This window comes from Nostoc sp. CCY0012 (assembly GCF_963920855.1).
Classification (GTDB): Bacteria; Cyanobacteriota; Cyanobacteriia; order Cyanobacteriales; family Nostocaceae; genus Cyanocohniella.
This window is the reverse complement of the sequence record NZ_CAWUDM010000046.1, coordinates 1-50,332: the sequence shown is the minus strand read 5'-3', so window position 1 is coordinate 50,332 and position 50,332 is coordinate 1. Positions and strand designations below refer to the sequence as shown.

General features: G+C 41.8%; 44 protein-coding genes and 1 tRNA gene. 22 read left to right on the top strand and 23 right to left on the bottom strand.

What is annotated here, in order from left to right; translation table 11 throughout:
- Together ACM0OS_RS15140 and ACM0OS_RS15135 are read right to left on the bottom strand one after the other, a co-directional pair.
- Window positions 1-3,018, bottom strand: a 3,018-nt coding sequence (locus tag ACM0OS_RS15140) for a tetratricopeptide repeat protein (protein ID WP_414544016.1), incomplete at its 3' end; no start/stop codon positions are given.
- 295 nt (window positions 3,019-3,313) lie between these two features.
- On the bottom strand, window positions 3,314-3,988 hold the full coding sequence (locus ACM0OS_RS15135; RefSeq protein WP_414544015.1) for a LuxR C-terminal-related transcriptional regulator: 675 nt from the start codon (window positions 3,986-3,988) through the stop codon (window positions 3,314-3,316).
- Between the two features lie 101 nt (window positions 3,989-4,089).
- Between ACM0OS_RS15135 and ACM0OS_RS15130 the strand changes: the two genes are divergently transcribed.
- Complete coding sequence (locus tag ACM0OS_RS15130) at window positions 4,090-4,746, top strand: DUF3386 domain-containing protein (protein WP_414544014.1); 657 nt, start codon at window positions 4,090-4,092, stop codon at window positions 4,744-4,746.
- A gap of 111 nt (window positions 4,747-4,857) precedes the next feature.
- Here the strand turns inward: ACM0OS_RS15130 and ACM0OS_RS15125 are convergent, their stop codons facing one another.
- Both ACM0OS_RS15125 and ACM0OS_RS15120 read right to left on the bottom strand, forming a co-directional pair.
- Window positions 4,858-5,259, bottom strand: a complete 402-nt coding sequence (locus ACM0OS_RS15125; RefSeq protein ID WP_414544013.1) for a fasciclin domain-containing protein — start codon at window positions 5,257-5,259, stop codon at window positions 4,858-4,860.
- Window positions 5,260-5,416: 157 nt separating this feature from the next.
- The gene (locus ACM0OS_RS15120; RefSeq protein WP_414544012.1) at window positions 5,417-5,722 is read right to left on the bottom strand and encodes a hypothetical protein; all 306 of its coding nucleotides are present in this window, start codon (window positions 5,720-5,722) and stop codon (window positions 5,417-5,419) included.
- A 370-nt stretch (window positions 5,723-6,092) separates the two neighbouring features.
- On the opposite strand from ACM0OS_RS15120, the gene ACM0OS_RS15115 reads away from it, so the two are divergent.
- Window positions 6,093-7,220 carry an acyltransferase family protein gene (locus tag ACM0OS_RS15115; protein ID WP_414544011.1) on the top strand — a complete coding sequence of 376 codons (1,128 nt, stop codon included), beginning with the start codon at window positions 6,093-6,095 and terminating at the stop codon, window positions 7,218-7,220.
- A gap of 182 nt (window positions 7,221-7,402) precedes the next feature.
- Here ACM0OS_RS15115 and ACM0OS_RS15110 read toward each other — a convergent pair whose 3' ends face one another.
- Window positions 7,403-8,278 carry a M48 family metallopeptidase gene (locus ACM0OS_RS15110; protein WP_414544010.1) on the bottom strand — a complete coding sequence of 292 codons (876 nt, stop codon included), beginning with the start codon at window positions 8,276-8,278 and terminating at the stop codon, window positions 7,403-7,405.
- Between the two features lie 146 nt (window positions 8,279-8,424).
- Complete coding sequence (gene murA / locus ACM0OS_RS15105) at window positions 8,425-9,792, bottom strand: UDP-N-acetylglucosamine 1-carboxyvinyltransferase (protein WP_414544017.1); 1,368 nt, start codon at window positions 9,790-9,792, stop codon at window positions 8,425-8,427.
- Window positions 9,793-10,132: 340 nt separating this feature from the next.
- Between murA and ACM0OS_RS15100 the strand changes: the two genes are divergently transcribed.
- Window positions 10,133-10,213 (top strand) — tRNA-Leu (locus ACM0OS_RS15100).
- A 39-nt stretch (window positions 10,214-10,252) separates the two neighbouring features.
- Complete coding sequence (locus ACM0OS_RS15095; RefSeq protein ID WP_414544009.1) at window positions 10,253-11,032, top strand: TrmH family RNA methyltransferase; 780 nt, start codon at window positions 10,253-10,255, stop codon at window positions 11,030-11,032.
- 28 nt (window positions 11,033-11,060) lie between these two features.
- On the opposite strand, the gene ACM0OS_RS15090 is transcribed toward ACM0OS_RS15095, so the two are convergent.
- Entirely contained in the window at window positions 11,061-11,297 is a 237-nt protein-coding gene (locus ACM0OS_RS15090; protein ID WP_414544008.1) for a hypothetical protein, read from the bottom strand.
- A 249-nt stretch (window positions 11,298-11,546) separates the two neighbouring features.
- Between ACM0OS_RS15090 and ACM0OS_RS15085 the strand changes: the two genes are divergently transcribed.
- The 4 genes from ACM0OS_RS15085 (at window position 11,547) to ACM0OS_RS15070 (ending at window position 15,366) form a co-directional block, all read left to right on the top strand.
- Window positions 11,547-12,293 (top strand): creatininase family protein, encoded by a 747-nt coding sequence (locus ACM0OS_RS15085; protein WP_414544007.1) that lies wholly within the window; start codon window positions 11,547-11,549, stop codon window positions 12,291-12,293.
- A 274-nt stretch (window positions 12,294-12,567) separates the two neighbouring features.
- Entirely contained in the window at window positions 12,568-13,554 is a 987-nt protein-coding gene (locus tag ACM0OS_RS15080; RefSeq protein WP_414544006.1) for a phosphate ABC transporter substrate-binding protein, read from the top strand.
- A 204-nt stretch (window positions 13,555-13,758) separates the two neighbouring features.
- On the top strand, window positions 13,759-14,328 hold the full coding sequence (gene dps / locus ACM0OS_RS15075; RefSeq protein WP_414544005.1) for a DNA starvation/stationary phase protection protein Dps: 570 nt from the start codon (window positions 13,759-13,761) through the stop codon (window positions 14,326-14,328).
- A 321-nt stretch (window positions 14,329-14,649) separates the two neighbouring features.
- Window positions 14,650-15,366, top strand: coding sequence for a pirin family protein (locus ACM0OS_RS15070; protein ID WP_414544004.1), 717 nt, complete (start codon window positions 14,650-14,652; stop codon window positions 15,364-15,366).
- Between the two features lie 231 nt (window positions 15,367-15,597).
- Here ACM0OS_RS15070 and ACM0OS_RS15065 read toward each other — a convergent pair whose 3' ends face one another.
- Together ACM0OS_RS15065 and ACM0OS_RS15060 are read right to left on the bottom strand one after the other, a co-directional pair.
- The gene (locus ACM0OS_RS15065) at window positions 15,598-16,032 is read right to left on the bottom strand and encodes a rhodanese-like domain-containing protein (RefSeq protein ID WP_414544003.1); all 435 of its coding nucleotides are present in this window, start codon (window positions 16,030-16,032) and stop codon (window positions 15,598-15,600) included.
- A gap of 177 nt (window positions 16,033-16,209) precedes the next feature.
- Window positions 16,210-16,695, bottom strand: a complete 486-nt coding sequence (locus tag ACM0OS_RS15060) for a DUF4079 domain-containing protein (RefSeq protein WP_414544002.1) — start codon at window positions 16,693-16,695, stop codon at window positions 16,210-16,212.
- Window positions 16,696-16,982: 287 nt separating this feature from the next.
- On the opposite strand from ACM0OS_RS15060, the gene ACM0OS_RS15055 reads away from it, so the two are divergent.
- The 4 genes from ACM0OS_RS15055 to ACM0OS_RS15040 all read left to right on the top strand — a co-directional run bounded on the left by ACM0OS_RS15055 (window position 16,983) and on the right by ACM0OS_RS15040 (window position 19,006).
- On the top strand, window positions 16,983-17,195 hold the full coding sequence (locus ACM0OS_RS15055) for a DUF2892 domain-containing protein (RefSeq protein ID WP_414544001.1): 213 nt from the start codon (window positions 16,983-16,985) through the stop codon (window positions 17,193-17,195).
- A 267-nt stretch (window positions 17,196-17,462) separates the two neighbouring features.
- The gene (petC, locus tag ACM0OS_RS15050) at window positions 17,463-18,011 is read left to right on the top strand and encodes a cytochrome b6-f complex iron-sulfur subunit (RefSeq protein WP_414544000.1); all 549 of its coding nucleotides are present in this window, start codon (window positions 17,463-17,465) and stop codon (window positions 18,009-18,011) included.
- A 47-nt stretch (window positions 18,012-18,058) separates the two neighbouring features.
- Entirely contained in the window at window positions 18,059-18,793 is a 735-nt protein-coding gene (locus tag ACM0OS_RS15045; protein WP_414543999.1) for a class I SAM-dependent methyltransferase, read from the top strand.
- An 87-nt stretch (window positions 18,794-18,880) separates the two neighbouring features.
- Window positions 18,881-19,006, top strand: coding sequence for a hypothetical protein (locus ACM0OS_RS15040; RefSeq protein ID WP_414543998.1), 126 nt, complete (start codon window positions 18,881-18,883; stop codon window positions 19,004-19,006).
- Window positions 19,007-19,031: 25 nt separating this feature from the next.
- Here the strand turns inward: ACM0OS_RS15040 and ppc are convergent, their stop codons facing one another.
- Window positions 19,032-22,106 (bottom strand): phosphoenolpyruvate carboxylase, encoded by a 3,075-nt coding sequence (gene ppc, locus ACM0OS_RS15035; protein WP_414543997.1) that lies wholly within the window; start codon window positions 22,104-22,106, stop codon window positions 19,032-19,034.
- Between the two features lie 120 nt (window positions 22,107-22,226).
- Entirely contained in the window at window positions 22,227-22,466 is a 240-nt protein-coding gene (locus ACM0OS_RS15030; protein ID WP_414543996.1) for a hypothetical protein, read from the bottom strand.
- A 264-nt stretch (window positions 22,467-22,730) separates the two neighbouring features.
- Here ACM0OS_RS15030 and ACM0OS_RS15025 point away from each other — a divergent pair, with 264 nt between their 5' ends.
- The 5 genes from ACM0OS_RS15025 to ACM0OS_RS15005 all read left to right on the top strand — a co-directional run bounded on the left by ACM0OS_RS15025 (window position 22,731) and on the right by ACM0OS_RS15005 (window position 31,601).
- A complete protein-coding gene (locus tag ACM0OS_RS15025; protein ID WP_414543995.1) occupies window positions 22,731-25,751 on the top strand; it encodes a DUF1574 domain-containing protein in 3,021 nt (1,006 codons plus the stop codon).
- Between the two features lie 98 nt (window positions 25,752-25,849).
- Complete coding sequence (locus ACM0OS_RS15020) at window positions 25,850-27,349, top strand: MBOAT family O-acyltransferase (protein ID WP_414543994.1); 1,500 nt, start codon at window positions 25,850-25,852, stop codon at window positions 27,347-27,349.
- 153 nt (window positions 27,350-27,502) lie between these two features.
- A complete protein-coding gene (psbA, locus tag ACM0OS_RS15015) occupies window positions 27,503-28,585 on the top strand; it encodes a photosystem II q(b) protein (RefSeq protein ID WP_414543993.1) in 1,083 nt (360 codons plus the stop codon).
- Between the two features lie 367 nt (window positions 28,586-28,952).
- Window positions 28,953-30,035: a photosystem II q(b) protein gene (gene psbA, locus ACM0OS_RS15010; RefSeq protein ID WP_414543992.1), complete on the top strand. Its 1,083-nt coding sequence runs from the start codon at window positions 28,953-28,955 to the stop codon at window positions 30,033-30,035.
- Between the two features lie 582 nt (window positions 30,036-30,617).
- Window positions 30,618-31,601 (top strand): hypothetical protein, encoded by a 984-nt coding sequence (locus tag ACM0OS_RS15005; RefSeq protein ID WP_414543991.1) that lies wholly within the window; start codon window positions 30,618-30,620, stop codon window positions 31,599-31,601.
- 94 nt (window positions 31,602-31,695) lie between these two features.
- On the opposite strand, the gene ACM0OS_RS15000 is transcribed toward ACM0OS_RS15005, so the two are convergent.
- The gene (locus tag ACM0OS_RS15000; RefSeq protein ID WP_414543990.1) at window positions 31,696-33,126 is read right to left on the bottom strand and encodes an isochorismate synthase; all 1,431 of its coding nucleotides are present in this window, start codon (window positions 33,124-33,126) and stop codon (window positions 31,696-31,698) included.
- A gap of 275 nt (window positions 33,127-33,401) precedes the next feature.
- On the opposite strand from ACM0OS_RS15000, the gene menA reads away from it, so the two are divergent.
- Genes menA through ACM0OS_RS14985 form a run of 3 tightly spaced genes read left to right on the top strand, consistent with a single transcriptional unit; the run spans window position 33,402 to window position 36,624 of the window.
- Complete coding sequence (gene menA / locus ACM0OS_RS14995; protein ID WP_414543989.1) at window positions 33,402-34,307, top strand: 2-carboxy-1,4-naphthoquinone phytyltransferase; 906 nt, start codon at window positions 33,402-33,404, stop codon at window positions 34,305-34,307.
- The gene (locus tag ACM0OS_RS14990) at window positions 34,307-35,254 is read left to right on the top strand and encodes an o-succinylbenzoate synthase (RefSeq protein WP_414543988.1); all 948 of its coding nucleotides are present in this window, start codon (window positions 34,307-34,309) and stop codon (window positions 35,252-35,254) included. Before menA ends, ACM0OS_RS14990 begins: the two co-directional genes overlap by 1 nt.
- Window positions 35,239-36,624 carry a 2-succinylbenzoate--CoA ligase gene (locus tag ACM0OS_RS14985; RefSeq protein WP_414543987.1) on the top strand — a complete coding sequence of 462 codons (1,386 nt, stop codon included), beginning with the start codon at window positions 35,239-35,241 and terminating at the stop codon, window positions 36,622-36,624. Before ACM0OS_RS14990 ends, ACM0OS_RS14985 begins: the two co-directional genes overlap by 16 nt.
- On the opposite strand, the gene ACM0OS_RS14980 is transcribed toward ACM0OS_RS14985, so the two are convergent.
- The 9 genes from ACM0OS_RS14980 to ACM0OS_RS14940 all read right to left on the bottom strand — a co-directional run bounded on the left by ACM0OS_RS14980 (window position 36,607) and on the right by ACM0OS_RS14940 (window position 45,158).
- Window positions 36,607-37,053, bottom strand: a complete 447-nt coding sequence (locus ACM0OS_RS14980; protein WP_414543986.1) for an acyl-CoA thioesterase — start codon at window positions 37,051-37,053, stop codon at window positions 36,607-36,609. The genes ACM0OS_RS14985 and ACM0OS_RS14980 overlap by 18 nt on opposite strands.
- Before the next feature lie 56 nt (window positions 37,054-37,109).
- Complete coding sequence (locus ACM0OS_RS14975; RefSeq protein WP_414543985.1) at window positions 37,110-38,198, bottom strand: T3SS effector HopA1 family protein; 1,089 nt, start codon at window positions 38,196-38,198, stop codon at window positions 37,110-37,112.
- A 55-nt stretch (window positions 38,199-38,253) separates the two neighbouring features.
- Entirely contained in the window at window positions 38,254-39,492 is a 1,239-nt protein-coding gene (locus ACM0OS_RS14970; RefSeq protein ID WP_414543984.1) for a phosphotransferase family protein, read from the bottom strand.
- Between the two features lie 347 nt (window positions 39,493-39,839).
- Window positions 39,840-40,082, bottom strand: a complete 243-nt coding sequence (locus ACM0OS_RS14965) for a hypothetical protein (RefSeq protein ID WP_414543983.1) — start codon at window positions 40,080-40,082, stop codon at window positions 39,840-39,842.
- Window positions 40,083-40,357: 275 nt separating this feature from the next.
- A complete protein-coding gene (guaA, locus tag ACM0OS_RS14960) occupies window positions 40,358-41,977 on the bottom strand; it encodes a glutamine-hydrolyzing GMP synthase (protein ID WP_414543982.1) in 1,620 nt (539 codons plus the stop codon).
- Between the two features lie 226 nt (window positions 41,978-42,203).
- Window positions 42,204-43,319, bottom strand: coding sequence for a cobalt-precorrin-5B (C(1))-methyltransferase CbiD (cbiD, locus tag ACM0OS_RS14955; protein ID WP_414543981.1), 1,116 nt, complete (start codon window positions 43,317-43,319; stop codon window positions 42,204-42,206).
- A gap of 177 nt (window positions 43,320-43,496) precedes the next feature.
- Complete coding sequence (locus ACM0OS_RS14950) at window positions 43,497-43,796, bottom strand: hypothetical protein (protein WP_414543980.1); 300 nt, start codon at window positions 43,794-43,796, stop codon at window positions 43,497-43,499.
- 29 nt (window positions 43,797-43,825) lie between these two features.
- Entirely contained in the window at window positions 43,826-44,419 is a 594-nt protein-coding gene (locus tag ACM0OS_RS14945; protein ID WP_414543979.1) for a DUF3177 family protein, read from the bottom strand.
- 505 nt (window positions 44,420-44,924) lie between these two features.
- Entirely contained in the window at window positions 44,925-45,158 is a 234-nt protein-coding gene (locus tag ACM0OS_RS14940) for a Calvin cycle protein CP12 (RefSeq protein ID WP_414543978.1), read from the bottom strand.
- 521 nt (window positions 45,159-45,679) lie between these two features.
- Between ACM0OS_RS14940 and ACM0OS_RS14935 the strand changes: the two genes are divergently transcribed.
- A complete protein-coding gene (locus tag ACM0OS_RS14935) occupies window positions 45,680-46,921 on the top strand; it encodes an FIST N-terminal domain-containing protein (protein ID WP_414543977.1) in 1,242 nt (413 codons plus the stop codon).
- Between the two features lie 65 nt (window positions 46,922-46,986).
- On the opposite strand, the gene ACM0OS_RS14930 is transcribed toward ACM0OS_RS14935, so the two are convergent.
- Complete coding sequence (locus ACM0OS_RS14930; RefSeq protein WP_414543976.1) at window positions 46,987-48,156, bottom strand: metallophosphoesterase family protein; 1,170 nt, start codon at window positions 48,154-48,156, stop codon at window positions 46,987-46,989.
- A 595-nt stretch (window positions 48,157-48,751) separates the two neighbouring features.
- Here ACM0OS_RS14930 and trmB point away from each other — a divergent pair.
- Entirely contained in the window at window positions 48,752-49,396 is a 645-nt protein-coding gene (gene trmB, locus ACM0OS_RS14925) for a tRNA (guanosine(46)-N7)-methyltransferase TrmB (RefSeq protein WP_414543975.1), read from the top strand.
- Window positions 49,397-49,458: 62 nt separating this feature from the next.
- Here trmB and ACM0OS_RS14920 read toward each other — a convergent pair whose 3' ends face one another.
- The gene (locus ACM0OS_RS14920; protein WP_414543974.1) at window positions 49,459-50,202 is read right to left on the bottom strand and encodes a M50 family metallopeptidase; all 744 of its coding nucleotides are present in this window, start codon (window positions 50,200-50,202) and stop codon (window positions 49,459-49,461) included.
- Between the last annotated feature and the right edge of the window lie 130 nt (window positions 50,203-50,332).

Genomic DNA, 50,332 nt, shown 5'->3' with positions numbered 1-50,332 from the left:
CAGTGCTTCTGTGTACCGCTCCATTAAAAGATAAGTTTCACCCCGACGTGCGATCGCCCATTGATAATTGGGGTCAAGTTGAATAGCACGGTCAAAGTCTGGCAGTGCTTCTGTGTACCGCTCCATTAAAAGATAAGTTTCACCCCGACGTGCGATCACCCATTGATCATTGGGGTCAAGTTGAATAGCACGGTCAAAGTCTGACAGTGCTTCTGTGTAACGTTCCATTAAAAGATAAGTTTCACCCCGATTTGCGATTGCCCAATCATCATGGGGGTCAAGTTCAATAGCGCGGTCAAAGTCTGACAGTGCTTTTGTGTACCGCTCCATTAAAAGATATGTCAAACCTCGACGTGCGATCGCCCAATCATCATTGGGGTCAAGTTGAATCGCGCGGTCAAAGTCTGACAGTGCTTCTGTGTACCGCTCCATTAAAAGATATGTCAAACCCCGACGTGCGATCGCCCATTGATCATTGAGGTCAAGTTGAATCGCACGGTCAAAGTCTGGCAGTGCTTCTGTGTAACGCTCCATTCGACGGTAAGTTTCACCCCGACGTGTGATCGCCAATTTGTCATTGGCGTCAAGTTGAATCGCACGGTCAAAGTCTTGCAATGCTTCTGTGTAACGCTCCATTAAAAAATATGTAAAACCCCGACGTGAGATCGCCCACTTGTAGTTGGGGTCAAGTTCAATGGCACGGTCAAAATTTGGCAGTGCTTCTGTATACCGCTCCATTAAAATATGTGTCAAACCCCGACCTGCGCTCGCCAATTTGTCATTGGGGTCAAGTTGAATCGCACGGTCAAAGTCTTGCAGTGCTTCTGTGTACCGCTCCATTAAGCGATAAATCCCGCCACGACGTGAGATCGCCCATTGATCATTGGGGTTAAGTTGAATCGCACGGTCAAAGTCTGGCAGTGCTTCTGCGTAACGCTCCATTAAACAATATGTCTCGCCGCGAAGTGTGATCGCCCAGTCATATTTGGGGTCAAGTTCAATGGCACGGTCAAAGTCTGGCAGTGCTTCTGTGTACCGCTCCATTAAATGATAAGTCACTCCTCGATTTGCGATCGCCCGTTTATCATTGGGGTCAAGTTGAATAGCACAGTCAAAGTCTGGCAGTGCTTCTGTGTAGCGCTCCATTCGACGGTAAGTTTCACCCCGACGTGCGATCGCCCATTGATTATTGGGGTCAAGTTGAATAGCACGGTCAAAGTCTGGCAGTGCTTCTGTGTAGCGCTCCATTAAATGATAAGTTTCACCCCGAAGTGCGATCGCCAATTTGTCATTGGGGTCAAGTTGAATAGCACGGTCAAAGTCTTGCAGTGCTTCAGGATAGCGCTCCATTAAGTGATAAGTCACTCCTCGCCAACTCAAAGCTGTGGGTTGCCATTTTTCCTGAATCCTGGAATCCTTTAGTAGTGCGGTAAACATCTCAGTAGCAATTTCACAGCGTTCTTCTTCAAAAGCTTTTAACCCATTAACTAGCCGTTCACCCCAACTTTGAACTTCTCCAGAATCTGTATCTTTACCTGCTTGTAGCATCACTTCTGCCCACTGTTCAGCAAAAGTGCGTTTATTTTTGAGAGCAGCAAGAAATTCATTTAAAGCTACAGGTAAACTTCTTTGTGGCAATTGACATAAGCCGTGGTACAACACATTTAAAGTGTGACTTTGCCAATCAAGGTCGCGCTGTTTTTTTTCTTCCTCTAGTTGCAGCTCATTCCGTAGGGTGTCGTAATAATCTGCTAACTTGCCATGTAGGTCAGTCCAAGCTTGGGGCGATGAAAGACGCTTGTAGCGTAACATTTGCGTTTTGACGACATCATGATAAGCCCAGCCATCAGTACGCTCATTGACAAATGATGTTTCTTTCAGCCAAGCAAATAGTTCATCAGCTTCTGCTTCCCCTCTCAACTTAGCTACAACATCCCGGTTCAAACAACGAGGAATAGCGGCATCAAGAGCCACTTGACGATGCTTAGGATTATCAATCCATTTTAAAAACCGTTCTACAGCATTGCTGCTAGGCTCAATTACCTGATCAGGATCATCGGGATGAGCATCAGCTAACATTCCCACCAGTAGAGGTAAATTTCCCGAAAGGCGTAAAATCACGTCAACAACGCGACTATCAGTAATGCCTTTGCGTGTGAGATATTGCTTGGCTTCTTCTTCTGTAAAGGCTTCTAGAGGGAAACGAACCATTAACCCTTCATAATGCGCCCAAAGATTTTTATCTAATTCCTGCCGACCAGCAATGATGATTAATATATTGGGAGGCACATCACCATGACGACCTTCCAAAATTTCTTGTAACCAACTATCAAGAAACTCTCCAGTGCGTTCATAGGTATCAAAAAACAGGGAAATAGTAGTTTTCTCAGCAATCTTAAAAATATCTTGTAAAAATAGTGGGGTCAGTACCTCCACAGGTTCCTGAACTAAACGCACCTCGTCTTTATTTGTTAATTTCTTCGCAATATAAGAAAACCATTCTCCGCCTTGGGAAACCAAAGTATCCTCATCTACAAAATCGAATACAGCACCACCAACCGGAACCCGACGCGCCAACTTCACACCAGTTTTCACAACGGTTTTGCCCACAAAAGCCGAAAAACCTTGGGGAGCCTCTGGATCAGTTTCTAATTCTTGGCGCTTTTGGCGGTAAACTTTGTAGCGTTCGGCAAACTGCGTTAGTTTGTGTCCTTGTCGTTCCAACTCCTCAGCCAAGCGACCCATAACTTCAGGAACACTTTTTTCGGCTTCATCAATATAAGCTGTGATGATTTTTGTATCTTCTACTATTTTGCGAAACTGACGTAACAGCGTACTTTTACCTACCCCACCCTGACCCCAAACATTAAACAAAAAACGACGGCTTTCATCTTCTAAGGATAATCCCAGATTTTGGCGAAATTGTTTTACCTGGTCTTCACGACCCACAAAACCTGACTGCTGTCGCTGTTTGAGAATATCTTGTAAACTCTTGGGTTTATTGTGCGGGTTAATCACCGGATTTTGTTTTGATGTGCTAACACCTACAGGATAGCTACTAAATACGCAAGTTGTATTACAGAATTTACTTAATTAAAAAAGTTCAAAAATTTATTTCTATAGCAGGTAACAGGCTTGAAAGACTTTAATTGTAAAGATTTCATTATCAGCTTTTATCCTAAGTTGCCCAGCGATCGCTATACCAGCGTCACAAGTCTAAAATATTACATAAAAATAATAATTGTGGGGTGGGCGTCCTCGCCCGCCCAAACAGAAAATGATCATGCACACATTGATTTGTGTCAATCCACCACTATTGCAGCGAAATTAAATGCAGTTTTGCCACCATCTCGCTACGAGCTGAAACTCCTAATTTGCGAAACATCCGTTTTAAGGCTTGCTTGACAGAATTTTGGGTAATCCACAGTTTTCCACCAATTTCGGCATTAGTTAACCCCTGTGCGACTAACTCGGCAATTTCTAACTCCCGCGCGGTGAGAGGACTAGCTAACTGAGAATTAGATATTTTGGGGGGTTTTGCTCGTAAAGTTGCTAGTTTTGCTGATAAATGAATGCACAAGGCGCTTAAATCAGCTAAATCATTAGCATCAAAAGGGGGATTACCCTTATCCCTTGCTAAGTTGAGTGTGCCTACAAGTCTACCATCGCAAACAATCGGCCCGGTCATTACGTGTTCATGGTCATGGCGTGAGCAAAAATTTTTCCAATCTCCTGGGGATAATACTGATTGTTCATGGGCGGGAGCGTGACGTTCAACCACATAGCGCCCAACGGGATTGCTTTCCATACAGACTGCGGGAATAGCCTGGGGATAAATATCAGCTGTTGGTTTTTCATCGAGGAGATAAATCCCCCAATGTTGCACGCCAAAATGTTCGCTAATTTTATCCGTCAGAGCTAGTCTTAATTCTGACTCATTGCGGACATTAGCGATCGCTTGAAATACGGCGTGAAGAAAATTAGGCATAAGTGTACCCACTTGGGGACTATGCGGAGCTTCAGAATACTCTTATGCTAATACCAGCAAAGATAAAAAGCTAATAGAATTAGTCAAGCTAGGAGAAGCATATGACAGTAACAAAACTCTCTGCTCAGGAACTTTTCCGGGCTGCTTATGAGAACCGTTACACTTGGGACAAGAGTTTCCCAGGTTATAGCGCAGATATTACCTATAAATATGACGACAAGGTACTTACTGGTAAAGTGGTCATCGACGCTAACCTGAAGGCGGAAGTATTGGACGTAGATGACGAGCAAGCAAAAAAATCAATTCATGGACAAGCGTGGGAAATAGCTATTCACCGCGTCCGTCGCAGCTTTGAAGAAACCCATAGTACCAATACTTTTAGCTATGGCGACACTGACGAAACCGGTGCCACGGAGATTTTAGTTGGTGGTAAGTCAGAAGGTGATAAATACAAAGTCCGCAATAATGAAGTTTGCCACGTTCACCGTTTAATTCACGGTACTTTTGTGACAATTAACACATTCAGCAGTCACGATACAGGGGCAGGTTATCTATCCCATACTTATGACTCTGTGTATCATGACCCCAAAACTGGGGAACAAAAAGGTGGTAGAAGTGAGTTTACCGATGAATATGAAAAAGTTGGTGAATATTCCATTTTGAATCGTCGGGAGATTCGCACTGAAGCAGCAGGCAAAATATCTGTTCAAGAATTTGTGTTCTCTAACATTCAATTGTTAGAACCTGTTGCAGCTTAAGCTAAAACTTAAAGCTTCAAATAAAAGCGATCGCACTTCGTACATGGGAGGCGATCGCTTTCATTTTATCGTTACTTGATAACGATGCTATTGATTATTGATGCGGATAATCTATGCAGGAATTAACACTGTATCAATAACGTGAATGACACCGTTATCAGCAGCGACATCGGGTGTTGCAACATTAGCATCATTGATTTTGACACCATTGGAAGCGTCAATATTCACTTTGCTGCCTTCAACAGTAGTCGCTGACTTCATCTTAACTACGTCGGCTGCCAATACTTTACCTGAAACAACATGATAAGTCAGGATTTTCTTAAGCTTAGGAATGTCCTTGAGTAATGCATCTACTGTACCTGCGGGTAGTTTAGCAAATGCTTCATCAGTAGGAGCAAAAACGGTAAATGGGCCGGAACCTTTGAGGGTATCCACTAAACCAGCAGCTTTGACAGCAGCAACTAATGTGTTAAATGAACCAGCGTTTACGGCGGTATCAACAATGTCAGCCATGTTTTTAATTAACTTTTTTACATTTCATTACAAACCTAAACGTTTCTTAAATATAAAGACTCTATCTAAAGACATAAGTCTCATCCATAGGCATTATACTGGGCATTATATACACACAACGCCCAGTTAAAAATACTTATCTCAAATAATTTATCGATCAGCTCATAAAATCTCTATGGGCCGCTACAAGCATCTGAGCCTGCCTTAAAACATTGCCAAATAAATAAGTAGGAATCTGCCAAGCTGCAACAGTCACTTCTTTAGTAATGTCTTGGACGCTAATTGCGATTAATTCATGATCTGGTGGCTCTCCCTCAACTGCACCAGACCAAGTAAAAGCTAACAAGAAATCATCATATCCAGGTAAAGATGCAACTAAGCACTCTTCTGGTACTGCTTGACAATTAATCCCGTATTCATTGGCCAATGCTATTAATTTTTGATAATTATTTAAATTTGTCATTTGTCTTTGGCGTTGCTATAACAACAGCTACTATCAAATTTCCTTAAGTAGTGAAGATTCAAGTTTCTGCCGAGAATTTAAGTTCGTCAAGTGGAATTTTACTGCAAATGCTTAGTTCCATTAGCAACAATTACTACAGTTTTTCAACGTTTTATTTGATTTTATTTTTCAACGCATAAGTTCACACAAACGGACGCAGGGGTTTAATGAAAGCTTTATACTTTGTGGTTGAAAAAATTGAGATGTTCTTTTTTATTAAATATTGTTTTGAAAAATGTATTAAAAGGGATTGATATGTATATATATGTTGCTTGATAGTTGGCATTAAGCAAGTTACTTTAGATACTTCATCACACAAAAAATTCCGCCCATGCGCCTGACTTCATTGGATGTGTTTCGCGGTATTACCATTGCTGGCATGATTCTTGTCAACATGGCAGGAGTTGCAGGGGATGTCTATCCGCCCTTAGCTCATGCTGATTGGCACGGTTGCACACCCACAGATTTGGTATTTCCTTTCTTCTTATTTATTGTCGGTGTAGCCATGACTTTTTCTTTGGCAAAGTATACCGAAGTCAACAAACCCACATCAGACGTTTACTGGCGTATCTTGCGCCGCGCCGCCATACTTTTTGCCTTGGGGTTAATACTAAATGGCTTTTGGAATCAGGGTATTTGGACTTTTGATTTAAGCAATATCCGCATCATGGGAGTGTTACAGAGAATCAGTCTGACATATCTGTTTGCCTCCCTCATAGTCCTTAACCTACCTCGTAAAGGGCAATGGATACTGGCAGGTATATTAATCATCGGCTACTGGCTAATGATGATGTATGTCCCAGTTCCCGATTATGGTGCAGGTGTACTGACGCGGGAAGGTAACTTTGGCGCTTATATTGACCGCTTAATTATTCCGCAGGTTCACTTGTACGCAGGTGACGGGTATAAAAATTTAGGAGATCCAGAGGGACTATTTAGCACCATTCCCGCCGTCGTTAGTGTCCTGGCTGGCTACTTTACAGGGCAATGGATACGCAATCAGCCAGTCAAATCTCGCACAAGTTTAGGGTTATTATTATTTGGGATTGGTTGCTTAATTCTTGGTTGGGCGTGGGGTTGGACATTCCCCATCAACAAGAAATTATGGACAAGTTCCTATGTTGTCTTTAGCAGTGGTTGGGCATTACTATTACTAGCAGCTTGCTATGAACTCATCGAAGTGCGGCTAATACGACGCTGGGGTAAGCCTTTTGAAGTGATGGGCTTAAATGCGATCGCACTGTTCACTGCATCGGTTTTATTAATTAAAATCTTAGTTAGAACCAAGATCGGCACGGGTGAAAATGCAATAACCACCTACAATTGGATTTACCAAAATATTTTCGCATCTTGGGCAGGTACTTTCAACGGCTCATTCTTATTCGCCCTAGTAACAGTTTTATTCTGGTTAGCAATTGCTTATCTAATGTATTGCCAACGCTGGTTTCTCAAAGTTTAAACTCTGCGCGACGCCACTTGCTACAAGTCGGGGAACCCGCCCAACGCAGTGGCTCCTCTGCGTGAAATTTAAAGTCACATCCTCACTATATTCAAAAGAAATCTATATCTTTTGCTGCCTGTTGGGTATCGCTATTGCTCCACCCAACCTACAAATTTTGGATCTTATTTAATCCTCAATCCTTACCAATTTCGCCAGCCACCTTGGGATGCAACTTCACTATTAGACTTCAGTCCATGATTTTGCAATAGTAACTGATATTCTGTACTGCTTGACCAACGGTCAATTTCTTTGGCTCGCAGTACTGGTACTGGATGACTTAACTGCGCTGTACGGGCTTCTTTGACCATTTCACCCAATTCAGTCTTACTAATATCATCGTAAGCGCGAGCTTGGTCAACGAAGGCATCTAAATTAAGTTGCGGTGCTAAAGTGGGTGAACCACCCGCCAACTTCATTAATACCGACATTACAACTTTAGGATCTTGAGTGGCTAACAATGCAGCGCGATCGCAGGTAAACTCAGCACAGCGTACCCATTCTAAAAGTTGTGATTGTATGGCTTGAGCCAGAAAAGCTCCCACATTAGGCACAATGGACGCAGCTAACACCAATAAGTTTACAGGTGTGAGATAGACACTATGGTCACACTTGAGATGCCCCAACTCATGGGCAATTACTGCCTGTAATTCCGCTGGTGTGAGGATATCAACTAAAGAAGTGTGTAGCACAATAAACGGCTGCTTACCCCGCATAGCAAAAGTGTAAGCATTAGGCGCCGGATGTTGGCGGATATACAACTGAGGAGGCTCTATATCGAGAATTTTGCAGGCTTCTAACAATAATTTGTATAAATCCGGCAATTGATTTTCACCCACCAGTACACTAGCGGCAATATTTTCCACATAAAAAACTTGTTCGGCCATTGGCCCGAGCCAATTTCGCACCATCATATCCAAGCCTGGTATTTGCTTCAAAGATTTGGTAGCTTCCAGGTCTAATGGATGACGAAACGAGTCAGCTTTTAAACCGATTAATGGAGTTTTAAACAAGGACATGATGTAGCAAGCTGGAAAAACAAAATATCAACAGCCTCCCACAGACAGTATAACGAGATTATTCATGAGATATTGGCGACTGGAGAAGCTAGAGGTTAGAGGCTAGAGTAATTTCTATCCCCTAATCCCTAGCCCCTATTCCCTAACTATGTCGAAATTGATGCCGGGTTAGAAGCTAATTCTGCATTTGCTGGCACATCGCCCACACGCAGAATTTTTGCTCCCAATTTTTCTAATTTCATATCAATTCGATCATAGCCACGATCAAGGTGGTGTAAGCCCTGAACTGTAGTTTGCCCTTCGGCTGCCAGTCCGGCTAAAACTAACGCTGCTGATGCTCGTAAGTCTGTACCTATTACTGGTGCGCCAGATAACATTGGGACTCCCCGGATGAAGGCAGTGTTACCTTTTACCCGAATATCTGCTCCCAAGCGATTAAGCTCGGAGGCATGACGCAAGCGGTTTTCAAAGACAGATTCGTTAATTAAACTGTCTCCTTCTGCTAAGGAGAGCAAGGCCATAAATGGAGCTTGCATATCCGTAGGAAAGCCTGGATGGGGTAGGGTTTCAATATCCCTAGCCTTGAGCGTTTCTGCTGGGAGGACGCGTAAGCAATCTGGTGCATCCTCAATGATGGTCACGCCAATTTCCCGCAGCTTGGCAAGGACTGGGATTAAATGGTCTGGTAATACTGGCGACAAGCTAATTTCCGAACGGGTGATGGCTCCAGCTACTAAGAACGTACCTGCTTCAATGCGATCGGGAATGATGCTGTAATCAACAGAGTGTAATTTAGGCACACCAACAATAGTAATTGTACTAGTGCCAGCACCCTGAATTTTAGCTCCCATAGCATTACAGAAATTTGCCAGATCAGTTACTTCTGGTTCCCGCGCTGCGTTTTCGATGATAGTTTCGCCATCTGCAAGAGTGGCAGCCATCATCAAAGTTTCGGTTGCTCCCACACTGGGGCTATCTAGGTAAATTTTGGCTCCTTGTAATCGGCCATTACTCCCTGGAATATAAGCATTACAAATGCCATGTTCAATCTGCACTTCAGCTCCCATTGCTTGCAGTCCGCGGACATGCAAATCAACTGGTCTAGCACCAATGGCACAACCTCCTGGTAATGGCATTTGTGCTACTCCTAGGCGCGCCAAAATTGCCCCAATGGCAAAAAAACTTGCCCGTAATTGGGTCACTAATTCGTAGGGAGCTTTTGATGTAGTAATTTCGCTGGCATTGATGTCTAAAATGTCCCCTTGTCTTGTTAAGCGCAAACCTAAAGCTGATAAAACCTGACCCATCCGCTCTACATCGGCTAATAAAGGCACATTGCGGATGCGACAGTCTCCTGAACACAACAAAGCCCCAGCCATGATTACCAAGGCTGAATTTTTGGCTCCGCTAATTTTCACATGCCCCTGCAAACGATGCCCACCCAATATTTGCAAGACTGAGGAGTCTGCTTCAGGAGAAAGCTTGGCATCTGGTAAGCTGCTAGAAGGATTAATAAGCCTACCTCCAAAAAAAATACGTAATTTTATAGGTTAGAAGTTGGTTTCGATTCTACAGTAAAGAATTGGTTTGTCTACATTTTGTCTTCACATCTTGCACAAATAAATTTCCTTTTAGATGTGCTTTGTAAGCTGTAAGCCATCTATAGCAAGCTTTATGAGCATTTTACAATTCCAATTCTGATGAATGTTCAAGTATACCCCTTAGGCGCAAATTAATACACAGTGATCTAGGATTTGGCAAATGAAACAGATGAGGGAGAAATGCCCAAATAACTTGACAAATATAAATTATTAAGCAACAATGATAAATTGTCGATAAACATTGACAATGCCAGCGGAACTGGCGGAATGGCAGACGCGCTAGATTCAGGTTCTAGTGCCGCAAGGCTTCCGGGTTCAAGTCCCGGGTTCCGCATAGGGATTTTAGATTAATCCAAAATTTAAAATCAAAATTGTGTTAACTAGTTTACAAAATTCCCTAGTCAAACAAATTCGTAAACTGCACTCTACCAAGGAGCGCCATAAGCAGCAATTATGTTTACTGGAAGGAACGCATTTGTTGCAGGAAGCTTGCGCGGTAAATTACCCACTTGTAACAGTGTGTTGTACTCCCCAGTGGCAAACTACACATGATTCACTGTGGGATGAGGCTTGTCGCCGTTGCGATCGCGCGGAAATTGTTAGCGAAGAAGTTTTGGCGGCCATGGCTACGACAATACAGCCAGATGGTGTAATTGCCACAGCTAAACGAGTTAATCAGCAAATTAAATTACCTACTACTGGTTTAGTCCTTGCCTTAGAAACTATCCAAGACCCTGGTAATTTAGGCACAATGATTCGTACAGCTGCGGCGGCTGGTGCTACGGGTTTATGGTTGAGTGGCGATAGTGTAGATTTAGATAGTCCAAAGGTGTTACGGGCTTCTGCTGGACAGTGGTTTCGCTTACCAATGGCGGTGACTGAAGATTTAACAGCCACAGTAAAACAAAGTCAACAAGCCGGTATGCAGGTAATAGCCACCTTACCGACGGCAGATTTAACTTACTGGGATGTGGACTGGCGAAAACCTAGTTTAATTTTATTGGGCAATGAAGGGGCTGGTTTGTCGGCAGATTTAGCCGCAATGGCAGACAAACAAGTGAAAATTCCTCTGAGTCCAGGAGTAGAATCATTGAATGTGGCGATCGCAGCTGCTTTAATGTTGTACGAAGCTCAACGACAATATAATTTGTAATTACTATCAACAGTGAGAAGTTAAGTTGTTATTTTGTCTTTTTGTCAAGATATTCTTCAATATCAGCAACTGCATCCTCTAAAGCCGCTAAATCAATGACTGTCAAATCTTCCACAAGTTCGACTTCATTTTTACTCTCATTGCGAACTGGGGGAGTCCCTTGATCTTCATCTAAATTTTCTTGCAAGATATCCTCTAATTGCTCAAGGGATTTCTGAAACTCTTGATCTGCGGCTTGGCGGGGTTTGTGCTGATTTTGCTCCATAATGATAAATATTGATGTAAAAATTCTGATTTACTAGCGTAATCTTGACAGCTATTCTACAGACGCAAATTTTGTATTATATATAACATTAAATTTGTGTTTAGCTGCAAATAGCCAATCACACTGTATCAACTCTACACATTAAACCGCTGGACGGCAAAGTCAGGCAATATCGGTAGTAGGTTGGTATGAACACTACTGATAAAACTAGCTGTTATCGCTCTTTGACAACGAGGAAATTCATCAAAAATGTTACTACATTTAAGCACTTGGCAGGAAATAGAAACTTATCTCCAGCAGTCTCAGGGCATGATTTTTCCCATTGGTTCCACAGAGCAACATGGCCCCACCGGATTAATTGGTACTGATGCCATTTGTGCCGAAGCGATCGCTCGTGGTGTGGGTGAAGCAACTCAAGCCCTAATTGGCCCGACAATCAATGTTGGCATGGCATTACACCATACTGCCTTTCCTGGTAGCATCAGTCTGCGTCCCAGCACTATGATTCAGGTAGTAAGAGACTACATTACTTGTCTTGCCAAAGTTGGTTTTACCAAGTTCTATTTTATTAATGGACATGGTGGTAACATTGCCACCCTCAAAGCTGCCTTTTCGGAAACCTATGCTCACCTAGAAGATTTACAGATTGCTAATGCTCCAAAGGTACAATGTCAAGTTGCTAATTGGTTTATGTGCAGTTCTGTATATAAACTTGCTAAAGAATTATACGGTGATCAAGAAGGCTCCCATGCCACACCCAGTGAAGTAGCACTTACCCAGTATGTGTATCCAGAATCCATTAAGCAAGCACCCCTCTCACCAGAAGTGGCTAGTGGACACAAGATTTATAGTGCAACTAACTTCCGCATCCGTTACCCAGATGGACGGATGGGATCAAATCCTGGTTTAGCAACCCCAGAACATGGTAAGCAGTTCTATGACTTGGCAGTAAAAGAACTCAGCGATGGATATCGGGAATTTTTAACCGCAGAATAAATATTCTCCAAATACAGAGACGTAAAAATTGCGTCTCTACTTCTATTTTTTTACCCAAAATATTCTGTAGTGAGATTCTCTAGGAATTACTTTTTGACAAAGTAGCAACAACAGTTAAAAAAGAAATTTCATCAGTATAATACTGTTGTGATATCTGCTATGTTGGCAGGATAACTATACCAGTGACTCACTTAGATAACTTGGTTTTAGATTAAGAAAAGGTTAACAATATCCCTTTCTCAAGCCTATTAATTAGGGTGACATCTTAAACAATATGGCTACAAAAAGCAAGAATCGAGAAACACTCATACTGGTGCTAGCTCTATTGATCACTAGTGGAGTTCTAGGATTAGCTTTGTGGTACTTCCAACTGTTTCCGAAAGTAATCCAAAATACTGGATCTCCTAATCAAATCAATAACGAGCAATCTTCTGATTCTCAACCTCAGCCAATTCAAAGTTTTAATCTAGCAAGTTTAGACACAAGTTTGCCCAATCCCAATGTTCTCACCATAGATGGCAGTGTTACCATCATTACTTTAGTCAAGCAACTTCAGATTGCCCATAACGTGGCGAATCCTTACTTACCCACAACCTACGGCTTACCAGATGGTAGACCTAACGGTACTAATGCCGGACTAAAAAATCTTATTGATGGCAAAGTATTAATGGCAGCTAGTTCACGTCCTCTCAATTCCAGCGAATTACAAGCCGGACTTGTGGGTGTACCCATCGCTCGTGATGCTTTAGCTGTAGCTGTAGGTATTAACAATCCCTATCAAGGGGAATTAACGATAGAGCAATTGCGGGGAATTTTTCAAGGACAAATAACTGACTGGTCAGAAGTAGGGGGCCCGAAATTACCCATAAAAGTTATTAACCGTTCTCGTGACAGTGGTACGCGGACATTTTTTCAAGAGGCTGTACTTTCAGGACAACCTTTTGCACCCGATGGCGGTAACTTTAGCACGGTGGAACAAGATGAAACCACACCTATATTACGTGCTTTAGGAAATGATGGTATCAGTTATAGCACTGTTACTCAAATTGAAAACCAAAAAACAGTGCGGATTATTCCTATTAATGGCATATCTCCCACAGATAAAATTGCAGTTGAGAATGGGACTTATCCCATTAGCCGAGTTGTTTATCTTGCAGTACCTAGAAAAACTAGTCCTGCCGTCAAGCAATTTGCTGATTTGGCTAAATCTCCTCCAGGACAACAAGCTATTCAACGAGCTGGCTTTATTCCCTTGCAATAGAAAACTTTATTTTCCAGCTTTCGATTTTATCTAACACCGGAGAAAGTCAGGGAAAAATCTCCAAAATCATTCATATAGACGATGACAATATCATAAATGAGGGAAATAATGCATCTATATTTTAATTCCATCTGCCTACAGAGAGTTTCGCAAACTTAGCGACTATCTGTAGACTGGTTGTATCGATCCAATTGAAGTAGAATCATGACCGACCACAACACACTGGCATCACGTCTTTATCCCACACGTATTGATATTCCTGCTGAAGCACGAGTACAAATCGTGGTAACTCTCAATAAAACATTGGCAGCTACCGCAGATTTGAAAACCCAGACAAAGCAAGCTCATTGGAACGTTAAGGGAACTGATTTCTTTCAGTTACACGAATTATTTGATGAAATGGCTGGTGAATTAGAAGCGTATATTGATATGGTCGCTGAACGCGTCACCGCTTTGGGTGGATATGCTTTAGGAACAGCGCGCGCTGCGGCTAGCAATTCTATCTTGCCAGAATATCCCTTTGATATTTTAGAGGGTATAGAGCATGTGACAGCTTTGGCCGATCGCTTTGCACTCTACGCTAAACATCTTAGAGAAGCCATCGACAAAACAGATAATTTAGGTGATGCTGATACCGCAGACCTTTACACCGAAATTTCCCGCACCATTGATAAGCGACTTTGGTTCCTAGAGGCCCATCTGCAAGTATCAGAAATCAAGGGTGAGAATGGCAAAACAAGTACTACAGCATCAAAATCAGCTGTTCTCAGATAAATATTTGAGTGATCCAACTGAATAGTATCTTTTTGGTAAGTACGTCACTTTTAAGTGCGTACTTTTCATTTTATGTATATATACTTTACTATTAAAACAGTTCATAAATAAGTCTCAAAGAAATAAATTAAAGATTATGTAACCACACCAAACGAATAAATTTTCAATGGGTATCTTGCGCTGTAATGTAAGTGATTACACATATCATGCAAGTACTAAATCCGCTTTTCATAAAAATTGAATTAGTTGATATTTAAGTCAGCCAAAATTATAAAAATAGTGTTTTTCAACTTGCAAACTTAACACTAACGAGGTAACTTTATGTCTCAAAATACAATTAACTATCTAATTCACGATCGCAACGCTCGTGGTCATGCTCAATTTGGCTGGCTCGATAGTTACCATACATTTTCCTTTGGTAGTTTTTACGATCCCAATCGCATGGGATTTCGCTCTCTGCGGGTAATCAACGATGATCGCATCGCCCCTGGAGCCGGATTTCCAACCCACAGTCATCGTGATATGGAAATCCTCACTTATGTGTTGTCAGGTGCTGTAGAGCATAAAGACAGTTTGGGTACAGGGTCAGTAATTCGCCCTGGTGATGCTCAAATTATGAGTGCGGGTACGGGAATCGCCCACAGTGAATTTAATCCCTCACCAACTGAACCTTTACACCTACTGCAAATCTGGATTTTGCCAGACAAGCAAGGGTTAGCACCTAGATATGAACAAAAGTCATTTTCTCCAGAAGAAAAGCGCGGTCAACTACGCTTAATTGCTGCTAAAGATGGGCGTGATGGTGCAGTGACAATTTACCAAGATGTTGATTTGTATGCATCTATTTTGGCACAGGGTGATGTTGTCAATTATCATGTCAAACCTACTCGTTATGCGTGGTTACAAATAGCTGAAGGTGTCGCCACCTTAAATGGCGAGGAACTCAGAGCCGGTGATGGAGTGCAAATTAGTGGTGAAGAAAAACTGCAAATCAGCAGCGAAATTGGTACGGAATTTTTACTGTTTGATTTGGGTTGATCGAAATTAGGGATTAGGGATGAGAGACAAAATTAATATCTCCCCAGTCCCTAGTCCCTAACTTTTCACGATATCTGAAAAACCTATCTCCTGCGAGGAGGAGCAACTGCGTTGCGCGGGTTCCCCGGGTTATAGCAAGTGGCGTTAGAGACTTTGAATTTCTGGTTTGGAAGTTAGATTTTCGTGGACTTTTCCACATGACGTGAAAAGTCAGATCAGATTTGCCTTTCTTCATTTGGCGATCTCCTCGCCTGAAGCCTTCCAACCTGCAAAGCTAGGTGGAAAACCCTGGACATTATCATAATTAAGCAGATGCAACGTCATCACCCCCATAGAAGAACGATAGCCAGTAGAACAGTACATCACCACAGGGCGATCGCTAGGAATTTTACTTAAATTACGAGCTAGCGTTCGGAGCGGAATATTGGTTGCGCCAGGGATATGACCAGACCGATACTCTGATGGCTCCCGCACATCAACTAATAACGGCTGACGGTTTGCCATCAAACTTTTTAGGTCTTCAACCTTACCAATCGTGTAATATCCTGATGGTATTGACATGAGATACTGATCTACGGCTGATTCCAATTTAGGAAATCCTTTGTGATCTGACGGAATATCAGTTTCAGCCATTGAGTTTGATGAGGTGGAAATTTCCGATGCCATCAAGTTTTGTTGAATGCTTAAAAAGAAACAGAACGACAAAACAATTCCAAGCAGTAGAGTTTGGATTGACTTTTTAAACTTCATAAATTTATCCTAAAATAAGTAGCATTAGGTGTTTTAACTAAGGGCGATCGCAATACTTTTCGGGTTTTGGGGGAAAGGTGAAAGAGTTTGAATTTACGCTGCACCATTCTTCATCATTTGGCTCAAAATCTTTTGCACAATTTGCACCCCTGTCACCGCTTGCCAGCCAAACAATCCCAACAGAATAAGGTTCAGCGAAACGTGGACGCTGCGAACCCAGTCATGCTTCTGCATAAACGGAACCAACGCCGCAGAAGTAGAAATCAACCCCACCATCCCTAAGCCAGCAAATAGATGGGGGCCAATCACAATCTTGCCACTGTTTAGATAGGTCATGGTTATTCCTCCGATCGCACCTATTACCATCAGCGCCAGAAGTATGGAGCCAATTTGGTGATGGCGGATGGCGAATCGACCTTTGACCAGTTCTTTCTTGATATCTCCGTCTGCCAGCCTCGTTCGTCGGACTTGCACACCCAAGTACATGGCATAGAGCGCAACGACCAGCAATATCCACATGGTAATGGGGTGAAAAAAGCTGAGATAGGGCTTGAGAACTGCTAAATTTTCTGAACTCATAATGGATATTTCCAAATTAGCTATGAAGAATTAATCACAAAAAAAGTATGCCATCCTGTTGTTTGAAATCATGTTTGAATACTGGATAAACTGTATGAATTGTACTAAAAACATATAAATGTTGATATTAAAAATTCCCAGCTATTTAAGGGCTATAATACAAGAGAAGACAAGAAAAAATGCAATCATTTTAGAGTTGCTTCTTGCATAATTGCATCAAGATTTTTGCAGCCATTCAAGATTTTCCCAAGGGTTTTGTAGCCCATTTAATATTGGAGATTACAGTTATGAAAACGAATGTTGGCTCGTTAGATCGTCTGATCCGTCTGTTGTTAGCTTCAGTATTGTTTTATCTAGGACTGTTCCCTTACAGCAGTACAGGATTGGGTATTGGTCTTGTTGTTGCGGGTAGCGTATTGCTGGTGACAGCTTTAGTAGGATTTTGCGGTCTTTATCGCCTCTTGGGAATTCATACCAGCCAGATCAACAATCAACTTTAGGGACTTTCAAAAAATAAATTATCCATCTTGTGGAGTATCCTGCCCGCCCTGAATATGTGATACCAATTCACTAAAATCATGAAACAGATCCAAATTCAGAAACTCTTGCAAAATATGAATTTCTTAATTTTGAATTTTGAATTGGTATGACAGGTGTTCGCGTAGCAGCACGTAAGGCGGACACCCATCTCATAAGAGAATTTGGGATGTTTTTTATTTGTCAGTCTCTTAAAGGGATTCACTCATCAATTTTTAAGGAGATCCATAATGGACAATAGTATTCCACTCGAAAGTCCATCCCTATCAAGACGGCAACTACTCAACTTTATTACCGGAGCAACTGTTGCTGCTACAGCTGGTGCTGCGCTCTATCCTGCTGGCAAATTCTTTATTGCTCCAGGCGAAAAAACGGGAGCAGGGGGTGCTATTTTTGCTAAAGATATTCTAGGGAAACAAATCCCAGCCTCGCAAATTCTGGCTGAACCGCCCCAAACCCGCGCCCTGGTTGCAGGTTTGGCAGGAGAACCCACCTATCTGATTGTCAAAGAAGATCACACCCTAGATCATATCGGGCTTGTGGATAACTGCACTCACCTTGGTTGTACCTTCCCCTGGAACCCCCTAGATCAGCAGTTTCAATGTCCTTGTCATGGTTCGCGCTATGCCCCTGATGGGTCGGTGGTGCGTGGCCCTGCTCCTCTACCGCTTAAGATTGTCCAGGTTGCAGTGATCGATAACAGCATTTTGATCTCGCCTTGGACGGAAACTGATCCTCGCACTGGAAAGACGCCCTGGTGGCCCCTAGCCTCCCTTTAGCTACACTAGAACTTGACAACAAGTAATCTAGCAGCAGCAAATACAGGATGTCTAAAAAGCGTAATTCACCAGACCCTATCGAGCTTTTTCCGTCGCACACTCCCTATAGTTCAGAAAACTGGCAAGAAAGAGTTGCACAGGTGGGGTATCGCTTTAACCGACAGTATCAAAAGCAAGACTTGGAATTACCAGCAGAATTACAAGAAATGCCCATATACCAAGAATGGGTTTCTGGTCTTTTGTCTGGGAGAATTGTTTCTCCTTTTTGGGAAATTGCTCAACCTAAAAAGAACCAGCACTGTTTAGATATTGGCTGTGGTGTTAGCTTGTTAATCTATCCTTGGCGGGATTGGCAAGCATATTTTTATGGGCAAGAAATTAGTACTGTAGCCAGAGATACCCTCAATTCCCGTGGGCCGCAGTTAAATTCTAAGCTATTTAAAGGTGTAGAGTTGGGGCCTGCTCATCAATTAAACTACTCGGCTGACCAATTTGACTTAGCGATCGCTACAGGTTTTAGTTGCTACTTTCCCCTAAAATATTGGAGTGCTGTCTTGGTAGAAGTCAAACGGGTATTGAAACCAGATGGACATTTTGTGTTTGACATCCTCAATCCCCAACAGCCTTTAGCAGAAGATTGGGCCGTGCTAGAAACATATTTGGGTGCTGAGGTGTTTCTAGAACCTGTAGCTGAGTGGGAAAAAATCATCAAAGCTAGTGGCGCCAAAATAATAGGACGGCAATCAGGGGAATTATTTGATTTATATAAGGTCAGGTTTTGATTGGGCGTGTTTTCCAACTTGTTGTATCTAGGACTTACGCACTCGCTACGAAAATTAAAGCTTTGAGATTGCTTCCCTACGGTCGCAATGACGAAAATACGCGGTTGGTTACGTAAATCCTGGTATCCTCAAAAAATCAGCGATCGCATGGTATCGATGCACGGAAGATACTTAAGCAATTTTGCCACGTTACTAACTTCTGGAGAAGGTTGAAAACACGCCCTAGCCCCTAGTTACATCAACCTGTATTTCTCATCCCGGCAGCAATACCGTTAATTGTTAACAGTGCGCCTCGTAATAACTCACCTTTGCTATAACGAGAGTGAATTACACCAGAAGTAGCAGTAATATTACGGGATTGGCGCAGACGTTTAAGGAGGGAAACTTGGATAAATCCTAAAGGTACAATTGTGCCATTACGTAACTGTACCGAACGTTGTAATACAGGATCACCATCCAACAGCCGCTGATGTCCAGTAATTTTTAAGACTAAATCCCTGGTGAGATAAAATTCATTAGCAATTTGCTCAAAAACTTTTTCTAGTCGGTCTTTATCTTCAGGATTCCCTAGTTCTTCCACATAGTGATGTGCCATTTGCATATCTACTTTGGCTAAGGTCATTTCTGCCTTGGAAATCACCATTTTGAAGAAGGGCCATTTCAAATAAAAATAGCGTAGCAATGTCAGGTGTTCTTCTGGTTCTTCATTTAAGAATCCTTGTAATGCTGTGCCGATACCATACCAAGAAGGTAGTAAAACCCTGGTTTGTGTCCAACTAAATACCCAAGGAATGGCGCGCAGGCTGCTTAAATCTTTTTTCCCAGAAGGACGGCGTGCGGGACGGGAACTAATTTGTAGCTGGCTAATTTCTTCAATGGGGGTGACTTGGTGGAAAAAGTCGATAAAATCTGGTTGCTCGTAAATCAGATTACGATAATGTTGCCGCGATCGCACTGCTAATTCTTCCATAATCTCATTCCAAGGTTCGATATCATCAAACCCTGTTCGCAGCAGACTAGCTTGAATTACAGCCGTGGTGATGGTTTCTAGATTATACAAAGCCAAATCCAGCAACGAATATTTGGAAGCTAACACTTCTCCTTGTTCAGTAATCTTGATGCGCCCATTAATACTGTGTCCTGGTTGGGCTAAGATTGCCTCGTAAGCTGGGCCGCCTCCACGTCCTACTGAACCACCTCGTCCGTGGAAAATGCGTAAACTCAAACCATAGTCTTCGGCAATTGTCTGGAGTGATTTTTGGGCTTTATGGATTTCCCAGTTACTACTTAAAAAACCAGAGTCTTTGTTACTGTCAGAATACCCCAGCATTACTTCCTGTAAATTAGGGATGAGAGGGGAAGCTGTGGTGGGGATCTGTGGTAAGGAATTATCTTGGCTGGCGTTAATTGCTGCGTAGCCACCTGCTAACAAAGCCCGATATAAGGGTAGTTCAAACAACTGCCGCATGACGCTACGGGAGCGTTGCAAGTCTTCTACTGTCTCAAATAACGGTACAACTTGAATTGTGCCGACAGCAATAGCGGGGTCAAAAAGTCTGGCTTCTTTGGCTAATAGCAAAACTTCCAGGACATCGCTAACTTCACGGCACATACTAATAATGTAAGTTTGGCAGATGTTAACACCAAACTCTTGCTGTAGCGATCGCAAGACGCGGAAAGTTTGCACGACATCGTTGGTTTTTTCCGAAAATGGCAATTCTGCTGGAATTAATGGTCTACGGGTTTGCAATTCCCCAGTTAGCCAAGCAACTCGCTGTTCTTCTGATAGTTCGTTGTACGATTGGGGTAATACTTGCAGATATTCGAGAATTTCATTCAATGCATCGGAATGTCTGGTTGATTCTTGGCGGATATCCAACTGAGTCAAGTTAAAGTCAAAAATTTCTACTTGACAAATTAGCGTTTCTAACTCCCGACAGCTTAAACCCGTTTCGGTCAAGTTATGTTGAATCAACCGCAGTTCGGCCAAAAACTCTGACCCCGAACGATACAGGGGCTGGTCTTCGTTTTTGGGCGTTTCTCGATTATATAAAGCGATGTTGCGATCGCGGCTATTTTCCAATCGTCTGAGTACATATGCTAGTTTCAAACGATAGGGTTCCTGGCGATAACGCAACGCTAGGGCATCATACACATCACTCAACTGGGATTGATCGAGTTCTAAGGATTCTAGCAAGTCTGGTAAGACATCGCTCCAGTGCATCGATACACTCAATAATTCAATCAGCTGTTTCACTGAGCGAATATATCTTTCCAACACCATTTTGCGCTGATAGCAGGCTGTTTGCCAAGTGGTTTCTGGTGTGACTGATGGGTTCCCATCTCGATCTGAACCTACCCATGAGCCAAACGAGCAAAAGTTTTTTCTCGGCGGTTCTAACCAAGGAAATGTCTTACCTAAAGCATATTTGAGACGTTTATATAGTTGAGGAATGCCATCAAATAACACTTCTTGGAAGTAATGTAACGCATAATCTACTTCATCCAAGACCGTAGGCTTAAACTGGTGTAGTTCATCTGTCCGCCACCACAAGCGAATTTCTTCTAGCAATTGTTCGCGCAAGTCTGCTGCTTCCCAAGGATATCCGCCTAAGCTGCCATCGGCGCGATTTTCCACTTCGTCCAGCTTTTGGAGGAGGCTGACCACCTGCCGTTGTTTATCGCGGATGGTATGACGGACAATTTCTGTGGGGTGTGCTGTAAATACCAACCGCACATCTAGTTGGGCAATTAAGCGTTGAATTTGCTGGGGTGGTACATTCAGCTTGAAGAGATGGGGAAATAAGGTAGCAAAAGTACCTTTTTGTTTACCAATGGATTTGGTAACCCAACTTTGAGAAAACAGTTCTACTTCTATATTTTTGTTAACAATGGGATCATCTTCTTTTTGGTTGGAGGAATAAGTAACATTGGAGCGAGTTTCCTCCTGAATAATCGTTTCGGCTTCTCCCTCAGAATAGCGGGTTAATTGCTGCTGTTGTTCATATTCTTGCTCTATGATGTTAATCAACTGAAAATACAGGGCAAAGGCACGAGCCGCGCGAATTGCCTCGTTAATGTTCAATTGTTCAATTAACTTCACCGCAGATGAGGCTTGGTCGTTAGTCGTTTGTCCTTCTGGTGAACATAAATCGCGTAATTGGCGCAATAAATCCACCATTTGTTGACCGCATTCTTGTCGGAGTACTAATTCCCACAATTCCTCCACCACCTGGAGCCGATGACGCAAAAATAATTCCGACGCGGGGTAAAAATTCGCCGCATGAGACACAGAGTATAAAACAGAACCCATAATTTTTGCTCTGGTAAAGCCGATTAATGTTTACATCACATAACTTGGCATTAGCGATTGGGATTAATCATCTCAAATTCGCTAAAATTCCTGAAGTCTTTTAGGTTTTAAATATATTTGTTAAGTTAGATTGCTAAAATCGTTGTCTTCTGGGAAGGGGAGAATTGGTAGGCGATCGCCGCGAAACAATTCTTCACTAGCTTGTCCCATAGATTCTAGGGCTTTTACTGTGGCCTTTTCTGTGGTGAGCAGCAGTAGTATAGACGCTGTACCTATTTGTAAGAGGAAAGATTGGGGAATGCTAAACAAAACCAGATTTAATCCGGGGTTATGTGACGATTGTGGGGTAGTAGAAGTCATTGCTAATTTTTTGTGGTTGGCAAATGAGTGAAACGAAACGCGAAATTCAACATCTGTGAGAGTTTCCAGGACACAAATCTATCTTGGCCGATCTTGCCAGCCCAGAAGGTAACAAAATTGTTAAAAGAAAACGGCAAAGTGTGATAGACCTATGTTTCTAGTTTACAAGTCCTGAGTGCCTTTCTGAGTGCTGAAGCGTGTAGTGCGGCGTGAGCCGATTCTGATTGTTGAGTTCACATTTAAATGACCAATGACTAATGACTAATGAAAACAGTATTACTAGATAGTCAGCAATCTTTAGTGCAGTGGGTAAGCCAAGCAACAGGGATCAACTCTTTCGGGGTGAAAGTCCGGTTGCGGGGAAATGACCTACACATTTTGTGCGAAGGTTCAGAGTGTCCTCAACGCTGGCGCACCTTGTCTGACTTGCTTCATGCACTACAGCAAACAGATCTGGATCGGATTACAAGTAACGAACAACCCTCAATATACCAAGTATTTGTCTATGGGCGGAAGAAGGGGGAATATCGCCCCAAGTGGTGTCACCGGGTTTATTTAAACCAGCTAGAACGGCATCTAGAACAGGTAGAACAAGCCCTAGAAGATGCCGAAAAATCCGCTACTGTAGGCGGGGCGCTGATTGTTTCTAACGAAAGTTTGGCGCGTCGGGGAGATCCCAATGCCATCGCGCGTTATCTCAGCGAAACTCTCAGCCCTTTGGGTGTGTCCGTGCAGGTACAAACTCAACAGCAAAGCCCCAAAGAACCTAGTCAAGCTGTAGTCAACCGCCTGTGGATATTTTGCCAGTCTAGCTATAGCCCAGATTCATCGTTATTAGCCGAACCCATAGCTCAACAGTTGCGACATTTGAAGCTGTCTGGCTACCAAGATGCAGTAATTGTTTCCCAAGTTAGTGGTGAAACCGCATCAGATTGGCGGCTGAGAATAGACTTGCGTCCCCCAGAAGTGATGCTCAAGGACTGGGCTAGGTGGGGAGATGTCCAGGCGATCGCTCGGCTCTTAACTGAGTTATTGTCAGAGTTTAAAGTGGCTGTCCAAGCTTCTTTGAAAGAATCAACTTTACATATCTTTTGCACCCCAGCCTTTGACCCTTTAGAAACTGCACCAGCGCCAGATAAAGCCCAGTGTTTAAAAATAATTAGCCACCAATTAGAAAAAATCGCTCCCCAAGGCATACTGGCTGCGACTATTTACGGACAAAAAACCGCAGATAATCAACCAGCGTGGATTGACTGGCTGACTTTACCTGCTACAGAGCATCCAGCCTTGGCGCCTTTACCCTGGGAATTAGCCAGTGATGGTGATGAACCAGCCATTATTTTCTTACTAGAGCGCTTACTTAATTCTGACTTGGATTGGCGGTTAAAAACTGGCGGTCTGCGGGTACTGTTACTACGCAAAGGTGACTTGTTACACATTATGTGTGATGCACCCATTTGCCCAGCCCGTTCCCAAATAGCCCACAAAGTCACTCAGTTTTTGCGTCTGTTAAAACTTCCTGGCATTACGGGGGTACGTGTATACGGACGTCGCGCTGGTAACAAGGAACCCTTTTGGCATCACGGTGTAGATTTGACACAACGCCAACGTTTAGTTCCCGAAGCTACCCCAGAATTTGCAGCTACTTCTGAATACGTAAGTGAGCTTTTAAGCACCGAAACCAACGATCCAGTTTTACGCCCCGATTTAACTTCCGAGGAAGTACAAAATTTTGTTACCGAAGTAGCACGCGACTGGGCGACAACTGCAACTACTACAGCTAAAAAGTGGCTCATCGGAACGCAGATATTTACAGATAGTAGTCAAGAGATACCCCAAAACCCTGATCATCAAGGGCTGAAGATAGCTTTAGTCTGGGGTACCTTGGGCTTGTTACTCACCCTGCAAACCGATTGGATTTTGGGTTACATTACTAATCTTCCTGTTCCCAGTGCGCCCCAGACAGTTAGTGTTGCACCCGCATCTTTGGAAGAAGAAGCTTCATTAAATGCTGAAGTAGAACAGAGTCAAACAGCAGCATTTTTTACCAGCAGGCTGCAAAAACAATCGTCTTCCAGTCAAGGTAATGCATTTAATGCTTCTGGATTTACCCAAGGCGATGATGGACAACAGACAATTTTAAGGGCTGGGCCCCTGAAAGAGAAAGCCAACGCCGCAGCTATTTTATTAGCAGCGCGATCGCAAATGCCCAGTTTCAATTCCCGGCAATTGGACGAGCAACTAGCATTGTATAAACAGCGTGTTGCCAAAAACGGTAAACCCGCAGATGTTTTAATTATTGGTTCCTCCCGTGCTTTGAGGGGAATTGATCCGGCTGCACTGGCTAAAGCTGTAGCCCAGCAAGGTTATCCCCATCTGGATGTATTTAATTTTGGGGTGAACGGTGCGACAGCACAAGTCGTAGACTTGATTATTCGTCAAGTCCTAGAGCCATCAGAACTACCAAAACTGATTATTTGGGCCGACGGGGCCCGGGCTTTCAATAGTAATCGTGAAGATGTCACATTTAAGGCGATCGCTGCATCAGATGGTTACAGACAGGCATTACAAAAAGCATTAACTACTGCGAGTCAAGATGAATCACGGTCAAATTCTGACAATGGGGCGATTCAGCCACAAGCAGTACCAAAAACAGAAACTAATAGTTATCAAGCCGTAAATAAGTGGTTAAATCAGGCAGTAGCTAGTGTTTCCATGAGCTACAAAAACCGCGAGCAAGTGCAATCTTTATTGCATAAACAACTGCGATCGCTACCCTTATTTAACGAATCTCAGACTATGGCATCACAGCCCCAGTTAACCATAAATAATCCTGAACTAGAAACCCCCCAGCAGGCAGTTGATTTTGATGGTTTCCTGGCTTTATCTGTGCGTTTTAATCCTATACAACACTATCGTAAACACCCCAGAGTTGCCGGGAATTACGACAATGACTATAGATATTTTCAAGTAGAAGGTGAACAAAATGTTGCCTTGCAAGAAGTTTTGCAATTTACCCAATCTCGCAATATTTCTTTAGTCTTTGTCAATATGCCCCTAACTGCCGATTATTTAGATCCAGTACGTACAAACTATGAACAAGAATTTCAGCAACATATGTTATATCAAGCAACAAATCCCAACTTTATCTATAGAGACTTAAGCCAACTTTGGCCAAAAACCAATGATTACTTTTCTGACCCCAGCCACCTTAACCGCTTTGGTGCCTATGAAGTCTCGAAAAAGTTAGCTAATGACCCCATGATTGCTTGGCCGACGAAGTAAGAAATGGAGAATTTTGGATTAGCGAAACTTACGCAGGTATTTAATCCCAAAGCCAAAATCTAAAATTGCATGATCAATGACTACAAAATGACTAAAATATGAACTTTATTTCCATCTTTTATGGGCTGTTTTTATTGAGTGTGCTGGGAATTTACTGGTCTGTAAATCACCAGAAATTGCGGTTGTGGACTTTGCTGATTGCTAGCCTAGTTTTTTATGCATCTTTAAATGTCCAGTACATTCCATTATTGTTAGCACTGACTTTTATTAACTTTCGTGTGGGGCGAGAGATTGGCAAAAATACTTCACCAGGACAATATGCTGTTGACTGGCAAATTTCTAATGAAGAGTGGCAGTTTGCCAATGCTGACTGGAATCGTCGCCGATTGAAGGTATTGTGGTTGGGTATATTTTTAAATGTTGTATTGTTACTCGGCTTTAAATATTTACCTGCTGTTCTCAAATATGTTTTCAATTGGCAAATTAATTCGCCAGATGCAAGTTTTAAATTAATTGCACCTTTGGGAATTTCATTTTTTACCTTTGAATGCATTGCCTATTTAGTAGATATCTATCGTGGGGCGCCGGCTACTGATGATTTTATCAAGTTTGCTACGTATAAATTATTCTTTGCTAAACTAATTTCTGGCCCCATTACCCGATACCATAGCCTAGCAACTCAATTCAATTCACAACAATTTCCCACTGCTGACAGAGTGACACACGCCTCCTGGTTAATTGCTAAGGGCGCAGTCAAAAAAGGTATTTTGGCCGATAATTTGGGAATTTTCGTTGATTTATGCTTTGGTAACTTACAACGGGCGGGTAGTGGTGATTTATGGTTGGCGACATTTGCCTACGGTTTGCAGTTGTATTTAGATTTTAGTGGTTACGTCGATATTGCCCGTGGTAGTGCTTTACTCTTTGGCTTGGTTCTACCGGAAAATTTTGACTTTCCTTACTTCAGCACTAGCATTGCCGAATTTTGGCGGCGCTGGCACATGACTTTGGGAGATTGGTTACGCAACTATATTTATTTTCCTTTGGGTGGTTCGCGTCAAGGCTTGACTCGTACTTGCTGGAATTTATTGATTGTGATGCTGATTGCGGGTATCTGGCACGGCTCGTCTTGGGGTTTTATTGTTTGGGGTGTGTTCCACGGTTTAGCTTTAGGGGTGCATCGTCTGACAGATGTAACGAGCGATCGCTATGAAAGTCTGGAACATTTCTGGCAAAATCCTCTAGGGATAGTTGTGGCTTGGTTCTTAACTCAATTGATGATTTTTACCTCTTGGATTTGGTTCCGCCTTCCCAATCTCCAAGACTCTTCTTGGGTAATTCGGCATCTTTGGGGCCATACTGCTGATGCCCAGTTTGCTCAAAAGGTTTATGTAGAAGCTCTAGATATGAGCCAATATCAACTTACTTGGATGCTAGGGACTTTAGCCGCTTTTATGGGTATAGTTTATGCCTTTAATGGCAAGCTGAAGTTAGAGTTCAACTGGCCCGTCAAGCTTGTATTCGTACCCCTATGCTTTTACGCTGTGTGGTTACTCGCTCCCGAAGGCAGTTTACCTTATATCTATTTTGATTTTTAAAATTACCTCATGGTTATATAAGTAAATATAATATCTCTGCCAAAAAGAATAAAAAAATAATACGTCGAATAACGTAAATACATGTTAAGTTTATTAGAACGGACGCACGAAAAATGCGTCTAATTCATTACATTCATTAGCAATCATAGAAATATGACCACTACCTTACAACAGCGTCAAAGCGCTAACGTATGGGATCGCTTCTGCGAGTGGATCACCAGCACCGACAACCGGATTTACATCGGTTGGTTCGGCGTTCTCATGATCCCAACCCTACTAGCTGCTACCACCTGCTTTATCATCGCCTTCGTTGCCGCACCTCCAGTAGACATCGATGGTATCCGTGAACCAGTAGCTGGTTCATTGATCTACGGAAACAACATCATCTCTGGTGCAGTTGTTCCTTCATCCAACGCTATTGGCTTGCACTTCTACCCAATCTGGGAAGCTGCTTCCTTAGATGAGTGGTTGTACAACGGTGGCCCTTACCAATTGGTAATTTTCCACTTCTTGATCGGTTGCGCTTGCTACCTAGGTCGTCAGTGGGAACTATCTTACCGTTTAGGTATGCGTCCTTGGATCTGTGTAGCTTACTCTGCGCCTTTGGCATCAGCTACAGCAGTATTCTTGATCTACCCCATCGGTCAAGGTTCATTCTCAGACGGTATGCCTTTGGGTATCTCCGGAACCTTTAACTTCATGATCGTGTTCCAAGCAGAACACAACATCTTGATGCACCCCTTCCACATGTTAGGTGTGGCTGGTGTATTCGGCGGTTCTTTGTTCTCCGCAATGCACGGTTCCTTGGTAACTTCATCCTTGGTACGTGAAACCACGGAAACCGAATCACAAAACTACGGTTACAAATTCGGACAAGAAGAAGAAACCTACAACATCGTTGCAGCCCACGGCTACTTCGGTCGGTTGATCTTCCAATACGCATCATTCAACAACAGCCGTTCCTTGCACTTCTTCTTGGCTGCATGGCCAGTAATCGGTATTTGGTTTACCGCACTGGGTATCAGCACAATGGCGTTCAACTTGAACGGTTTCAACTTCAACCAATCAGTAATTGATTCTCAAGGTCGCGTCATCGCTACTTGGGCAGACGTAATCAACCGCGCTAACTTAGGTATGGAAGTAATGCACGAGCGTAACGCTCACAACTTCCCCCTAGACTTGGCTGCTGGTGAAGTTGCACCTGTTGCATTGACTGCACCTGCGATCAACGGCTAATCTTCAAAGCTTAGTTGAATAAGAAACGCCTCCTGGAAATGGGGGGCGTTTTTTCATGTATGTATATTTGTGGCGTAACACAGATTCCTCGTCTCCCAGCAACTTTTATTAATATAAATTTTGAAACAATAAATTGAAAAATTCCCAGATATTATGTACACCTGAGATTAAGAGCCGGAATTAAGTTCCCTTTGTTCACACCATCTCCCTGGGGAAATTGATGAGTAGCATTTTGAGTGTGAGGCAATTCACAAAGGTTCCGGTGATTAGGGAGAAGGTATTTGGCGAAAGTATGTGAAAACAGGAATTTTCTCAACTTTTAGAACTTGAGAAACTTTGTTGTCAGCATTTAACAAATAATACAGCCATGTCCACAACTCTAAGAAGAACCGAAGGCGGTAACCTGTGGGAACGGTTTTGTCAATGGATTACTAGCACCGAAAATCGCATTTATATCGGCTGGTTCGGCGTAATCATGATTCCTACTCTGTTGACCGCTACTATCTGTTTCATTATTGCCTTTATTGCTGCACCTCCCGTCGATATTGACGGCATTAGGGAGCCAGTTTCAGGTTCTCTGTTATATGGCAACAACATTATTACTGGTGCTGTTGTACCGACATCCAACGCTATTGGTTTACACTTCTACCCCATGTGGGAAGCTGCTTCTATAGATGAATGGCTTTACAATGGCGGCCCTTATCAGCTCATTATTTTACATTTTCTCATTGGTATTTTTTGCTGGTTGGGTCGGCAATGGGAGTTAAGCTATCGACTGGGAATGCGTCCCTGGATTTGTGTGGCGTATTCTGCACCTGTAGCGGCTGCAACTTCTGTGTTCTTAATTTATCCCATTGGTCAAGGTAGCTTTTCTGACGGAATGCCTCTAGGCATTAGTGGTACCTTTAATTTCATGTTCGTGTTCCAAGCCGAGCATAATATTCTCATGCACCCCTTCCACATGCTGGGTGTAATTGGGGTGTTTGGTGGCGCGCTGTTTTGTGCGATGCATGGTTCTTTGGTAACTTCTTCTCTAGTCAGAGAGACTACTGAAATTGAATCACAAAACTATGGTTACAAATTCGGGCAAGAACAAGAAACCTATAGTATCGTAGCCGCTCACGGTTATTTTGGTCGCTTAATTTGGCAATATACCAGCTTTAATAATTCACGTTCTTTGCATTTTTTATTAGCTGCTTGGCCTGTAGTAGGTATTTGGTTTACGGCTTTAGGTATCAGCACAATGGCGTTTAACTTGAATGGATTTAATTTCAACCATTCAGTTCTTGATTCTCACGGTCGTGTAATTAATACATGGGCCGATGTGCTAAACCGTTCCAACCTGGGTATAGAAGTTATGCATGAGCGTAATACTCATAATTTTCCCCTAGATTTGGCTAGTGGTGAGGTTATTCCCGTGGCGTTGATTGCACCTGCAATTCATGGTTAATCAACAATTTTAGTTACATATAGCGTGTTGCAACTGAGTGAGGTACATTGATAGCTTGCGTAGTGTAGTTATAGACATTAAAAAATACGGTTAAATATCTGTACATCATGAATATGAAAACGCTATCAAAAGGGCCTCCTGAAAACAGGAGGCTTTGTTTATGTGGTTGAATTATGAGCAACAGTTTGTAACCACAAACAATATAAACAGGTGGCTACAAAATTAATAAATATTGATTACAACTATTTGCTGCATACTTGTTTAAGTTAAGGTTGCAAATCAAAAGTTAAGGTAGGAAATTCTAAAGTTAAGTGCTAAAGTCATTAACTTTTCTATATCGACCTTTGCAGATTTAAAACTTATAAATAAATTATCAACTCTAGGAAATACCAAACAAGGATCAAACGATGTAATTTGTATAGTTTCCAGTAAATGAAAAAAATCTAATTCATGCAACGAATTAGTATCTAGTATTGACATTAGCTCATTACTACGGTATGGCAATACAAACAGATAATTTATTGACTTCGACTCTAATTTAACAATTTGTTCACTAATCAAAAATCAAAAGGACATGAAACTATGGCACGTTGTACTATTGATGCAGTAAACGATCCAATGGGAGTACCCTTATATCCTTCTATTAATTCAATGCATCCTTTCACATATTTAAAACAAGGAACTGAAGTTGGTACTCTCGGTCAACCCCGAAATAATAGACAAGAAATTTATACAGTTCTTAAACCAGAAAATAAGGGATGGGTCAATACAGCAAATTTAATTTGTCCGGTCATGAATCAAACCCTTATTTCTGCCGTAAAAAGTGGATTAACAAATTCATCATCATTCAGTCAAACTTCACCAACATCAGGGAATTTAACTGCTATTGACTCAAGTCTTTCATACAACAAAAGCAGTATTCCCACCGACTTAGTATTGGCACATTCCAATACAACTTTATTTGCTCAAGCTGCTACTAAAGGTGTACTCAAACAAAGGGGAGTGAATATAGATGATCCTAATTTCTACAAGACAGAAACATACTACAAAGAGTTTGTTACTCAACTTACAGAACTCGGATTTATTGTTGAGAATGTAGCTGATGACAAAGTTAACAGAAATACCTATTCTGGCGAAGTGAAGATATCAGAAATCCTCACAGATATTGTTGGTCTTTATCTGGGAGCAGAAGCCTTTGCTGAATTTAAGGATTTGATGTCAATCATTCCGAGTGCGAATGATGACAAAGTTTCTAATTTCTTGAACTTTTGGTGGTCTAATGCCAAGTTTACTGATTCAGAAAGTCGGTTTGCAATAGGGCCATTAGAAGATGTGAATGGCATGCCAACATCAACAATAGTTCACTACTCATTCGACATATATATGCGTGATTGGCGTTCTTTGTTTGTTTCTTATCATCATGAAAAGTTCGATGTGTACAGCACAGCGATTAAGCTAACACTTGATATGGATATTTATCATAGTGTGCAAGATATGATTACAAATGCACTCAAAGGGCAAATTGCCAATCATATCAAGCATGTTCCTTTAGATTTTGGTAACTAGAATCCCCAAATTTACTAGTTCTCAATAGAAGGGTGCGTGAGACTAAAAATCTCACGCATTAGGCACAGAAAGTAAACATTTTTGTAGTATTGTTTTACGGGTTGTGCGAATTATCTAATGCTTTAAGTAATGCCTGGAGTTTAAGTTGCACTTCGGCAAATTCTTTATCAGGATTAGAACCGGCAACTATACCTGCACCAGCATATAGTCTAGCGCGATCGCCATCTATTAATGCCGAACGAATGCCAACTATAAACTCACAGTTACCGCTAGCATCTATCCAACCTAGAGGCGCAGCATATAAACCCCTCTCGAAGCTTTCATAACGACGAATTTCTGCACAGGCAAAATCTCTAGCTGCGCCAGCAACGGCTGGTGTGGGATGCAATTGGGAAACAATCTTTAATGGGTGTACATTCACCGGAACTATGGCGCTGATTGGTGTCCATAAATGCTGGATGTTCGATAATTGTCTCAGGCGCGGTGCTAATACCTGGGGTAACAAACCTAGCTGGGATAGGCGTTGTGTAATGAAATCAATTACTAATGCATGTTCGTGTCTTTCTTTGACACTATTTAATAAGCGATTAGCATTAGCAGCATCTTCAACTGGTGTTTTACCTCTGGGTGCGGAACCAGCTAACGCATCTGTGATTAACTTTTGGTTATTAATACTAATTAATCTTTCTGGACTAGCTCCAATAAAATTTTGTCCTTTACCATTGCTAGTAGAAAAAATATAACAATTAGGATGCATTTTGCGGAGATTATCTAATGATTTAAATAAATTAAATTGACTAGATGAATTTACATCTAAGGCATTTGCTAGGACAATTTTATTTAAATGACTAGACTGAATTTTTTCTAAAATTGATACAACAGAACGTTTAAAATCTGTAGCATTAGTTACAGATTTTTTATTAAATTTTGACTGCAAAGAATCCAGATTAGTTGAGTAATATTCTAAAGATTGAATTAGTTCAATTTTGCTATGCAAATTTTGCAATATTTTTTCTATATTCACACTGGCGTTGATCAAGATATTTTTGATTAATACGCAGCGCTGATTTTTGACAGTGATTTGCCAACTAGGTAAAAAAATGGTGGCACAGGGAAATGGGTAATCAGCTTGAGTATTTTGATCAAAAAAGCTGAAATAACAAAAAAAGTGAGGTTTAGCAAAAGATTGATTAGTGCTACCAAAATTAATTATATTTTTTAGACAAGATTTGATAAAATATTCAGCCTGAGTAAAGCGCTCTTTTCCATCAATTTCTAATTTTGCTACAGTATCAATGGCCGCGATCGCTTCCCCTTTGCCCTGGTTCTCAAAGTAAAAATTTATTTCATTTGCTTGCGTAAGTTTATCTAATACAACTAGGGGATCTACCCAGTCAATATCCAGCGAAATACTCACAATTTGCCGACAATTATTTTTGAGGCAATTTTCCTGAACGGTTAAGAGAAATTGGTATAAATCTTTGTATTTGACAAAGAAGTTGCTGCGACATGGTGAAACTGTCATGGATCTAGCAATAGTAAACTTTTTTTAAGTTAACTTCCTAAGGTGTATTTAAACGTGGTCGTATTTCTACAGGTAACATATTCAGTTACCACTTCACCAGAGTATGGTTTGCTTTGTTTATGGTGTTCCCAGACGCTGATCAGACATACTTAGTTTTGGGTTATATCCCGGTTACTGATGGGAGGTTCACCAGCCCGCACAAAAGCACTGGTTATCTATGATCTGTAACTTTCCATCTATGAGTAAGGTTTTGGTAATCTAATTAATTAAGACTGATGACTACAAAGCAGGTTTCACGTCCTCAGATTAAATTATGGATGGCGGCAATTAAACCGCCGATGTACAGCGTGGCAATAATGCCTATTTGGGTAGGAACAGCAATAGCGTTTGCGGAAACCAAAATTTTTAATGTAGGAGTATTTTCTACTTTTTTTGGGGCGGCAATTTTAATTCTGGCTTGGGAAAATATCAGTAATGATGTTTTTGATTCCGAAACAGGAATTGATGCAAATAAACGCCATTCCTTAGTGAATTTAACTGGCAATAAGCTCTTAATATTTTGGTTAGGAAACTTGTGTTTGGTTTCCGGTTTGTTAGGGATACTAATGATTGCTGTTTGGCAAAAAGACCCGACTGTCATCGGCATAATTTTGCTGTGCTGTGCTTTGGGTTACACCTACCAAGGGCCTCCTTTTCGCTTAGGATACCAGGGTTTGGGCGAGATTATTTGTTTTTTTGCCTTTGGGCCTTTGGCAGTGGCAGCAGCATATTATAGTCAAACTCAAACTTGGTCAATGACCAGTTTAGCCGCCTCAGTAATTGTGGGCATTACCACCAGCTTAGTTTTGTTTTGTTCACACTTTCACCAAGTTAAAGATGACATAGCAGCAGGCAAGCGATCGCCTGTGGTGCGTCTGGGTACAGCCAAGTCCGCTCAACTCTTATATTGGTTTACAGGTAGTATTTATCCCCTGACTTTACTATTTGTGGTGTGGGGAATATTCCCAATTTGGACTTTGCTGAGTTGGCTGAGTTTACCTTATGCTTTCCAGTTATGCCTCCACGTCCAACAAAATCATCACCTGCCAGAAAAAGTCAGTAATTGTAAATTTATTGCTGTTAATATGCACTTCTGGTGTTGCTTTCTGTTGGGTGTAGGATTCATGCTGACAGGACGTTGATGGGGTATCTGTTTGATTTTCGTCCTTATCGGCGGCAATTTTTACAACCACTGGCTACCAGTCACGGGATGTGGCATACCCGCGAGGGGATAATTATTCGTCTTAGTGATGCGACGGGTAACTACAGTTGGGGAGAAATTGCCCCTATCAGCTGGTTTGGTTCAGAAACCCTAGAACAAGCTTTAGATTTTTGCCGCCAATTACCAAGAGAAATTACACAAGAAATCATTTTCTCCATCCCAGATAATTTACCCGCCTGTCAATTTGGTTTTGAATCAGCATCCTCCCCCCCACTCCCCACTCCCGACTCCCAACTCCCCAATTCTGGTTTATTACCCACTGGAGAAGCAGCATTACATCAATGGGAAAGGTTATGGCAGCAGGGATATGGCACCTTTAAATGGAAGATTGGCGTGGATGCGATCGCCAGCGAATTGGCAATTTTTGACATCCTGATTCACAGCTTACCGGCTACTAGCAAATTGCGATTAGATGCCAATGGTGGACTTAGCTATGCGGAGGCTAAACAATGGCTAGGAACTTGTGATAATTTCCACGCAAAGATTGAATTTATGGAACAACCATTGCCTGTTGAACAACTTCACCAGATGTGGGAATTGAGTCAGTGTTTTCAGACTGCGATCGCCTTAGATGAATCTGTAGCTACACTCCAGAACTTACAGGATTGCTGGCAACAAGGCTGGCGAGGTATTTTTGTCATCAAACCAGGGATAGCGGGTTCACCGTCTCGTCTGCGGCAGTTTTGTCAACAGCATAAAATTGATGCTATATTTTCATCGGTATTGGAAACGGCAATTGGCAGACAAGCCGCACTGCAACTAGCAGCAGAACTATCTCTAAAAAATAGGGCTGTGGGTTTTGGCGTTAATCATTTATTTGCAAACGAAGAAGAAACCTGGCTGCAATGTTTATGGAAAGACCTATAGTTTATCTACAAAATCTAAATAAACATGATTTTTTAATTGGTGACAACAATCATGAATTGCCGCACATAGCCACAGAAAAATATTTAGAACTCAAGCAGATATTAGCTACTGGGAAAACCCCCAAGATTATTTTATCTCAACCTGAACCAGTACAATTTATAGCAAGTTTTATCGCCGCTTGTGCAGCTAATTGTCATGTTTTTCTCTGTAACCCCAACTGGGGAAAACAAGAATGGCAACAAGTTATAGATTTAGTTCAACCAGACATTATTTGGGGAAAAGTTGAAAATTCCCCATCCCTCCCACTCCCGACTCCCAACTCCCGACTCCCTTCTTCCCACGCCCTGATCATGATTCCCACTGGAGGATCATCAGGACAAATTAAGTTTGCTATCCACACATGGGAAACTCTCACGGCATCTGTTCAAGGATTTACCGAATATTTTCAAATCCAGCAAGTAAATTCTTGTTGTGTGTTACCTCTATATCATGTCAGCGGTTTGATGCAATTTATGCGTTCATTGACCACAGGCGGTAAACTAGCGATCGCACCCTTCAAAGAATTAATATCTGGTCAAATCTTTCCTATTAATCCGGTAGATTTTTTTATATCTTTAGTTCCCACCCAACTACAAATATTCCTGCAAAATCCCCAATTAACTGCATGGTTAGCCCAATTTAACACCGTACTTTTAGGAGGTGGGCCAGCTTGGCCAGAATTATTAGAAAAAGCGAAATTTCACCGCATCCGGTTAGCACCAACTTATGGGATGACAGAAACAGCCTCACAAATTGCTACCCTCAAACCTGATGATTTTCTCAGTGGTATCACAAGTAGTGGTCAAATTCTCCCCCATGCCCAGGTAACAATTCGCAATCAAAATGGTGAAGTTTTACAGCCCAATCAAATAGGAAATATTACCATTCAGGCTCAATCATTAGCCTTAGGTTACTATCCCCACACCTGGGAAAATCAAAATTATTTACAAATTGATGATTTAGGTTTTTTAGACACCCAAGGTTATTTGAATATTATTGGACGTAGCAGCGATAAAATTATTACAGGCGGAGAAAATATTTACCCAGCCGAAATTGAATCAGCAATCCGCGCCACTCAAATGGTTAACGATGTGTGTATCATTGGCTTACCAGATAAACACTGGGGACAAGCAGTAACAGCAATTTATATTCCCAAAAACTCAAATATTTCCAGCTGCAAAATTCAAACTCACCTCACTCATCAACTCAGCAAATTCAAAATTCCTAAATACTGGATTCCGCTACCCACCTTACCACGTAACGCCCAAGGTAAAATCAACCGCCAACAACTACAACAAATAGCCCTAAAATTTTTACAAAACCTCTCTTGATCTTCTCCTCTCCGCGCCCTCTGCGTCTCTGCGGTTAGTTTCCAACCACTGCATAATTTCACTAGATAAATCTTGCTTATTTCTACTATTTACATCAATACAAACATGACGAGTAATTGCCTTAGCAACTACTACTTCAGCTACCATGATTTCGTAATTAATTTCAAATTTATTAACACTTATTTCTTGAGGAATTAAATTAATTTCTAACTTGTCCCCACAGAAAACAGGACGCAAAAAATCCACGTTAGCGTGAACAATAGGAAAAGCTACAGATGGATTAGTAAAAAAATCTTTGAGATTAATGTCCGAGGCGGCTAGAGACGCTTCATAAGCTTCATGACAAATACTCAAAACATTAGCAAAATAAACTACTCCCGCAGCATCTGTATCTTGGAAGTAAACAGTACGGTGATAAATAAAAGACATGTTGTTACATTTTAACCACAAATAGCAGACACTCAGCCCACTTTACCAACCAAATTTTACTTCAAAGGTTGATAGATATCTTCCGAACTAGGGTTGAGATAGGGACGCTGCAAATCAATGAAATGGTGGGCAAAATGTTGATCAATAGTTCTCATACGCTCCTCCATTGCATTCTTACCTTTTTGCCAAGCCTCCAACAAAGCATTGGCGAGAATTTGGCAACGGTTCATCCCAAAACTTTCCTGGGCGGCGAATTTTTGGGTGGGTTCTTCAGCTAAACCTAATCCTGGGGCTAAAAACTTGGTGAACAAAGGGATTTCGGCTTGAAAATAAGACTGATTCTCTGTATAAACAGCCTGAAGAATTTTGTGAATTGCTGGATAGTTTTGGGGTTCAAAGTATAATAACCCTGAGTCATAGCGTCCATAGGCCACAGGATTGTAGAGAACTTGAAAAGTAAAAGGAATATTAGCTGCATTTAATTGCTGCGTTAGTCCATCCATACAGGCGATCGCACCAGATGAGGTGAAATTAAAATAGATTCTTCCTGTACCTAAATCCGCGTCGGGGTTACCCTGCTTTTCTTGTCCAATATTACTCACTGCTAAGTAACAGCTATTTTGCAGACGATTTTTAGGCATCCAAATCGCCACGAAATCACCAGCTTTGGCAGATTTTTGGCTGGGCTGGAGATGACAATTTGGCTCAATATATAATGTCAAGCCGCCTTTAGTCACTGCCATACTACCATCTGGTTCCAGACGCAATATCTGCCAACTAGGGTCAAAATAACCTTTACCGTGATTGCTAGCTTGTAGTTGTTCGTAAAATTCCCAATCCACATCCAAAATAGAATTATTTTCTAAATTTTGGGGTGAAGAACAATTCACCTTCTCGGTATTGACTGCCAAAATGCTTTGTAGGGAACCATTGTAATAGATACCGTAGAGGAAATTCCGCAATAGCAAGGTGAGATATTTATGCTGTAAAGCCACCGAATTGTGCCGAAATCTGTCTGCTACTTTAGTGGGCAAAGCAAAAGGTTGATAATTGGGATGGTAAATACAAAAGTTGGCCTCGATTTGAATATTACTAGCAATATCGAGCAAAGAGGTTAGCAGTGGATTGGTAGAATAATCTAGCATTAATCGATTCAACAGTGTAATTAAAATTTAAAAACCTATGACCAACTTCTGATAATCAACAACCCCGCAAACGAGTTTTTTCGTAATAAAGACGAATTAATTGCGGTTCTTTTTCCGGCTGCGGCAGTTTATGGTCTTTTACCAAAGGGTTGAGAATTTCTGACTCAGAAACACCGAAGATACTCAGTACAGATTGTTCGGGTATAGTCAAGAGATTTTTCGCAACCTGTAGCTTACATATTTCCCCATTGCCAAAGAATTTACGGTGATTAATTGTTGCTTGAATTTGATGAATTAATGCCAACCCTGTAAACTGAATCACTCGCACTAAAAAATCACTGCGGTACTCCAAAATCATGGGGAAGGCATTCAAATAAGCCCGAATCAAAGCCAGTAAGGAAGGTTGCAGCACCTCTAACGGTGTCATTGCCAGATGCAGCGATTCTTCTAACTCAATGGAAGGATCTACTACCAGACTTGAAAGCCAAATTTCTAAATAACTGGCTAGGAGAGTTCCCAAATCAAACGCTGGATCTCCCCAAGCACAAGCTTCCCAATCAATTAGCCGCACCAAGCAATTATCTAATTGCTGCCAACGAGAATGAATTAAGATGTTATCTAATTTCAAGTCGTTGTGAGTCAAGCAGCAAGGTTGCCATTCATAAGCCAAATCTGCGATCGCAGATTCCAAACTCTCATAACGTTGATATAGAACGTAGAATTTCAGCGCTTCTGTGGGAACTGTACCAAAAATCTCTGGGCTAATTGAGTCTACCCCTTGGGCTGGATTGTAAAAGCTATAGCGAAACTGTCCTTGGGGCGCAGTCGCCATAAAATTACGATATTCTCGGTGTTGGAAAGTGGCACGATGTAGCCCCGCCAATGTGCTGCCAATAACAGTGGCAATCTCCGCCGGAAATTCATCGTTGTGGCGATAAACTCTACTTAAATCCAAATATTCACTTAAGTAGTTACGAACAAGGATGGAATTTTCCTCATCAAAATGTAGTATTAATGGTGCCATCGCCGAAATGTTACCTAATACTGGAAACTGTTGCCGCAATTGTTGAAATAGCCACTCATTAAAAAATTCATGGGGAGTGCCATCATTGTCAATATTCAGTTTTTGTTTAACCAGCAGTTGGCGATTATCTGCCAACTTCACTAGTAAATTAATATTATTCTGGCTACTTTCTAGTAACTCACATTCGTTAGAAGCTCCATCGGTTGAGCTACACACACCCACCTCTTGCAGATACTGGATAACGTTATGAGAAGACAGTGGTAATAACATGTATTATGTCCTACTTCGTAAAATTGCTGAGAAAATCACCTGAAGTTTAAGATTGATTTAGCTTTAGCAGTTTCGGTAGACAGCAACAAGGGTGTGAATATCAATCGTGATCGCTCTAATATATTAAATCTCATTTGTTAACTAAAAGCCTGCCAAAATGGCAAGATAAATTTATTTTTTAAGTAAGGCTTTGACACCCGATACTAATAAGTCTTTTATAATTTTGTTGAATTATATCCAGAGCTTTAAAAATTTATATTTTAAAAATTACATACATTTATCTCCGTATTATGGGATGATTGCAGAAAAATTCTAATTGTTTTATATCAAATTTTACAACTTTGTTTTTACTGATATGATGCTGCCAAATACAGCAATAAGTAATAATTAATCTCATTTTTGAGAGTGATTTTACCTTCACCAAATGCATTGAAAACCAATAGGCTAAACTTTTTCAGTTCACCAACACCGTAAAAATTACATACCACCCTATTTTTATTTATCATCGCCAACCGAATAAAACCGGATCTTTTAGGCAGTAAATTAATGATGTTTTTTTCAATACCATCGCCAAAATCACACACCTTCAAAGGGTGCGGCTATACAAACCAAGGCTATCTCCGGCGCTTGTAAGTATTTCAACCACCCAGGTAAGCTGAGTAAGGATGCCAACAGTATTTTTGCAGGGGAGAGGAATGGAAACGGGGTTTTTAAAATCCATCGAACTGACGCTAATTTAATCACTTCTAGCAAATTATTGTTTGGCGTCAGCCAAAATCCCATAAATAAAACCAAAAATGGACACAGAGAAATGATTAGTGTTCATCTGTGTCCATATGTATCGCTAGGCTAACTTAGCCAAAAATTATTCCCACTCGATGGTTCCAGGTGGCTTGGAGGTAATATCGTAAACCACACGGTTAACACCTTTGACTTCATTAACAATGCGGTTAGAAATTTCTTCCAATATATCGTAAGGGATGCGCGCCCAATCAGCAGTCATGCCATCTTCACTGGTGACAATCCGCAAGACAATGGGGTAAGCATAGGTACGTTGGTCACCCATGACACCAACACTACGAATTGGTAGTAATACAGCAAATGCTTGCCAAACTTCATGGTACAAACCACGTTTGTTAATTTCTTGGCGAACAATCAAATCAGCATCACGCAAAATGTTTAACCGTTCGGCGGTGACTTCGCCTAAGATCCGAATTGCCAAACCAGGGCCGGGGAATGGTTGGCGTTGGACAATTTCTTCTGGTAAACCAATGGAACGCCCAACTTTGCGGACTTCATCTTTAAATAGTTTCCGCAGAGGTTCGACTAGTTTAAACCTCAGGTCTTTGGGTAACCCACCAACGTTGTGATGACTCTTAATTTTGACTGCTACTCGTTCGCCAGTTTGAGGATCTACGTTGGTATCAGCAGATTCGATGACATCTGGATACAAAGTACCTTGTGCTAGATAATCAAAATGACCCAGGCGTTTGGATGTCTCTTCAAATACCCGAATAAATTCATGCCCAATGCGGCGGCGTTTTTCTTCGGGATCTGTAATCCCGTCAATCATTGCTAAGAAGCGATCGCGGGCATTGACATATTCGACGGGAATGTGAAACTGTTCTTTAAATAGCTTCAATAACCGTTCCGGCTCTAATTTACGCATGAAGCCTTGATCAATAAACACACAAGTCAATTGATCCCCAATAGCTTTATGCAGCAAAAAGGCTAAGGTGGAAGAATCTACTCCCCCAGATAAAGCCAAAAGTACCCGCTTTTCACCGACTCTAGACCGAATTTCCCGAATTGCTTCTTCTACAAAAGCCGCTGTTGTCCAGGTGGGTTCGCAATCGCAGATATGATAAACAAAGTTGCGAATTAATGGCAGACCACCAATAGAATGAACTACTTCGGGATGGAACTGTACACCGTAAAGTTTCCTTTCGTGGTCAGCAATGGCAGCACAGGGAGTATTCTCTGTATGGGCTAACACTTCAAACCCTGGGGGCATTTTGGTGACTGAATCACCGTGACTCATCCACATGGTGCTGCCATCTTCGACATTAGTTAGCAAGTCTGTGGGGTCATCTATATATAATGATGCTTTGCCATATTCACCCCGTGCGGCTTTTTCTACTTGCCCATCGAGCTGATTGACCATCAACTGCATTCCATAGCACACACCCAAAATGGGAATGCCTAAATTCCAGATTTCTGGGTCACAATGGGGAGCGTGATCATCATAAACTGAACTTGGCCCACCAGAGAGAATGATCCCTTTAGGATTTAATTTGCGTAATTGTTCAGATGTAGTGCGATAAGAGAGAACTTCAGAGTATACTTGAGTCTCGCGGATGCGACGAGCAATCAATTCTGAATATTGTGACCCGAAGTCGAGAATCACAATCATTTGACGATCCAGCCGCCCCAAATTTTCCATTTGAGGTGCTTGTTCGGTTTGTAGAGTCACCGCTGTATTCATGATGAGGGGAGTTGTGAATGTAAGGTAGATGGTCGCACTGTGGTCTAGTTAAACACCACTTATCGCCTGGTTTGGCTGGTAAATGGTTAAGAGATCCCCGAACAAACGCCAGGTAGAAAGCGTTTGCTAGCCAATGGTTATGGCATGGTCTTAAAAAAATAACTTATCTGAGAGTGCTTACTTAAAAAGATATTGATTTGGATTATTTATGATTATTCATAATAAATTAACACAATTTTTCGATTAAGATACAAGCAGTTTTGCTCTTTACAAGAATTTGACGATGGCGGTCAAAGAGAATTGAGCCACATACTGTGGCTGCGGCACCTCTTGTACTATGGCTTTGCATATATTCTTGGGAACGAGTATCGATAGTTTGCGCGATCGCCTGATAAACTTGATTCACCCAATCACTACCTGTGGCTGCATCTAAGGCTCTTAGGTATGTCAATGCTGCTTCGGCTGTCGCGCTGTGAAATACTGCTTGGATATGCGGTGACTGTAAACCAGCTAAGGCACAATGCGTCGTTAAAACCTCCCTACGTCCATCAGCCAAATGGTGATGAGTATGAAAAATTCCCGCAGCCAATTTCATCAATTTGCCGTGATAGCCAAACAATAAGATTTCTTTAACACCTAATACATCGGCTTCTACTAATAATGGCCCCAACCAGTTAGCCGTTTTTACCAGTTGTTCGGGATTAATACCGAGTTTACGCGCTAAATCTAAGCCATTCTCGCCAATACAAAATACCAAGCTTTCAAATTGACTAGCTTTGTGTTGCAATTCACTCCGAAAAGTAGCCAATTGTTCTGGTGTACTCAAAGGTTGAGAAATACCAGTTGTTCCCAACAGAGAAAGACCTTCCACCACACCAAACGCCGAATTAGAGGTGCGAACAGCAAGCGATCGCCCTTCTGGTAAAATGATTTTCACCGTGATTTTTTCACCGGTTGCTAGCATTCGTGTCAGATTCTCTGTTAGCAGCCTGTGAGCATAAGCATAAATCGCCGGCTTATCATTAGCATTTACTTGTTTACCGATACCTTCCCCACCTTGAATAGTTACAGTCTCCCCGTCGCCTTCTTGCCATTCCACCAGCGCCCAAATGGGGGTATTTCTAGTTAAATCGAGATTATCACCTGGTTCACTGCGGGTAATTGCCAAAGCCTGATTTTCAGAGAATCCAGCCACCTGTTCAATCGGTATTTCTGCAATTTCAGCAGGTTCCATCAAGTCTACCGACACAACAGTTAGGGGTTGACGATGGCGTAACCAGTGTAATGCAGCCACAGCAGAAGCACAGGCAAAAACAGGGAGAGTGTATCCAGAACGGGACATTTTGGAAGGGAGTGGGGAGTGGGGAGATGGGGAGATGGGGAGATGGGGAGTGGGGAACTCGGGGACCTAGTACCGCAAGGCGTAAATAGGCATACCATTTGAAATCGTCAAACAGCCTGTTTGACAAGCTTTTTGACTTTTGACTTTTGACTTCCGCACAGCGGTACTAGCCTCTAACTAAACACCAACTTCTAACAGCAAATCTTGCATAGCTTCCCAAGAAATTGCTCGTTGAATATAACGGGGGGCTTCAGGATTGTAAGGACTTCTGATGCGGTCAATACTAAGAATTATTGCGCCCTCTGGAATGACTGGTACATCCGCATCAAATGCTGTTGGACGCATTAAAGAACTAGAAAAGCCTTTAAACACAGCCACTTTATCTTGTTCATCGGCTATTTCTACTGTTACCAGTAAGACTTCTTGGGGGCGTTTAACGGTGTATTGTTCCAACCGCTTGCCAATAGAATTGTTCATTAAACAGGAAATTTACCACAAAAGATGAGTTACTGTTGTATGGCTGAACGTCCCTGTTTGCCCAGCTTGACGAGGACAAAGTAGGTTAAGTAAACCACATAAATTACCAAACCAACTATGCCCAAAAAGCCTAGAAAAGCTGGTGTACTGTTGTAGTGGAAATACTCTTTAAACATTAAAGGGGCTTCAAACCAAACTTGGCAATAGGGAGTTTGAATGGCGGTTTCTGAGAAAGCACACCCCACAAAAGGAACAAAGGCAATTGCACCTAAAATGGAATAAACCGTTACGCCCCAACGCCAAGAGGTAAAGATTAGTTTCAAAGGACTACTTGGTTGATAGTCAATTTCATCATTGAGATCCACCCAAAACCACAGGGAAATCGGTATCAATATCTGCCCGATCAATCCAGTAATAAAACTAACTGGGTACTGAGCAATCATCAAGTAAACTGTGATTGCCAACAGACTGGATACTCGCCAATAAATAGATAACAAGCGTTGCATCCCTTCTACTTTTTGGACAAACACCCAAATTAAAAGAATTAAGGGAATAATCACCATAAATAATACCGCCAGTCGGTAGTCCACCCAGACGAACGGGCGAAACCAAAGTTCTTGCATAGTTTTGTTCTCAGGCTATAACAAATTTGTATCTAGAGCAGCTATTTTACAGAAGCATTTGTCTGGAATTGAGGATGAAATATCAACTTTTCGTCTGTTGATCAAGTTTTTGATAACTCTATCTTATGACTTAGCCTAATTTCTAGTTGCAAAAAAAACAAGCAACGTGCAAATCCTCAACTGTAAATATCTTTTATCAGCCAGCTACCTGCGGGAGAGTTATGGAACTCACTCCGCAGTTATGAGCTAGTATGCCCAGACAAAGCTCAATATTTTCATTCTTAGGGGTCATATTTGCGGGTCATCACGATCCTCAATTTTTACCTCCTAAAACCACCCAAACCTAGAATTATCAACTTACTCCCATCAGTAGAGAGAAAAGATATTGCCAGGAGATGGATTGAGATTTGATCCAGGAATAAATCAAAAATGCCAGATATTTTAGTTACTTAGTGGATTTTAGTTGCTTGCCAATCAGGTGAAAAACAATTCACCAACTTATTTGCTAATCTTCGTAAACTCTGCACTCTGCTGCTTCTGGGTTATCATCACAGTACTGTTCTAGAGAATTTTTTGGCTTTTTGTTGCGTTGGTGGGAAGCTTCAGCTTGCAGCTCTTCAACTGCATCCCAAGCCGCCGCACATTCAGCAGAGCTGCTACCAGAAGTGTCACAAACTGTACGAGCTTGTTCTACTTCTGCTGCAATTGTCTCTTGGATTTTTCCTTGGGTATCGCTCATAGTTTAGTCTCGTTGTGTTGTTTTAGTACCAGTATAGAAAAAGTTTAAGAATGGCAACTTTTTGTTCTATCTTCAACTATTTTAACCACTTAAGTGTTACCTTAGTGTATTAGCATGATGATTCATAATTAATACAACATTTTAGTGGCTTACTTAGTATATCTATATCTATTTCTTAAGTTTTTATAGAGTCAGTACCACGAAAGTACAATCATACAATACATTGAGTACATCTGGTAGGGAATGACAACCCTAGTGCTGCTTTGCGGAAGTTCAGAGATGTTTATGCTATGGCTATAGCGCTGTTTTCAATGGGAATTTCTCTTTCCGCTGTGCTGTATTAGTGTAGTTGAGCAGAAGTAGCTGACCAGCTATTAAAGGTCAGAAATACTCGCTTCCTGGTATGAACAAGGCACTGAGGAGAGATCAAGTTGGCTGGCGTCAACTCTTGTAGGATGCAATTCTGCCCAGGATCGAAAATTCTCACCACTGGACTAACAAGAGGAAAAAGCCCAAAATTCATGGCAGACCAAATGCAGTGGGCAAATGCCCTATCAACCCGTCCTTCTTTGGAAGCAGCTATTACAGATGTGGTAGAACAAGCTGTCTCGATATTAAAAGTACCTGCGGATTTAGGGCTGGTATTTATTTCGTCTGCATTTGCCAGTGAGTATTCCCGGCTTTTACCTCTACTGGCTGAAAAACTTTCAGTACCTGTGATGATTGGTTGTAGTGGTGGTGGTGTAATTGGTACTACAGCTACCGGAGAAACTCAAGAATTAGAAGCAGAAGCAGCTATTAGCTTGACTTTAGCACATTTGCCAGGGGTGAATATACAAGTTTTTCATGTTCTGGCTGAAGAATTACCTGATTTGGATAGTTCACCAGATGCTTGGATTGATTTGATTGGTGTGCAACCATCTCCAGCACCCCAGTTTATTTTGCTGTCTAGTGCCTTTTCTTCGAGAATCAATGATTTATTGCAAGGGCTGGATTTTGCTTACCCAGGATCGGTTGTTGTTGGGGGACAGGCTAGTTCGGGGGGTTTAGGTGGTCGGATGTCACTGTTTTGTAACGATGACTCCGCTGGGCTGCATCAATGCTTGTATCGTGAGGGAACGGTAGGCTTGGCGTTAAGCGGCAATATTGTTTTAGAAACCATTGTGGCCCAAGGATGCCGACCCATCGGTGAGCCAATGCAAGTGACAAAAGCTGAACGCAATATCATCCTCGAACTAGATGAAAAAGTGCCACTGGTAGTATTGCGAGATTTGATTGCTAGTCTCAGTGAACAAGAAAGAATGCTAGCACAGCACTCTTTGTTTGTGGGCATGGCAATGGATCAATTTAAGTTGTCTTTGCAGCAAGGAGACTTTCTAATTCGGAGCATTCTAGGGGTAGATCCATCTGCTGGGGCGATCGCAGTGGGAGATATTGTCCGTCCTGGTCAACGCCTCCAATTCCACCTCCGCGATGCCGAAGCTTCGGCCGAAGATTTAGAATTTCTTTTAGAACGGTATAAAACTCAACAACTTGCCGAACCTGCTGCCGCTGCTGCTTTAATGTTTTCTTGTGTGGGACGTGGCCAAGGGCTTTATGGCAAACCCAATTTTGATTCAGAATTATTTAACCGCTACATCCCACATATCCCCGTAGGTGGTTTTTTCTGTAGTGGTGAAATTGGCCCTGTGGCTGGTACTACATTTGTACACGGTTATACATCTGTTTTTGGGATTTGCCGAGCAATGAACGATGGGGACTAGATGAGGGGAATGGAGTAGTGAATCAAGTTTTTTGATTTTTGACTTCCCCGCAGAGGAGATGAGAGTTAATCAACAAGTGAAAGAAGGTTACTCATCGTACTCATCGTACCTACTGGCTGCCTAATCTCCTGTGGTTGCCCTAATAGAAGGGTGGTGTTGTTATCAATCAAGTGAGGACTACCATCTGCGATCGCACCGTATGTTTGAAAATAGCGCCGCACCTTTGGGGGAAAATGAGGATAGTCTAATATGGCGTCGCCATCAGCGATATCTGCCCAAAAGTCACGCATAAAAGGTGCTAGTTCTTCTGCCTGGGCTAGAGGTAAGTTTAAGGGGTACTGAGTTAATAGTTTCAGCAAAAATGGAAAAGAGCGATCGCCCATCCACTGCTTTGATAAATGTTGCAGGTTCGGAAAATTAGGTGCTGTTTCTATGCGATGAGATAAAACTTGTAACCATTCTCTACCCTGTTTATCTTGACGAAACTCGAAAACACGATACGGGTGAGGATAACTCACTAAAGAACCAGTGGTAATGTCATATACTCCTTGTGAACAAGCGATATCTTGAATATGCAAATGTCCCGTAAACACTAGCTGGACTTGATAGCGTTGTAAGATTTGTAACAGTTGAGGCGAATTTTCCAGCATGTAGCGCTTGCCTAAGGGATGGCGCGATTGATGGGGTATATGCTCAACGACATTGTGATGCACCATTACTAGTATTAATTCATCTGTAAATGCTGCAAGTACCTCTTCTAACCAGCTAAGTTGTTGAGGATCTAAACGCCCAATCTGTTCACCCTGTTCATTAAAAAAGTTAGAATTTAGACCAATTAATCGGACTCCAGGCAACAATTGCTGTGTATAGTAAAGTTGCTGGGGATCAGTATAGCCAAATTGGCGGTAATAGTGCGGGAAATCGGCAAAAGCAATCGATTGTTGATTCGCCTGGAGTACGGGAACATCATGATTACCTGGAACAACATAAGTGGGAAAAGGCAGCGTGGCTAATCGTTTTTGTAACCAGAGATGATTTTCTGGTTCGCTGTGCTGAGTTAGGTCGCCTGGAAGCAAGAGGAAATCCAAATCCAGTTGTGTTAAATGTTCTATTGCACTTTCAAAAGCTGGGATACTAACCTCCACCAAATGAAATCGGCTAGGATGATCCCAAATAGTATGAGGAAGCGCCAGATGTAAGTCACTAACTACGGCAAAGCGAAAACTTAAAGACATTGATTTTGAGGTTAATTTTAAAAACAGTGCGGAAAAAACTCTTTTTTACAAAGTATAACGCTTGCTTTGAAAAACTAGAGATAGGGAACGGGGAACGGGGAAGGGTAACAGGTAAGAAGAAATCAAGGTATACTAAGTTTTGGCAAAGATTAAAGAGCAATATGATATGTAATAATTTTATACAATTAAGCTAATTGTGTTTCTTGATTAAGATAAGTTGCATGAGGCTGCTAATCATGGGTATGTTTAGCCAATATTAGTTTTAGCGGATAACTGAATAGAGTACAGATTGACATAGACTTGGGATGATTAGCTAATATATAATAAATTAAATTGCCGTAAAAATTTTTATCTTATAAATAATAAGAAGACAAAATATATTTTGTGAAATGTTAATTATTACGGAGTAACACTATTATTAATTAAAATTCTGTAAGTCGTTTAAATATACAGCATATTTGGTGTCGATGAGGTACATAATGGCATGCAAGATGCCTACCCTACAAGATTTACAATATGTGAGTCTGTATTTCATTTATTTGCAAAACGCTGTATTTAACAACATTTAAATTTGACATTGAAAGGAGTATCAATTTTGGCAGTTGTCCGAGTCCGCCAACACGTTAACCCCCTGGCCAAAAAGTATCAAACGCCAGCAAGTCCTCTAGACTGGGAAAAAGTCTATACTCAGCCAAATCAACCACTACATCTGGATATTGGCTGTGCTAAGGGCAGGTTTTTATTAAAAATGGCGCAAATAGAACCAGACTGGAATTATCTGGGCTTGGAAATTCGAGAACCGTTGGTAGTGGAGGCGAATCAGGTACGAAGTGAATTAGGTGTCACAAATCTCCACTATTTATTTTGCAATGTGAATAATTCATTGCGATCGCTATTATCTTCTCTGCCTACAGGAACTTTACAACGGGTGTCCATTCAGTTCCCTGATCCTTGGTTCAAAACCCGTCACGCTAAACGCCGTGTCGTACAACCGGAATTAGTGGCAGAACTAGCTAATTACTTAGCAGTTGGGGGGGTAGTATTTCTGCAATCAGATATAAAATTTGTGGCTGTAGAAATGCGCGATCGCTTTGCGGAAAATCCCGCCTTTCAGCAATTAGGTACAGGAGAATGGCTAGCCGAAAACCCTTTACCAGTAGCGACGGAAAGAGAAATAGGTACTCAAAACAAAGGAGAACCTGTTTACCGTGCTTTGTTTACTGTGACACATAGGCAGTGATCAGCGTTAGCAGCTTCCTACGGGGTAGAAATATGATCATTTTTTCCCCATTCCCTAGCTACTCACTTCGTACGGTAAGCGATGCGGAGACTTTGAACTAAAATTACCAGAGATGCGATCGCCATTAACCAACCCCAAAACCAGTAAGGTAACAGTAAATATTTTTGCATTTGTGCCGTATCAGAAAGTCCTAAGGGGCCAGCACTATAGCTAAATAAATAATTCAGTTGATGATATGTACTAATACAAGCTTGAACGCCGAGAAATTGAATAGCAAATCCCTGCATCCAATGGGGCGCTTTCAAAGAAATCCCCAAGATAATGAAACCTAGTAGAGGAATGGCGAACAATCCGAACCAAGAACGCACCCAAAATAATGTGGAAAGCAACAAAATACCTCCTAGTATTTTTAAACTCAGGGAGGCTGTAGTAAAACTCCGGGAAGCCAGAATTAATCCTGCACCGGCAATAGGGGGCCCCATTGGGCCTGCGGCGGCGACTAAAGCCGGGCCAATGGGCCACAAAGTCCGCGAGATGCTATAAGTTGCTACACCAGAACCATTACTAAAAATCTGTAATTGATGAAACTGTCCCCCTAATAGCAAAGCCATCAAGCCGTGACCCATTTCATGGAACCAAGTTGCCAGGATGCTAAACGGGTATAAAATATAATCGCCTCCTGGTACTTGCCACAACAAACTAGTTGCGATCGCCGCAGCAATTAGCCAAGTTAAACCCATGCGTTCTACTTCTGGCGGTGCTTCTCTACTGAGCAATGGTTCAAAATCTTTGCCTGGTTCCTTCATAAGTCACTTTCCTGAACGTAATTACCCTAACTACTGGAGTGTACTTTCTCCATCCTAGTGTACTTACAGAAATAGGCTAGTAGTCTGTCAAAAATTAATTGACGGATAAAGGCGCTTCAGTTTAATCCGG

Bases quoted from the DNA above. Each gene is read 5' to 3' on its own strand.
- ACM0OS_RS14920 (WP_414543974.1), bottom strand. From the start codon at position 50,202: ATGAAGGAACCAGGCAAAGATTTTGAACCATTGCTCAGTAGAGAAGCA.
- ACM0OS_RS15130 (WP_414544014.1), top strand. From the start codon at position 4,090: ATGACAGTAACAAAACTCTCTGCTCAGGAACTTTTCCGGGCTGCTTAT.
- psbA (WP_414543993.1), top strand. From the start codon at position 27,503: ATGACCACTACCTTACAACAGCGTCAAAGCGCTAACGTATGGGATCGC.
- ACM0OS_RS15125 (WP_414544013.1), bottom strand. From the start codon at position 5,259: ATGGCTGACATTGTTGATACCGCCGTAAACGCTGGTTCATTTAACACA.
- ACM0OS_RS15085 (WP_414544007.1), top strand. From the start codon at position 11,547: ATGTTACTACATTTAAGCACTTGGCAGGAAATAGAAACTTATCTCCAG.
- ACM0OS_RS14940 (WP_414543978.1), bottom strand. From the start codon at position 45,158: ATGAGCGATACCCAAGGAAAAATCCAAGAGACAATTGCAGCAGAAGTA.
- ACM0OS_RS15135 (WP_414544015.1), bottom strand. From the start codon at position 3,988: ATGCCTAATTTTCTTCACGCCGTATTTCAAGCGATCGCTAATGTCCGC.
- psbA (WP_414543992.1), top strand. From the start codon at position 28,953: ATGTCCACAACTCTAAGAAGAACCGAAGGCGGTAACCTGTGGGAACGG.
- ACM0OS_RS15045 (WP_414543999.1), top strand. From the start codon at position 18,059: ATGTCTAAAAAGCGTAATTCACCAGACCCTATCGAGCTTTTTCCGTCG.
- ACM0OS_RS15040 (WP_414543998.1), top strand. From the start codon at position 18,881: ATGACGAAAATACGCGGTTGGTTACGTAAATCCTGGTATCCTCAAAAA.
- cbiD (WP_414543981.1), bottom strand. From the start codon at position 43,319: ATGTCCCGTTCTGGATACACTCTCCCTGTTTTTGCCTGTGCTTCTGCT.
- ACM0OS_RS15025 (WP_414543995.1), top strand. From the start codon at position 22,731: ATGAAAACAGTATTACTAGATAGTCAGCAATCTTTAGTGCAGTGGGTA.
- ACM0OS_RS15080 (WP_414544006.1), top strand. From the start codon at position 12,568: ATGGCTACAAAAAGCAAGAATCGAGAAACACTCATACTGGTGCTAGCT.
- ACM0OS_RS14970 (WP_414543984.1), bottom strand. From the start codon at position 39,492: ATGTTATTACCACTGTCTTCTCATAACGTTATCCAGTATCTGCAAGAG.
- ACM0OS_RS15065 (WP_414544003.1), bottom strand. From the start codon at position 16,032: ATGGCATCGGAAATTTCCACCTCATCAAACTCAATGGCTGAAACTGAT.
- ACM0OS_RS15055 (WP_414544001.1), top strand. From the start codon at position 16,983: ATGAAAACGAATGTTGGCTCGTTAGATCGTCTGATCCGTCTGTTGTTA.
- ACM0OS_RS15120 (WP_414544012.1), bottom strand. From the start codon at position 5,722: ATGACAAATTTAAATAATTATCAAAAATTAATAGCATTGGCCAATGAA.
- ACM0OS_RS14975 (WP_414543985.1), bottom strand. From the start codon at position 38,198: ATGCTAGATTATTCTACCAATCCACTGCTAACCTCTTTGCTCGATATT.
- ACM0OS_RS15005 (WP_414543991.1), top strand. From the start codon at position 30,618: ATGGCACGTTGTACTATTGATGCAGTAAACGATCCAATGGGAGTACCC.
- ACM0OS_RS14945 (WP_414543979.1), bottom strand. From the start codon at position 44,419: ATGCAAGAACTTTGGTTTCGCCCGTTCGTCTGGGTGGACTACCGACTG.
- ACM0OS_RS15060 (WP_414544002.1), bottom strand. From the start codon at position 16,695: ATGAGTTCAGAAAATTTAGCAGTTCTCAAGCCCTATCTCAGCTTTTTT.
- petC (WP_414544000.1), top strand. From the start codon at position 17,463: ATGGACAATAGTATTCCACTCGAAAGTCCATCCCTATCAAGACGGCAA.
- ACM0OS_RS15030 (WP_414543996.1), bottom strand. From the start codon at position 22,466: ATGACTTCTACTACCCCACAATCGTCACATAACCCCGGATTAAATCTG.
- ACM0OS_RS15115 (WP_414544011.1), top strand. From the start codon at position 6,093: ATGCGCCTGACTTCATTGGATGTGTTTCGCGGTATTACCATTGCTGGC.
- ACM0OS_RS14980 (WP_414543986.1), bottom strand. From the start codon at position 37,053: ATGTCTTTTATTTATCACCGTACTGTTTACTTCCAAGATACAGATGCT.
- ppc (WP_414543997.1), bottom strand. From the start codon at position 22,106: ATGGGTTCTGTTTTATACTCTGTGTCTCATGCGGCGAATTTTTACCCC.
- menA (WP_414543989.1), top strand. From the start codon at position 33,402: ATGACTACAAAGCAGGTTTCACGTCCTCAGATTAAATTATGGATGGCG.
- ACM0OS_RS14930 (WP_414543976.1), bottom strand. From the start codon at position 48,156: ATGTCTTTAAGTTTTCGCTTTGCCGTAGTTAGTGACTTACATCTGGCG.
- ACM0OS_RS14985 (WP_414543987.1), top strand. From the start codon at position 35,239: ATGGAAAGACCTATAGTTTATCTACAAAATCTAAATAAACATGATTTT.
- ACM0OS_RS14935 (WP_414543977.1), top strand. From the start codon at position 45,680: ATGGCAGACCAAATGCAGTGGGCAAATGCCCTATCAACCCGTCCTTCT.
- ACM0OS_RS15070 (WP_414544004.1), top strand. From the start codon at position 14,650: ATGTCTCAAAATACAATTAACTATCTAATTCACGATCGCAACGCTCGT.
- ACM0OS_RS14950 (WP_414543980.1), bottom strand. From the start codon at position 43,796: ATGAACAATTCTATTGGCAAGCGGTTGGAACAATACACCGTTAAACGC.
- ACM0OS_RS14990 (WP_414543988.1), top strand. From the start codon at position 34,307: ATGGGGTATCTGTTTGATTTTCGTCCTTATCGGCGGCAATTTTTACAA.
- guaA (WP_414543982.1), bottom strand. From the start codon at position 41,977: ATGAATACAGCGGTGACTCTACAAACCGAACAAGCACCTCAAATGGAA.
- ACM0OS_RS15110 (WP_414544010.1), bottom strand. From the start codon at position 8,278: ATGTCCTTGTTTAAAACTCCATTAATCGGTTTAAAAGCTGACTCGTTT.
- ACM0OS_RS15020 (WP_414543994.1), top strand. From the start codon at position 25,850: ATGAACTTTATTTCCATCTTTTATGGGCTGTTTTTATTGAGTGTGCTG.
- dps (WP_414544005.1), top strand. From the start codon at position 13,759: ATGACCGACCACAACACACTGGCATCACGTCTTTATCCCACACGTATT.
- ACM0OS_RS15090 (WP_414544008.1), bottom strand. From the start codon at position 11,297: ATGGAGCAAAATCAGCACAAACCCCGCCAAGCCGCAGATCAAGAGTTT.
- ACM0OS_RS15000 (WP_414543990.1), bottom strand. From the start codon at position 33,126: ATGACAGTTTCACCATGTCGCAGCAACTTCTTTGTCAAATACAAAGAT.